Annotated in this window: 56 protein-coding genes and 1 CRISPR repeat array (2 of these 57 only partly in view); of the genes, 8 read left to right on the top strand and 48 right to left on the bottom strand. The window is 51.1% G+C overall.

The genetic code is table 11. The features are described 5' to 3' along the window. The 16 genes from J1781_RS11880 to flgB form a co-directional block, all read right to left on the bottom strand. A protein-coding gene (locus tag J1781_RS11880; RefSeq protein ID WP_217233625.1) for an Ig-like domain-containing protein crosses the window boundary here: on the bottom strand, positions 1-251 show its 5' end (the start). Its footprint begins 18,958 nt before the window's first position; the window shows 251 of its 19,209 coding nt (coding positions 1-251); it begins with the start codon at positions 249-251; its stop codon lies beyond the left edge, outside the window. 16 nt (positions 252-267) lie between these two features. Further along, the gene (locus J1781_RS11875) at positions 268-1,542 is read right to left on the bottom strand and encodes an HlyD family type I secretion periplasmic adaptor subunit (protein WP_217219788.1); all 1,275 of its coding nucleotides are present in this window, start codon (positions 1,540-1,542) and stop codon (positions 268-270) included. After that, the gene (locus J1781_RS11870; RefSeq protein WP_217233624.1) at positions 1,539-2,858 is read right to left on the bottom strand and encodes a TolC family protein; all 1,320 of its coding nucleotides are present in this window, start codon (positions 2,856-2,858) and stop codon (positions 1,539-1,541) included. Before J1781_RS11870 ends, J1781_RS11875 begins: the two co-directional genes overlap by 4 nt. A 20-nt stretch (positions 2,859-2,878) precedes the next feature. Continuing rightward, entirely contained in the window at positions 2,879-4,297 is a 1,419-nt protein-coding gene (locus J1781_RS11865) for a MotA/TolQ/ExbB proton channel family protein (RefSeq protein ID WP_217233623.1), read from the bottom strand. Between the two features lie 4 nt (positions 4,298-4,301). After that, positions 4,302-5,012 (bottom strand): hypothetical protein, encoded by a 711-nt coding sequence (locus J1781_RS11860; protein ID WP_217233629.1) that lies wholly within the window; start codon positions 5,010-5,012, stop codon positions 4,302-4,304. A 496-nt stretch (positions 5,013-5,508) separates the two neighbouring features. Beyond that, on the bottom strand, positions 5,509-6,471 hold the full coding sequence (gene flgL / locus J1781_RS11855; protein ID WP_217233622.1) for a flagellar hook-associated protein FlgL: 963 nt from the start codon (positions 6,469-6,471) through the stop codon (positions 5,509-5,511). A 27-nt stretch (positions 6,472-6,498) separates the two neighbouring features. Next, positions 6,499-8,151: a flagellar hook-associated protein FlgK gene (flgK, locus tag J1781_RS11850; RefSeq protein ID WP_217220558.1), complete on the bottom strand. Its 1,653-nt coding sequence runs from the start codon at positions 8,149-8,151 to the stop codon at positions 6,499-6,501. Positions 8,152-8,291: 140 nt separating this feature from the next. Further along, positions 8,292-9,242, bottom strand: a complete 951-nt coding sequence (flgJ, locus tag J1781_RS11845) for a flagellar assembly peptidoglycan hydrolase FlgJ (RefSeq protein WP_129991814.1) — start codon at positions 9,240-9,242, stop codon at positions 8,292-8,294. Then, positions 9,242-10,348: a flagellar basal body P-ring protein FlgI gene (locus J1781_RS11840; protein ID WP_129952763.1), complete on the bottom strand. Its 1,107-nt coding sequence runs from the start codon at positions 10,346-10,348 to the stop codon at positions 9,242-9,244. The genes flgJ and J1781_RS11840 overlap by 1 nt, the downstream gene beginning before the upstream one ends. A gap of 10 nt (positions 10,349-10,358) precedes the next feature. Then, positions 10,359-11,063 carry a flagellar basal body L-ring protein FlgH gene (locus J1781_RS11835; RefSeq protein ID WP_129991917.1) on the bottom strand — a complete coding sequence of 235 codons (705 nt, stop codon included), beginning with the start codon at positions 11,061-11,063 and terminating at the stop codon, positions 10,359-10,361. A 127-nt stretch (positions 11,064-11,190) separates the two neighbouring features. Beyond that, the gene (flgG, locus tag J1781_RS11830; RefSeq protein WP_013575168.1) at positions 11,191-11,973 is read right to left on the bottom strand and encodes a flagellar basal-body rod protein FlgG; all 783 of its coding nucleotides are present in this window, start codon (positions 11,971-11,973) and stop codon (positions 11,191-11,193) included. Between the two features lie 21 nt (positions 11,974-11,994). Beyond that, on the bottom strand, positions 11,995-12,750 hold the full coding sequence (locus J1781_RS11825; RefSeq protein ID WP_129952762.1) for a flagellar basal-body rod protein FlgF: 756 nt from the start codon (positions 12,748-12,750) through the stop codon (positions 11,995-11,997). A gap of 34 nt (positions 12,751-12,784) precedes the next feature. Next, positions 12,785-14,029, bottom strand: a complete 1,245-nt coding sequence (flgE, locus tag J1781_RS11820; RefSeq protein ID WP_129952761.1) for a flagellar hook protein FlgE — start codon at positions 14,027-14,029, stop codon at positions 12,785-12,787. Between the two features lie 77 nt (positions 14,030-14,106). Further along, a complete protein-coding gene (flgD, locus tag J1781_RS11815; RefSeq protein WP_129952760.1) occupies positions 14,107-14,811 on the bottom strand; it encodes a flagellar hook assembly protein FlgD in 705 nt (234 codons plus the stop codon). Positions 14,812-14,822: 11 nt separating this feature from the next. Beyond that, complete coding sequence (gene flgC / locus J1781_RS11810; protein WP_013575164.1) at positions 14,823-15,227, bottom strand: flagellar basal body rod protein FlgC; 405 nt, start codon at positions 15,225-15,227, stop codon at positions 14,823-14,825. Positions 15,228-15,233: 6 nt separating this feature from the next. Beyond that, positions 15,234-15,644 carry a flagellar basal body rod protein FlgB gene (gene flgB, locus J1781_RS11805; protein ID WP_129952759.1) on the bottom strand — a complete coding sequence of 137 codons (411 nt, stop codon included), beginning with the start codon at positions 15,642-15,644 and terminating at the stop codon, positions 15,234-15,236. A gap of 113 nt (positions 15,645-15,757) precedes the next feature. Here flgB and flgA point away from each other — a divergent pair, with 113 nt between their 5' ends. From flgA to J1781_RS11790, 3 genes are all read left to right on the top strand, one after another. Beyond that, positions 15,758-16,534: a flagellar basal body P-ring formation chaperone FlgA gene (gene flgA / locus J1781_RS11800; protein ID WP_217233621.1), complete on the top strand. Its 777-nt coding sequence runs from the start codon at positions 15,758-15,760 to the stop codon at positions 16,532-16,534. Between the two features lie 159 nt (positions 16,535-16,693). Beyond that, positions 16,694-16,996, top strand: a complete 303-nt coding sequence (gene flgM, locus J1781_RS11795) for a flagellar biosynthesis anti-sigma factor FlgM (RefSeq protein WP_129952757.1) — start codon at positions 16,694-16,696, stop codon at positions 16,994-16,996. A 49-nt stretch (positions 16,997-17,045) separates the two neighbouring features. Beyond that, entirely contained in the window at positions 17,046-17,483 is a 438-nt protein-coding gene (locus J1781_RS11790; protein WP_129952756.1) for a flagellar protein FlgN, read from the top strand. Between the two features lie 947 nt (positions 17,484-18,430). On the opposite strand, the gene J1781_RS11785 is transcribed toward J1781_RS11790, so the two are convergent. From J1781_RS11785 to J1781_RS11730, 12 genes are all read right to left on the bottom strand, one after another. Then, entirely contained in the window at positions 18,431-18,847 is a 417-nt protein-coding gene (locus J1781_RS11785) for a flagellar protein FlhE (protein WP_217158145.1), read from the bottom strand. 1 nt (position 18,848) lies between these two features. Then, complete coding sequence (gene flhA / locus J1781_RS11780; protein WP_129952754.1) at positions 18,849-20,933, bottom strand: flagellar biosynthesis protein FlhA; 2,085 nt, start codon at positions 20,931-20,933, stop codon at positions 18,849-18,851. Further along, on the bottom strand, positions 20,926-22,080 hold the full coding sequence (gene flhB / locus J1781_RS11775; RefSeq protein WP_129952753.1) for a flagellar biosynthesis protein FlhB: 1,155 nt from the start codon (positions 22,078-22,080) through the stop codon (positions 20,926-20,928). The genes flhA and flhB overlap by 8 nt, the downstream gene beginning before the upstream one ends. A 218-nt stretch (positions 22,081-22,298) precedes the next feature. Then, complete coding sequence (cheZ, locus tag J1781_RS11770; protein ID WP_129952752.1) at positions 22,299-22,943, bottom strand: protein phosphatase CheZ; 645 nt, start codon at positions 22,941-22,943, stop codon at positions 22,299-22,301. A 10-nt stretch (positions 22,944-22,953) separates the two neighbouring features. Next, positions 22,954-23,343 (bottom strand): chemotaxis response regulator CheY, encoded by a 390-nt coding sequence (cheY, locus tag J1781_RS11765; RefSeq protein WP_095922326.1) that lies wholly within the window; start codon positions 23,341-23,343, stop codon positions 22,954-22,956. A 46-nt stretch (positions 23,344-23,389) separates the two neighbouring features. After that, positions 23,390-24,439 (bottom strand): protein-glutamate methylesterase/protein-glutamine glutaminase, encoded by a 1,050-nt coding sequence (locus J1781_RS11760; RefSeq protein ID WP_129952751.1) that lies wholly within the window; start codon positions 24,437-24,439, stop codon positions 23,390-23,392. Beyond that, positions 24,439-25,311 carry a protein-glutamate O-methyltransferase CheR gene (gene cheR, locus J1781_RS11755; protein WP_129952750.1) on the bottom strand — a complete coding sequence of 291 codons (873 nt, stop codon included), beginning with the start codon at positions 25,309-25,311 and terminating at the stop codon, positions 24,439-24,441. Before cheR ends, J1781_RS11760 begins: the two co-directional genes overlap by 1 nt. Before the next feature lie 62 nt (positions 25,312-25,373). Next, entirely contained in the window at positions 25,374-27,041 is a 1,668-nt protein-coding gene (locus J1781_RS11750; protein WP_217220556.1) for a methyl-accepting chemotaxis protein, read from the bottom strand. 121 nt (positions 27,042-27,162) lie between these two features. Next, complete coding sequence (locus J1781_RS11745) at positions 27,163-28,857, bottom strand: methyl-accepting chemotaxis protein (protein WP_217233620.1); 1,695 nt, start codon at positions 28,855-28,857, stop codon at positions 27,163-27,165. Positions 28,858-28,956: 99 nt separating this feature from the next. Continuing rightward, entirely contained in the window at positions 28,957-29,550 is a 594-nt protein-coding gene (locus J1781_RS11740) for a hypothetical protein (protein ID WP_217233619.1), read from the bottom strand. Positions 29,551-29,558: 8 nt separating this feature from the next. Beyond that, complete coding sequence (locus tag J1781_RS11735; protein ID WP_037034842.1) at positions 29,559-29,855, bottom strand: hypothetical protein; 297 nt, start codon at positions 29,853-29,855, stop codon at positions 29,559-29,561. Between the two features lie 198 nt (positions 29,856-30,053). Continuing rightward, entirely contained in the window at positions 30,054-31,529 is a 1,476-nt protein-coding gene (locus J1781_RS11730) for an MFS transporter (RefSeq protein ID WP_129952746.1), read from the bottom strand. Between the two features lie 114 nt (positions 31,530-31,643). Here J1781_RS11730 and J1781_RS11725 point away from each other — a divergent pair, with 114 nt between their 5' ends. Beyond that, positions 31,644-32,657, top strand: coding sequence for a helix-turn-helix domain-containing protein (locus tag J1781_RS11725; RefSeq protein WP_217233618.1), 1,014 nt, complete (start codon positions 31,644-31,646; stop codon positions 32,655-32,657). 41 nt (positions 32,658-32,698) lie between these two features. Here the strand turns inward: J1781_RS11725 and cas6f are convergent, their stop codons facing one another. From cas6f to cas1f, 6 genes are all read right to left on the bottom strand, one after another. Continuing rightward, positions 32,699-33,253 (bottom strand): type I-F CRISPR-associated endoribonuclease Cas6/Csy4, encoded by a 555-nt coding sequence (gene cas6f / locus J1781_RS11720; protein ID WP_129952744.1) that lies wholly within the window; start codon positions 33,251-33,253, stop codon positions 32,699-32,701. Between the two features lie 8 nt (positions 33,254-33,261). Beyond that, a complete protein-coding gene (csy3, locus tag J1781_RS11715) occupies positions 33,262-34,281 on the bottom strand; it encodes a type I-F CRISPR-associated protein Csy3 (protein ID WP_217233617.1) in 1,020 nt (339 codons plus the stop codon). A 22-nt stretch (positions 34,282-34,303) separates the two neighbouring features. Beyond that, positions 34,304-35,257, bottom strand: a complete 954-nt coding sequence (gene csy2, locus J1781_RS11710) for a type I-F CRISPR-associated protein Csy2 (protein WP_217233616.1) — start codon at positions 35,255-35,257, stop codon at positions 34,304-34,306. Beyond that, a complete protein-coding gene (gene csy1 / locus J1781_RS11705; protein WP_217158155.1) occupies positions 35,254-36,591 on the bottom strand; it encodes a type I-F CRISPR-associated protein Csy1 in 1,338 nt (445 codons plus the stop codon). The genes csy2 and csy1 overlap by 4 nt, the downstream gene beginning before the upstream one ends. Positions 36,592-37,131: 540 nt before the next feature. Beyond that, positions 37,132-40,380, bottom strand: coding sequence for a type I-F CRISPR-associated helicase Cas3f (gene cas3f / locus J1781_RS11700; protein ID WP_217233615.1), 3,249 nt, complete (start codon positions 40,378-40,380; stop codon positions 37,132-37,134). Then, positions 40,380-41,354 carry a type I-F CRISPR-associated endonuclease Cas1f gene (gene cas1f, locus J1781_RS11695; protein WP_217219481.1) on the bottom strand — a complete coding sequence of 325 codons (975 nt, stop codon included), beginning with the start codon at positions 41,352-41,354 and terminating at the stop codon, positions 40,380-40,382. The genes cas3f and cas1f overlap by 1 nt, the downstream gene beginning before the upstream one ends. A 324-nt stretch (positions 41,355-41,678) precedes the next feature. Beyond that, a CRISPR array of direct repeats spans positions 41,679-42,186; the repeat unit is 28 nt; unit sequence TTTCTAAGCTGCCTGTACGGCAGTGAAC. Between the two features lie 492 nt (positions 42,187-42,678). Here cas1f and J1781_RS11690 point away from each other — a divergent pair. The 4 genes from J1781_RS11690 (at position 42,679) to J1781_RS11675 (ending at position 43,932) form a co-directional block, all read left to right on the top strand. Beyond that, positions 42,679-42,906: a DinI-like family protein gene (locus J1781_RS11690; RefSeq protein WP_129952738.1), complete on the top strand. Its 228-nt coding sequence runs from the start codon at positions 42,679-42,681 to the stop codon at positions 42,904-42,906. Between the two features lie 9 nt (positions 42,907-42,915). Further along, entirely contained in the window at positions 42,916-43,158 is a 243-nt protein-coding gene (locus tag J1781_RS11685) for a DinI-like family protein (protein WP_217233614.1), read from the top strand. Positions 43,159-43,420: 262 nt separating this feature from the next. Then, positions 43,421-43,519 (top strand): YoaK family small membrane protein, encoded by a 99-nt coding sequence (locus J1781_RS26495; RefSeq protein ID WP_217233613.1) that lies wholly within the window; start codon positions 43,421-43,423, stop codon positions 43,517-43,519. Between the two features lie 71 nt (positions 43,520-43,590). Continuing rightward, positions 43,591-43,932 carry a DUF3024 domain-containing protein gene (locus J1781_RS11675; RefSeq protein WP_217233612.1) on the top strand — a complete coding sequence of 114 codons (342 nt, stop codon included), beginning with the start codon at positions 43,591-43,593 and terminating at the stop codon, positions 43,930-43,932. A 526-nt stretch (positions 43,933-44,458) separates the two neighbouring features. On the opposite strand, the gene J1781_RS11670 is transcribed toward J1781_RS11675, so the two are convergent. The 14 genes from J1781_RS11670 to J1781_RS11605 form a co-directional block, all read right to left on the bottom strand. Beyond that, entirely contained in the window at positions 44,459-45,973 is a 1,515-nt protein-coding gene (locus tag J1781_RS11670) for a pyocin knob domain-containing S74 family peptidase (protein WP_238483518.1), read from the bottom strand. Between the two features lie 56 nt (positions 45,974-46,029). Further along, positions 46,030-46,266 (bottom strand): phage exclusion lipoprotein Cor, encoded by a 237-nt coding sequence (cor, locus tag J1781_RS11665; protein WP_217233611.1) that lies wholly within the window; start codon positions 46,264-46,266, stop codon positions 46,030-46,032. 124 nt (positions 46,267-46,390) lie between these two features. Then, positions 46,391-47,059: a hypothetical protein gene (locus J1781_RS11660; RefSeq protein ID WP_217233610.1), complete on the bottom strand. Its 669-nt coding sequence runs from the start codon at positions 47,057-47,059 to the stop codon at positions 46,391-46,393. Then, on the bottom strand, positions 47,059-47,373 hold the full coding sequence (locus J1781_RS11655) for a hypothetical protein (RefSeq protein WP_217233609.1): 315 nt from the start codon (positions 47,371-47,373) through the stop codon (positions 47,059-47,061). The genes J1781_RS11660 and J1781_RS11655 overlap by 1 nt, the downstream gene beginning before the upstream one ends. Continuing rightward, complete coding sequence (locus J1781_RS11650; protein ID WP_217233608.1) at positions 47,373-50,564, bottom strand: TipJ family phage tail tip protein; 3,192 nt, start codon at positions 50,562-50,564, stop codon at positions 47,373-47,375. The genes J1781_RS11655 and J1781_RS11650 overlap by 1 nt, the downstream gene beginning before the upstream one ends. A 54-nt stretch (positions 50,565-50,618) precedes the next feature. Further along, on the bottom strand, positions 50,619-51,209 hold the full coding sequence (locus J1781_RS11645; RefSeq protein WP_217233607.1) for a tail assembly protein: 591 nt from the start codon (positions 51,207-51,209) through the stop codon (positions 50,619-50,621). A gap of 56 nt (positions 51,210-51,265) precedes the next feature. Continuing rightward, entirely contained in the window at positions 51,266-51,691 is a 426-nt protein-coding gene (locus J1781_RS11640; RefSeq protein WP_217233606.1) for a hypothetical protein, read from the bottom strand. 50 nt (positions 51,692-51,741) lie between these two features. After that, positions 51,742-52,455 carry a C40 family peptidase gene (locus J1781_RS11635; protein WP_217233605.1) on the bottom strand — a complete coding sequence of 238 codons (714 nt, stop codon included), beginning with the start codon at positions 52,453-52,455 and terminating at the stop codon, positions 51,742-51,744. A gap of 2 nt (positions 52,456-52,457) precedes the next feature. After that, positions 52,458-53,213, bottom strand: coding sequence for a phage minor tail protein L (locus J1781_RS11630; RefSeq protein ID WP_217233604.1), 756 nt, complete (start codon positions 53,211-53,213; stop codon positions 52,458-52,460). Further along, the gene (locus tag J1781_RS11625; protein WP_217233603.1) at positions 53,210-53,548 is read right to left on the bottom strand and encodes a phage tail protein; all 339 of its coding nucleotides are present in this window, start codon (positions 53,546-53,548) and stop codon (positions 53,210-53,212) included. Before J1781_RS11625 ends, J1781_RS11630 begins: the two co-directional genes overlap by 4 nt. Positions 53,549-53,551: 3 nt before the next feature. After that, the gene (locus J1781_RS11620) at positions 53,552-56,863 is read right to left on the bottom strand and encodes a phage tail tape measure protein (RefSeq protein WP_217233602.1); all 3,312 of its coding nucleotides are present in this window, start codon (positions 56,861-56,863) and stop codon (positions 53,552-53,554) included. A gap of 34 nt (positions 56,864-56,897) precedes the next feature. Then, entirely contained in the window at positions 56,898-57,167 is a 270-nt protein-coding gene (locus J1781_RS11615) for a phage tail assembly protein T (RefSeq protein ID WP_217233601.1), read from the bottom strand. After that, positions 57,167-57,583, bottom strand: a complete 417-nt coding sequence (locus J1781_RS11610) for a phage tail assembly chaperone (protein ID WP_217233600.1) — start codon at positions 57,581-57,583, stop codon at positions 57,167-57,169. Before J1781_RS11610 ends, J1781_RS11615 begins: the two co-directional genes overlap by 1 nt. Positions 57,584-57,633: 50 nt before the next feature. Beyond that, positions 57,634-57,671, bottom strand: partial view of a phage tail tube protein gene (locus J1781_RS11605; protein WP_217233599.1) — the 3' end only. 433 nt of this gene lie beyond the right edge of the window; the window shows 38 of its 471 coding nt (coding positions 434-471); its start codon lies off the right edge, out of view — the gene reads right to left on this strand; its stop codon occupies positions 57,634-57,636.

Below are 57,671 nucleotides of genomic sequence, written 5' to 3'. Positions count from 1 at the left end.
TCTAAATTACTCAGATCAATGGATTTAAGGAGATTTTGCCCGGAAATATCACCATCAGTAAAAGAAAACACCACTTTACTGTGTTCAAGACTCGAATATAAAGCACCGTTGACAATATTTACGGTTGTACCATCGGAAAAAATAAACTTTAAATCGGTACCACTAATGATGAAATGCGCCTGTTCTTTATTGCCAAACTGTTTTAAATCGACAACTGAGCTGTCATTGATGAATATTGTTTTGTTAGCCATTTTTTAATCCTTTCAATTATAATTCAGGCGCATTACGTTGTGCAGGGGATAAAGGTTCAGAAAACATTTGCCTCATCCCTTTAGTCAGTGGTGACATGAGATATTTCATAATGCTGTGCCGGCCGGTAATGATATTTGCGTCCACCGTCATACCGGGCATTATTTTAATTAAGTCCTGAGGGGGTATTTCAAATTTTACAATGACTTTGTAGTATCGGATCATAGAACCGTTGACAGACTCCTCATAGGAATCAGGACTGATCTGTTCAATAGTCCCTTTATAGGGTTTGGTGCCCGACATCATAAAGGACAGGACATTGATATTGACCTTGCCCCCAATGAACACCTGATCACGATCTTTAGGCATCACTTTGACTTCTGCCTGCATCAGGGTTGAAAAAGGTTTTATTTCGAACAAAGCATCCGCCGGCTGTATGACGCCGCCTTTCGTAGATGCGCTTTTATTTATCTGATAGATGACGCCATCAATCGGAGATTTAACATTCGTCTCCTGTAACTGACGTGATAATATTTTAATCGTCGACTCACACATCGCCAGTTCTTTCTGAGCTTCGGCAAGATCTTTCGAAAGTGAATTACGCAGTTCATAGTCTGCGTTATTCATTTCACTGTTAATGAAATCAACTTCATCTTTTTTTGATGAAATCTGGTTATCCAGGTCAATCAGCTCAGAATTCAGCCGCACTGCGGACTGTTTTTTATCTAACAGGTTGGTGTAGGAGCTGATGCCTTTTTTGACCAGAGGAGACAGAATATTAATTTCTTCCTGCAGCAACCCCAGTTCACTCTTCTTACTGATTTTTGCCACATTCAGTCCATTGATATCTGAAGACAGTCCGGTAATTTTGACTTCCTTAGTTCTGATCTGGCTCTTCACCATCTGAATATTACTGATAATGTCTTTATTGATCAGATCGCTTACGTTAAGCGCAGTGATTTTATTTTCACTGGATAACACCTTGGTGAGTTCTTCAATACTTTTTTTCAAATATTCAGATTGGGTAAAGTAGCGGTCATATTCTTTCTGCACATCCAGGTTTGAGACCCTGGCGAGAATCTGGCCTTTTTTAATGACATCACGTTCGGAGACAAAAATCTCCTCTATTGTCCCACCTTTAGAAAGGGAAACGATTTGAGTATTATCTTTCGTGGCAATAATACCCTGCCCATGTACAACGGAGTTTACTTTTACCAAACTGAAAAGAATAATGATCAGGAACGTCATGATCATTATGACCATCATCAGATGGTCACTTTGTTTTCTGTTCATCGCAAAAGAGACCTTGATCCCGGTTTTATGACATCATTTTGCAGTTGCAATACTTTGAGCAAAGTCGAAATCTGCGACATCTGTTCAAGCTTGGACTGGTAGATGCCGTACGTCGATTCAATCATGGATATGTGAGCCTGGAAAAGTTCATTGCGACTGGAAATAACATCCAGCAATGATTTTTGCCCAAGGTTGAATTCTTCTTTGTATAACTCCGTCATTTTACCGGCGTTATCATAGGAGCGCTTTGCAATATCAAGGGCTTCCAGATTGGAGCGATATTTCGACAATGACACATCAATGCTATTGCGAGTTTTTAAAATAAAATCATCTGCTTCCAGTTTTGACTGACCATAGCGGGCAGCAAACTTGCTTTCTTCTGACTGATTTTTGAAACCATTGAAGATATTGAATCCTATTTTCACGCCAACTCTAACTTCATCTCGATAATCTTCCGGCTCAGCATCTGCGGAAGGATTATTGTCGGTATAGTTGATGTTCGCATCTATCGTCGGATAGTTAGCAGCTTTAGCTGCTTTAATATCTGAATATGCCGCATCAGTATTTTTTTGCAGAGACTTCCAGGTCGGATTATCCCGCATTACCTGTTTAATCACGCTTTTACTGTCGGTATCAAATTTGTAACTGTCAAAAACATCAGGTAAACGGGAAATATTTTCCAACGTGACTGCATCACCTGTCATATTACGGATTTTAGCCAGTTCGGTGTCTGCCTGCGAACGATACGTTAATTCCTGCGTGCTTAACGCATCGATGGATGCCTGGACTTTACGTAAGTCTGACTGCATCGCCACCCCTGAATTGATGAGTTCAGAAAAATCATTCAGCATTTTTTTGTAGAAAATCTTTTCTTCATCAATACTTGCCAGGATATTTTTTAGTTTTTCAATATTGAGAAAAGCATCTGTCGTTTCTTTCGCAGTTGTGTTCATGCTTTGCAAGAAATCACTGGCACTGCTTTCTTCAACACTTTCAGATTTCTCAATATTGTTACTCCTCACACCAAAATCGGCGATCCGATAGGCAAGACTGATCTTATTTTCGATATTATTCTCGTCTCCGTCGCTTTTATTTTTTTGCGAAGTTTCCGATGTTGCATCCAATGTCGGATAAAGGGAAGATTTGCTCATATTCGTTTCCTGATGCCGACGTTCGATATCAAGAAAAGAAATAGCCACCGAAGGCTGAGCTTCCAGCGCGTGTTTTACCAGGACCGTAAGAGGATAGGCTCCGCTGTCCTGAACCGCGCGCTGTGAAGCGAAAGCCGGCACAGACAATACGGTAATACCGATCATTAATGAGATTATCGAGATTTTCACGGTTTTTTCTTATCCTTCAATACCAGCACATCTTTTTGCAAAGAACATTGCATATCGGCAATTTGGGAGAACAGAGGTGCGAACGTTTTCAGATGTCCCTGGATATGGCTCTGAGTTTCACTGTGCAGGTCGGTATTTTTCAATTCATGAAGAACAATGTGTTCATCCATTTTGTTCAGCTGCAGATGATTCTTTTCATGTATGATTTGTGTGGTGGCATGCAGGTCGGTGAGCGAGTTTTGTAAACTGCTTGTTTCTTGCAAAAGCGTTTCCTGACTGCGCCCGATATCTTGCTGAGAAAGGTTTAACGCTTTTAGCTGACCTTCCTGAGCATCAAGCTGTTCATGCTGACTGACCAGAAGAGCATGCTGACCGGAAACCTGCTGCTGTGTGGCAGTAATGGCTGTGTGCTGATCGGTTAATTGCAGATTTGCATTCATGACACCCTGATGGATTTCATTTAACTGGCCCGCGCCCCTTTCGCAGACGGTCAATAATGACGTTTCAAATTGTGCGCGCTGTGTATGGCTGATGTTGTCCTGCTCGACCATGCTGTGCAGGGTATTATTCGAGTCTGCGCACATATTCAGTAAACGATCCTGGAAGCTGAGCAGCGTATCTTTAATGTCACTGACCATTTCATCCAGCGATGAAACAATGCGCAGAGTGCGGGTCTTTGCGGGTTGATGTTTGCGCTTCATTTCACGAATGAATTCGAGCTTAGTATCGCGCAGCGTCACGTTGAGACGGACGAACGCATTGCGAACCAGCGAGCTCATGACGTTCAGAAGAATGGCGCTGACCACACCATAAATTGAAGAAACAAACGCCGTATTCATACCCCGGAGAGGTTCAGACAAAGAAGAGACAACGTTCACGATGATCTTCAGAGTATCCGCATCATTCCCTCCCCCTATTTGTGATTTATCAAGCAAGGAGATAACCGACGCAATGGTCAGCGAGAGACCCGCAAACGTGCCCAGCAGACCGATCATGGTGGAAATATTGGCGCAACTTAAAATCGCAGACATGCGTTGGTTGTGTTTACGGTTCACACTTTCATCAATGTTTTCATACACTGACAGTAATGTGTCATCGTCAAGACCGTGCTCTTTTTTAAAGACAATTTTATTCGCATCCCCTAACAGGTGAGCTGTTTTTTTATCGTCTTTTGTTTTTAATACAGTGTCGCATCTGTTTATTTCAATAAATGATGATAATACGATCACACAACCGATGGCATACACAATGATGACGACAGTATTATAAAATGCTGCGACGGCATAAGTGCCGATAATATAACTTCGGACACCAGGAACGATCATGAGTATCAAAGGGATTAAGGCAATAAATAAAGCACCCAAAAAACCCATTTTATTCTTCAGGAAAATACCACTTTGTTTAATGTAATTCATTATGTTACTCAGTTTTTGTAATGACAGCGCTGTTATTCATAACAGCAGCATCGTTGATCACTGAAATAGCGACGTCCTGATTAGCTTCAGTCTCTTTCACAATTTTCAAAAGAATAATTCCCCGCTGATAAGCAAGTCGCATAGCATCGGAGACGGAAATAGATTTTTCGACATTGGTATATACCTTGACAGAAGCAGCTTTATTATCAGCCTTTAACCATTCATTCAATTTATCTATAATTTCAGGGGAATAACCCTGTTCCATTTTTTTAAAATGAATAATAAATTGATTACCTTTTATCTCATATGCCGGATTTTCTTTTTGCACATCAAACTTGCCGTTAGCGTTTTGCACCGGCGTGCCTCCTTGTTGTGCCAGCGTTATGACTGTCTGGTTTTCCTTTTGCTCTTCAGTTTGAGCCGGAGATTGTTTCCCCTCGTTTTCTGCTACGTCGGTGGAATGATTTCCCGGGACATTTTCAGCAGATTTGCTCATATTTTTTTGCGACTCTACGGGCTTGGGTAATGCCGTTTGTTCAGGTAATCCCTTTGCGGTATATGTCGCCGAGGGGGTTTCAGGAACATAATGTTTTTTAGCGCTTTCATACATCGTCAACATGCTGTTGAGAACAAATACCAACATCAAAAAAATGAAGATGCATAAAACCGTAGAGAAGGCATCCACAAAGGTGGGCCATGGGTTACTTTCTTCCATATATCATCCAGACAGTGAAACGATTAAATAATCTATTCAGAAATTGTATATTTCCCAGGCCAGGATATCCTCTTACTTAAGTATTAAGCATTGCTAAATATCTTGTATCCTGTTGAAAATATAGAATTATCCGACCCATCACCGGATGATATTTCAGTAAAACGAAAGCGTAAGTGACAGGGGTTATAAACCAAAACACATATCGAAAGTTGTAGATTACGGATGGCTGACACGTCAGCTTCCGCTCAGCTATTGATCTGATGATTTAAAGACAATAAGCCTGTGGGAAAATATATTTTCAGAGGGAATATTTGGAAGAAAATAGGATCAGAGGGAGTGAAAAAGAGTATGTCGCCAAACCTTAGAAAGACGACATACAAAGCTGAAAGTACCCGGTTTAAGTACAGTCAGAAAAATGTCTGCATACCTGCGGTAAAGGCAGGCAGCGATAATGAAGAGTGAAGGTTTGGCGCGTAAAATTACGCGCCGGAGAGTATTACGAATTCATCTGGAACAGGGACATCCCCTGCATGGCGCTGTATGTCTTATACGATGCCTGAAGCGCGACCTGCTGCAATGTATAGGTTGAAATGGCGGAGGTCCACTCTGTATCTACCAGGTTACTGAGTTTGGTGGAGTTCGCCAGGTCACGGTTGTCGCCCAGCGTATCGAGATTGTCCAGTTCATCCATCTGCGTACCCAGCTCTGAACGCACGGAAAGTACGTTGTTGAGTGAGTTACTCAGGCCACGGTTGGCTTTATCAATGGCATCGGTGTATTGCGTATCCGTGGTGTTAGCCGCCGAAGGCGTTTTCAGCGCGGTCAGTGCACCGTCGATGGTTTTGAACACATCTGTCTCACTCGGCGAGCCGTCCGGTTCGGCTTTCGCATCACCGGTTAATGAATCAAAAATCTGGTTACCGGTATGGTTGATGGTCATCGTCCGGCTGGCATCAACCTGCTGCGTAATGGACGTCGTACCCCCGGAATAGGTCACCGCACCCGTTGTGGCGTCCTGCGTATACGGCGCGGTATCACTTTTGTAGCCGGCGAAAATGAAACGGCCGTTACCGTCAGTGCTGTTCGCAAGGTTCAGTAACTGCGATTTCAGGCTTTCCAGTTTGGTCGCCAGAGAAGAGCGGTCATCATCGCTTAAAGAACCGTCACCGGCCTGAACAATCAGCGTCTGCGCAGACTGAATGGTCGAGGTCACGCTGCTTAAAACCGACTCTTCCTGACTCATGCTCTGGTTAGCAAAGGTACGGGCTACGGAAAACTGACTGTTCTCCGATTGCGCCTGACGCACCAGCACCGCCTGCGACGCCGCCAGCGGATCATCCGAAGGTTTGCTTACTTTGCTGCCGGTGGACAGCTGTAAACCTGTCGCCTGAAAGCGGTTCTGGCCATCCAGCACCGCATTCATGTTTTGGTCGTAAATCATATTGGTACTAAGACGCATGGCATCAGTTCCTTGTCAGTTCTGGGATCAGCGAATGTTGATGATCGCGTCGAATATCGTCGAAGCCGTCTTCACGACCTGCGCGTTCGCCAGATAATATTGCTGGTAACGTTGCAGATCGCCGTATTCTTCATCGAGGTTGACCCCGGAGATAGACTGCTGCTGGCTGGTGAGCTGCGTGACAATATTGGCCTGCGAGGTACTGGTAGTTGTCAGGGTGGCAACCTGGTTGCCCACGTTACTTACCATGCTGGCGTAAGCGCCTGACAGGGTGGATTTACCTTCTACCAGTTTTGCCGTTTGCAGATTCAGCAATTTCTGCGCGTTGGTGTTGTCACTCACACCGCTGTTTGCCGCGCCCGCAGCGGCGATCAATGAAGAATCACTGATGGCCACATTCATGCTGCCTGCCACGTTACTGACCGTTTTGATGGTCACGCTGTCATTGTTGTCCGGCGTACCGCTGACGGAAACAGACAACCCGTCGAAATTCATCGTCGGATTACCGCTGCTGTCGGTGCCTGCTGTCGGGGTGATTTTTGCTCCGTCGGAGACGCGTGTCACATCCCAACTGCTGCCATTATAAGCCATGGTGTAATCGCTGGCCTTCACTGCTGCCGTGTCGGTATACGCCACGCTCACTTGTGCACTGCCGGTGTTTTTGGTGTTGCCTACGGTAGTGGCACCGGTGAAGGAGAAGAAGTTCGTTCCCGCATCACCGTTGAGATCAAAACCGGCTTTGTTGGTGGTGTTGAAGCTGTCAGACAGCGCCAGCGCCAGTTGCCCGAGCTGGTTAATGGCCGGTTCCAGGTTGTCTTTACGGAAAGCCAGTGTACCGCCGAGCGAACCGGTGGTCAGACGGCTTTCCTGAATTTCAGAAACCGAACCGTCAGGTTGGGTCATGCCGACCGTCAGTTTGGAAGGATCGGCACTCGAAGCCATGGCAACAACCGTTTTGGCGTTGCCGCCACTCACCAGCGGCGTGCCGTTGGCGAAGGAAATATTGTAGGTGTCTCCGTCCTGCTGGGTCACAACCACACCGGTGACGTTGTTCAGCTGACTGACCAGTTGGTCACGCTGATCGAGCAAGGCGTTAGGTTCCTGTCCGGTGCTGCCGCGCGTTGCGGTGATCTGATTATTCAGTTTGGCAATCTGCGACGCAAAGGTGTTGATCTGGTCAACATTCTGCGTGACCTGCTGGTTAACGGCGGTATTCATGTCGTTCAGGTATTTGGCGGAACTGTTGAACTGGGCGGTTAAACCCTGAGCCTCCCCCAGAACAGACTGACGCGCCGAGCTGTCGCTGGCATTGCTGGTCAGCGTTTGCAGGCCTTTAAAGAAGGTCGACATGGTGGCATCAATACCGGTGGAGCTGTCGCCGAGCAGGTCATCAATAGAACTGGCCTGATCAAGCTGCGTTGACAGCGCGCTGCCGGTTGCGCTGGCACCCAGAAGCTGTTTCACCACGAAAGAATTGTACTCACGATTCACACCCGTCACCGTCACACCATTTCCGATATAACCGACAGGCGTCGAGGTACCATTACTTTGCGTAATAATGGCGGTCTGGCGGTTATAACCCGCCACACTGACGTTAGCGATGTTGTTCCCGGTGGTACTGAGCGCCGCCTGCGCTGCGTTCAGTCCGCTCATTGCGGTATTAATTAAGCTGCTGGACATGAGTGACCTTTTGGCTGCCGGTGACTTTTACCACCGTATAATTAAGGGAACTGAAACGGGGGTTATCCCCTTTTCCCATTCTGATCGTATTATCGGCCTGCACCGCTAAAACTTGAGAAAAAAAACGAGGATTTGCAGGACTAGAAGATATCTTTTAAATCATGGCTATAGGCCTTCACGGCCTGCTCGCCCGCGCCTTTAATTTTCTGGATCACACTCACCAGTTTGTCGGCGTAATTCGGGTCAGTTGCATAGCCGGCACGTTGCAGTGCATGTGCGGCTTGTTCAGGGGTGTTAGCTGAGGCCACCTGCGCGTAACGCGGATTATTGGTCAGTAATTTGATGTAGTCACTGATGGCTTCCACATAAGAGCCGTACACACGGAAACTGGCCTGCACTTTTTTCGCCACACCGTTGGTGTATTCCGTGGTGGTAATATTCGTGGTCGGACCGTCCCAGTTGCTGCCCGCTTTGATACCAAACAGGTTGAAGCTGCGTTTGCCATCTGCGGTCGGGATTTCACGCTGGCCCCATCCGGATTCCAGTGCAGCCTGCGCCATGATCAGCTGATGCGAAATCCCGCTGTCTTTACTGGCGACCTGTGCCGGAATGGTCAGGCTGGACACGAACTGGCCGCTGTCGGCTGGCAACGGTGCGCCGCCGGTGGTGCGGTCCGGCGCAGTCGGAATAGCTTTACGCAGATACTGCTCCATCGCCTGAACCGGCAGAGTTTTCAGCACTTCACCGTCCAGCGCCATCGGCACCGTTCCCGCCAGTTCGGACGGTTGCTTGCTGCCACCGGTCAGTTGTTCAACCATCATATCGGCCATGCCCAACCCCTTGTCGGACATGTCCTGGGCAATTTGCTGATCGTACATCGATGTATAAAGTTTGGTGGATTCGTTATCCAGAATGCCACCCTGCGGCAGAGCCTGACGCATGCTTTTCAGCATCATCTGCACAAACACGCCTTCAAACTGCTTCGCCACTTCTTTGATATGCGCCTGAGGATCCTGCGCCACATCCCGCTTCAGTTTGTTAAGGGACTGCGTGTCATACGCCGCCCCTGACATCGACATCAGATCGCTCATCAGATAATTTCCAAATCAGCACGCAGGCATCCGGCGGTTTTCATCGCCTGCAGAATGGACATCAGATCGATAGGCGTTGCGCCTAACGCGTTCAGGGTGCGGACAACATTGTTCAGGCTGGCACTGGAGCGTACCTGCTGAATCGACCCGCCGGACTGGCGGACGGAAATATTAGTGTTCGGCGTGACTACCGTCTGACCGCCGCCAAACGGCGTGTTCGGCTGGCTGACATCGTTCTGGCGATCGACCACCACGGACAGATTGCCCTGGGCAACCGCACAGTTATCCAACGTCACATCGCGGTTCATGACCACGGAACCGGTACGGGAGTTGATGATCACTTTCGCGTCCATCGGCCCGACATTCACTTCGATATTTTGGATCTGCGCCAGAATGCGCACCTGAGACGTGTTGCCACGCGGTACGACCACCTGAATATTGCGGGAATCCAGGGCGGAGGCCATGCCCATCCCCTGACGGTTGATCGCGTCGCTGATCTGCTGCGCCAGGTTAAAATCTTCATCATTGAGTTGCAGATTGATCACGCCTTCGGTACCGAAAGTACTCGGTAATTCACGCTCAATCGTCGCCCCGCCGGTGATACGCCCGCCCGAAACCTGGTTAACCGTCACGCTGCTGCCACCGGCAGACGCGCCCGCTCCGCCGACCAGCACGTTACCCTGCGCCAGTGCGTAAACCTGATTATCCACCCCTTTCATCGGCGTCATCAGCAAAGTACCGCCGCGAATACTTTTGGCGTTACCCATAGAAGAAACCACGACGTCAATCGCCTGTCCGGCGCGGGAAAACGGGGGCATTTTGGCCGTGACCATGACGGCGGCGACGTTTTTCAACTGCATGTTGGTGCCCGCCGGTACGGTAATACCCAACTGGGACAACATATTGGTCAGCGTCTGGGTGGTAAAAGGCGTTTGTGTGGTCTGGTCACCGGTGCCGTCAAGGCCCACCACCAGACCATAGCCGATCAGGGCGTTATCACGCACACCTTGTACCGTCGTCAGATCACGAATACGGTCGGCGGATGCGGGCAGTACCACCAGGGCGGACATCGCCAGACAGATAATACCGGAAAGTAGTTTTCGCATGATTGCCTCGTTATAACGGCGATAAGTTTAAGAAGAACCGCTGCAACCAGCCCATGTTCTGCGCTTCATTGATGTAGCCATTCCCGACGTACTCGATGCGTGCATCAGCCACCTGGGTGGAGATCACGGCGTTCGCACCGCTGATGGTGCGCGGGTTGACCACACCGGAGAACCGGATGAACTCAGTTCCCTGATTAATTTCAATTTGTTTCTCACCGACAACTTTCAGGTTGCCGTTGGCCAGCACTTCCGCCACCGTCACGGTCAGGGTGCCGCTGAAGGTGTTATTGGCCGCTGCGCCGCCTTTACCGGCAAAGGTATTGGCACCGGACATATCCAGATCGGCACGGGCATTGCCGAACAGGCCTTCCAGATAACGTGGCGCTGTCGCAGCACCAAAGGTGGTTGCGCCGTTACGACTGGCGTTCGCCGAGGAGCTTTTGCTCGCACTGACATTCTCCTGCAAGACAATGGTCAGCGTGTCACCCACGTTACGTGGACGGCGGTCTTCAAACAGAGGCTGATAACCGTAGTTCATCGGCTGAACTGACTGGAAAATCGAACCGTTAGGAACCGGCGGTGCCGCTGGCGCAGGGTTCGCTGTGGTTGCTCCGGGTACCAGCGGGGTATGCGGCATATACGCGCAACCATTCGCCAGTAACGTGATTAACAGCGGCAGCACCAGCTTGCCTGGTCGGTCTTTAGAAAAAGTCATTACCGACGTTATTTTTTTGGTCACCACAGTTATCGCCTTTAAAAAATCGACCTGGTAGGGATCTGAACCGGTTCAGGACAGAAGCGTTTCCGCCCCTGTCCTCTTGTTTTCAATCAACCGCTAAACGTTACAGCTGGGAAAGTTTCTGTAGCATTTCGTCCGACGTGGACACGGCTTTACTGTTAATTTCGTAAGCACGCTGGGTCTGGATCATGTTGACCAGCTCTTCCGCCACGTTGACGTTAGACGTTTCCACATAACCCTGATACAGCAGACCCGCGCCGTTCAGGCCCGGAGTGCTTTCGGTTGGCGCACCGGAGCTCTGGGTTTCCTGGTACAGGTTTTCACCCAACGATTCCAGACCGCTGTTGTTGATGAAGGTGCTCAGCGTCAGCTGCCCCACCTGCTGGGCGGCAGTCTGACCTTGTGTGGTCACACTGACGATACCGTCACGCCCGACGGTCATGCTCAGGGCATTGGCCGGGACAGTGATAGCAGGAATCACCTGATAACCGCTTGAGGTCACCAGCTGACCGTTCTGGTCAACCTGGAAAGAACCATCACGGGTATAGGCCGTCGTGCCATCCGGCAACTGAACCTGGAAGAAACCTTCCCCTTTAACGGCGATATCTTTGCTGTTGCTGGTCTGCGACAGGTTGCCCTGCGAGAATAAACGTTCCGTAGAAACCGGACGCACACCGGTACCAATCTGTAAACCGGATGGCAGATTGGTTTGCTCAGAAGACTGCGCACCAGGCTGACGGACTGTCTGATAAAGCAGGTCTTCAAATACTGCACGCTGGCGTTTAAAGCCGTTGGTGCTGACGTTCGCCAGGTTGTTGGCGATTACATCCATATTGGTCTGCTGGGCATCCAGACCGGTTTTCGCAATATACAGCGATGGGATCATGTCATTACTCCTCTGCCATCATCAGCTCATTGACAGCAGATTGTTGGCACTCTGTTCATTTTCATCGACACTGTGGATGACTTTCATCTGCATCTCAAAGCGGCGGGCGTTAGCTATCATGTCAACCATGGTGGAGACCGGATCCGCGTTACTGCCCTCAAGCGTTCCGGGCATAACGTGAATGGTCGGGTCAGCCTGTAAAGCAGCACCCCGCGCCTGAACGGTCGCCGGCGTTGGCCGGAACATACCGTCATCGCCACGGGTGACTTCATTGTTGGCCGCTTTCACCAGCTTGAGCTTACCGAGCTGACCCATCGTGTTAGGATCAGCACCGGCTTCAAGCACGGCAATCGTCCCGTCCGCAGAGACCGTAAGCTGAGAGTTCGGCGGAACTTCAATCGGGCCGTTATCCCCCATAACCGGATGACCCTGAACGGTCAGTTGGTTAGTCGGTGACACTTGCATGTCACCGTTACGGGTATACGCTTCAGAGCCGTCAGGCATCTGCACCGCAAGGAAACCGTCCTGCTGTAAAGCCACATCCAGCGGACGCCCGGTGTAGTTCAGTTTTCCCTGCGTCATATCTGCGCCCGGCGTGGACGCCGTGACCAGCGTGCGGGTTTGCAGGCTTTCACCGTCCACCGGCACTGCGCGCATCGCTAAAAGCTGCGAACGGAATCCCGGTGTATTGGCGTTAGCCAGGTTACTCGACGTCACCGACTGCTGAACCAGCGTCTGGCTGGCTGCGCCGCCTGCGGTGTAGATAGCGTGATCCATAATGCTGCCCTGTTTTCAGGTGATAGAACGCGTATTAACGCAGGTTAACCAGCGTGTTCAGGATGGAGTCCTGAGTTTTGATGGTCTGCGCATTCGACTGGTAGTTACGCTGCGCAACAATCATGTTGACCAGTTCCGCACTCAGATCGACGTTGGAAGATTCCAGCGCACCGCTGGTCATTGACGCTAAACCGCCCTGACCTGCAATGCCGGTCACAGCCTGGCCGGAAGAAGACGTCGCCGTCCACACGTTGTCACCTTCAGATTTCAGGCCTTCCGGGTTAGAGAAGTTACTCAGCACAATCTGACCCAGCAGTTGGGTTTTGTTGTTGGAGTAAGTGCCGGCAATCGTGCCGTCGTCATTGATGGTATAACCGGTCATCTGACCCGCTGCATAACCATCCTGATTCTGGGAACCGATGCTGTCGCTGCCGGTGCTCTGCTGGATACTGCCGGTGAAATCAAGAGACACCGTTTGCGGCGTTACGGTACCGTTAGTGGCGGTGTTCATTGGCAACGTCAGTGCCAGACCGGCATTGGCAGTGCCTGCCGCATTGGTTGTGCCGACCAGCGCACCACTGGTATCAAACTGCATAGCCCCAATTTTGGCGGCCGCTGAACCGGCCACGCTGCCGTCCTGTGCATAAACATCCCAGTTGTTGGCAGAAGTTTTCACGAAGTAGACGTTGTTATCGTGGGCATTACCCTGTGAGTCATAGGTGGTGATGCTGTTGACGTAGTTGTAGCTGGTGTCATCACTGCTGCTGAACGTTTTGGTGGCCGGAATAGCCTTGTCCGTTGAGTTCAGGTTAGCCACCATCGTGGCAGAAGTAGACGCTTTCGCGCTCATCATGGTGGTCGGGATGTTCAGGGCAACCGGCTGCGCACCCGCCGCAATAGTAGGCGGCGTACCTGTCGCCGGATAACCGGTGACGCTCAAACCTTGCATGTTCACCAGGTTACGGTTGGCATCCAGTGAAAACTGACCGTTACGTGAGTAATAAATGGCACCGCTGCTGTCGGACAACCGGAAGAATCCGTTGCCGCTCAGCGCGACATCCAGACCGCGGGAGGTGTTGGTGGTGGTACCGTCATTGAAGTTCTGAGTAACAGCGGCGACTTTAACGCCCATACCGGTTTGGGAACCGGCGAACATATCGGCAAAAGAGGCGGTCGCTGTTTTAAAACCGACGGTCGCGGAGTTGGCAATATTGTTACCAATCACATCGAGGTTAGTCGATGCCGCGCTCAGGCCGCTGACTGCTTGGGAAAAGCTCATATTAGCTCCATTTTACTGTGGGTAGTGTTTACAGCTCCTCCCCCTTCGCAGGGGAGGGAGCGGTCTGAGTTGCTCGCTTACAAAATCTGGCGTACAGAATCAACTTTCGCGGTTCCACGCACGCCCAGATCCAACGCGGTATTCCCGGATGAATCTGTCGTCACACCATTGACCAGCGCATAATTCAGCGGTGTTGCCACCATTTGCTGATTATTTTTCAGGGCATTGATGCTAAAGCTGTAACTGCCATTCGGTGCTTTGGTGCCATCGTCCTGTGTACCGTCCCAGGTATAGCTGTGCACGCCAGCAGTCTGTGCGCCCAGCGTAATGGTTTTCACCACTTTACCGGTGGAATCACTGACCGTGGCGGTGGTGGTATCAGAGGCCGTTTCCAGCTCAAATCCGAATGGCGTGGTGCTGACCGTGCCGTCAGTGTCGCTGCCGACCAGAATTGCGCTGCCGGACACCATCACGCCGTGGCCGATCAACGAACTGGCCTGAACCGATGAACCACTGGTGATTTGCCCGGAAATGCTGCCCAGCGTGGTATTGAGTTTTTCAATCCCGCTGACTGTGCTGATTTGTGCCAGCTGACTGGTCAGCTGGCTGTTATCCATCGGATTGGTGGGATCCTGGTTTTTCAGCTGGGCGACCAGCAGGGTCAGGAAACTGCTGGACAGATCATCCGCTGAACTGGTTCCCTTCGTAGACGAGCCGCCGGAGCTGGTACTGCTGATCGTCGTGTTATCAGTGGTGTCATTAATTGACGTGGTAATTGCCATGATTCGCTCCGCTATTGCCCCAGAGTCAGGGTTTTCATCATTAACGACTTAGTGGTGTTAAGCACTTCGACGTTAGCCTGATAACTGCGGGAAGCGGAGATGGTGTTCACCATTTCGCTGACCACATCTACGTTTGGCATCTGCACATAGCCTTTTGCATCCGCCATCGGATTACCTGGCTCATACACCATGCGCATCGGTGCCGGGTCATCCACCACCTGCGCCACTTTCACGCCGCCGGTTTCCTGACCCGGTGCAGCATCCACCTGGAAAACAACTTGCTTTGCTTTATATGGCTTACCATCCGGGCCGGTGACACTGTCGGCGTTGGCCATGTTACTGGCACTGACGTTCAGACGCTGAGACTGCGCGGCCAGCGCAGAACCGGCGATATCAAAAATACCAAGCATTGACATGGGCTATTATCCTTGCAGCACCGACATCATCCCTTTGATCTGGCCGCCGAGAACGGTCAAATCGGTCTGATAGCGCACGCTGTTATCCGCAAAATTGGTACGTTCACGATCCATATCGACCGTGTTGCCATCTGCCGATGGCTGGTCCGGGATCCGGTACATCAGATCCATATCAGCAGGTTGAACGTTGGACGCCGCGATATGGCGGTCAGACGTCAGAGACAAAGAAATGCCGCTGCCACTCGCACGCCCCTGCTCCATCACCTTTTGTAACTGACTGGCAAAATCGATATCGCGAGCCTGATACCCCGGGGTATCGGCGTTTGCGATATTGGCTGAAAGAATTTCTTGCCGCTGGGCGCGCAGGTTGAGCGCTTCCTGTTGGAACTGTAGTGCGGCGTTCAGTTTGTCGAGCATGCGCCCTCCGCAAAGTGAGATTTTGGAGTCGACAGCATAAATGCGAGTGTCAACTGGCTATCGTCTGAATAAGCATGAAATCGGGCGCTATTTGTCCCTTTAGGAATATCAAAGTGAGCGTAGACTTGTCGGCAGTAGTAGGCTGGCACAAAGGTAAAACGCGAATGAATATGCTGAAAATCCGTCGTTCAGACATTACGCTGGGTTGCATCCTGATAGGTGTAATGGCTGGTGCGATGAGCTATGCCCAGCCTTTGCCCGTCAAAAGCGTGCCGGCCTCATCCAATAGCGATACACTGTTGTCCTCGCAAATTCAGCAGTTCTTCCGGCAGCAATATGCCGACAGCGGGATGCAGGTGACCGTTGTCGTAAACACCCCGGCTGCGCGCCAGCCACAATGTTTATCACCACAATTTATGCTTTCACCGAACAGTCGCACCTGGGGCAATGTCTCCGTGGCGGTGAACTGCAACGGTCAGAAAAGTTACGTACAAACTAAAGTGCAGGTCAGCGGCACTTACTGGATCGCGGCAAAGAACGTACCGGCAGGCTCTCACCTGGCACAAACAGATATGCAACAAAAAACCGGGCGACTGGATCTGTTGCCGCCGAAGGTCATTCTCGACAGTCAGCAGGCTGTGAATGGCATCACGCTGCGCAATATCAGCATCGGGCAACCGTTGACGTTATCGATGTTGCGCCGGCCGTGGATGGTTCACGCGGGGCAGGAAGTTCAGGTTCAGGCAACAGGCAGTGGTTTTAATGTGTCAAGCGCCGGTAAGGCGATGAACAATGCTGCAGCGAATGAATCAGTGCGGATCAGAATGCCGTCAGGTGCAATTGTGAACGGGACGGTAGGCTCAGATGGGTCTGTGACAGTGACGATATAATCCTAAATGCAGCCGTAGCTCTACAAAAAGCTGCAATAAAGGTTAAAGTTATTGCGCCACATGTCGATAACAAACGTATCAGAGTCGTCCCGTGACGGCATTTTTAGGGTTTTCATGAGATTTTCTAAACCCTGAGTCCTCATACTGGAGAAGAAATTTATGGCTATCGATCGTACTCAAGGTGTCTCACCTTTAACCCCGATCCAGCAGCGCGAGCCGTCTGAAGCGTCAGTACAGAACGCGCGTAAAGAACAGTCTGTTTCTGGCACCACCACCAGCGGTACGGCGGTGACACTGAGTTCAGCGCAAGCGTCTCTGACGCAGTCAAGTGCACAGGACATCAACACGGCACGTGTCGACGAACTGAAACAAGCTATCCGCGACGGTAAACTGACGATGGATACCGGCAAAATTGCTGATGCTTTGTTACAGGACACGCAGGATTATCTCAAAGGTCTTTAAGCTGAAAATATCAGTGTAAAGACAAAAAGTTGGAAGGTAATAAGGCCCGATGAAGAATTTTATCAAGACCATGACTACCTTGGTTGAAACGTTGCAAGCGCTGGATCAGGTGATTAATCACGAACAGACGATACTGTGCTCAGGACGCGTGAATGGTGCAGCCTTGCAGCATATAACCGAGCAGAAAAGTTCATTGTTAGCCACGGTAGACTATCTTGATAAACAGCGTCGTCAGCATGACGAGCGCCTCAGGCAAACAGCCCCCTATTCCCGACAGCCGGAAATCTCCGCGATGTGGAAAGATGTGGTGCAACTGACCACTAAACTGAGTCAGATTAACCGTCACAACGGCATGTTACTGGGCAAGCAGATTGCCTATAACACCGAAGCGCTGGCGATCCTTAACGCCAGTCAGACGCAGAAATTCTACGGGCCGAACGGGCAGGAAACCGTTTCGGGGCAAACCGTACGCAAGATCTCGGTTTAAACCGAAACGGGGGCGGTTTTCAAACCTTGCCATGTTTGATGCTGGCTATGTTTCAGATGCCACCGTGAAAGGCGCGGAATCTTGCCGCTCCGCGGTTCCCTCATTTCGGTGTTCGAGCCTTACGTCTCGAAACTCTCACTCGGCAAGCTTTCTGAAAGCGCCCGCAGCATCTTGAACCCCTACTGCCAATGCGTTGCAAATCCCGGTTGTGGATTTTGCCGCAGCGGGGAAATATCAACTGTGTATCCATACCGATAAAATGAGCAAACATTGAGAATGGGAGACGGCTTCCGGAAGGTTTTTAGGGGTTGCATTAAAAAACCGCACATGGCGGTTTTTTATTATCTGAGGTTTTATCTCTGTATTTCAAATGTCACCTGATCTACACCACTCGCCATATTTATGAATCGCCCGCTGTAATTAACTGTTACGCGATTTTTATCATCAATATGAATATCATTTCATAGTCCCATGGGCCACCATTTCTAACCTTTTGATAAAACCAATAATACGTCCAGGCTGTCGCCATATTGCGAGACATTCCATGTTGTCGGGCTTCCCTCATATGATCACTGACAATATTGGAACCCGGGTTTGATAGTGGTACAGACGCCATAAAGTCAATCTCCCTGTTAAGCATTTTTCTCTTCCTGCAAACAGGGAAATATTTTACACGTCTACCGGCTCCCTTTTGTTAACTCCGTAACGCTGCCGGAAAATATCAGCACTATAGAAATATGCAGATGTGTCTTTAAAAATGCCCACTGGCATGCTCAAAAATGGCACCAAATCAAGGGTGCGAGACCCGAGGCTCGCAGGCTGAAATTCGGGAATCGCGGACCGATGACATTTTACGCCACCCATAGCGGTAACAGAGCATGTCCGTCGAACCGGCGACAGCGCGGAGTAGAATAGCGTGGGGGATTCAAGGGAGGAAAACCGGCGATTTAGCGATAGTTCACGATCACCTGATTACTCATCACCCGCAGCGGCGTATTCATCGCGCCACCGCCGGGAACAAAGTAAACAAACCTTAATGGCGAAGTGGCGGTCTGGCCATAAAACGATTTTGTCACCCCGCCTTCGGCTTCCAGACTCACGCAGTGATTCAGGGTGTTGCAGAGTTTTACCTGCAGACCGGCGGGTCTTGTGCCGAGCACTTCGTATTTCCAGCTTAGCGTTGTGATGGTGGCGGAGCCTGAACTGCGCACGGGCGCGGAGGCCGGCGGGGCTAATGCACCCGATGACATCATTACGCCACGATTTTGCAATACCACACCGCGCTGCGTATCTGACCATGTGCCGGACGCGGCAAGCGCTGGCAGGCTCAGTGCGGTCAGTAACCACAGTGCGGCGCGGTACATCTTATTCACCGCCGATGGTGGCCGTCATGCGAATCTGGCGGCTGTCGGTCATTTCCAGATTCGACATCACGACGATATTTGGCAGTGAACGGCGCAGGAAACGGGACAGCAGCGGACGCAGCGCGTGATTCACCAGCAGAACCGGCGGCGCGCTGAGCATATCCTGACGCTGTAATGCGGCCTCGGACTGGGTCAGCAGGCGGTCAGCCAGACCGGGTTCCAGACCACCACCGCTTTGCAGCGCCTGTAATAACAGGCGTTCCAGGGAGGTATCCAGCCCGATAACCTGCACTTCGCCATTGCCCGGGAACCATTGCTGCGTGATAGCCCTGCCGAGCGCAACACGCACCACGGAGGTCAGTTCGTTAGGATCCGGCTGGTTCGGCGCGTATTCCGCCAGTGTTTCAACGATGGTGCGCATATCGCGGATCGAAACGCGTTCAGATAACAGGTTCTGCAACACTTTGTGCATGTTGGTCAGCGAAATGATGCCCGGAATGAAATCATCCGTCAGCTTCGGCATTTCTTTGGTGACGCGCTCCATCAGCTCCTGCGTTTCCTGACGGCCAAACAGTTCTTTGGCGTGCAAACTGATCAGGTGGTTCAGGTGTGTGGCGACGACGGTACTGGCTTCCACCACGGTATAGCCCTGAATTTGTGCCTGCTCGCGCATAGCCGGTTCAATCCAGAACGCCGCCAGCCCGAATGCCGGATCAACCGTCGGTTCGCCCGGCAGTTCGCCTATCGCGCTGCCCGGGTTGATCGCCATCCAGCGGCCGGGATGCGCCGTACCGGTGCCGATTTCCACACCTTTCATCAGAATACGGTAGCCCGCCGGCGGCAGTTCAAGGTTATCGCGGATATGAATTACCGGCGGCAGATAGCCCATCTCCTGCGCGAATTTTTTGCGGATACTGCGGATACGCCCCAGCAGCTCGCCGTTTTGGGCAAAGTCCACCATCGGGATCAGACGGTAGCCCACTTCCATACCCAGCGGATCTTCAAGCTGAACGTCCTGCCAGCTGGCTTCTACCATTTGTTTACCGCTGTCTGCCACGGCCGGTGCGGCCTCTGCAGTGGATGGTTTTTTCTGCTCCTGACCGCGAGTCCACCATGCCAGCGCCAACAACCCGGCGGTGAACATCAGGAAAACGAAGTTTGGCATGCCGGGCACCATACCGAGCAAACCCAGAACACCGGCACTCAGCATCATGACGCGCGGATTGCGGAACAGCTGGGTAACCATCTGCTCGCCCACGTCTTCGTTGGTGCCGACGCGGGTGACGATAACACCGGCCGCCGTGGAGATAACCAGCGCGGGGATCTGCGCGACCAGGCCGTCACCGATGGTCAGCAGGGTATAACTTTCAGCCGCATGGCCAAGATCCATCCCGTGTTGCAATACACCGACCAGCAGGCCGCCGACGACGTTGATAATCATGATCATCAGACCGGCAACCGCGTCACCTCGCACAAATTTACTCGCACCGTCCATTGAACCGTAGAAGTCGGCTTCCTGCGTCACTTCGCTGCGGCGTTTTTTCGCTTCATCTTCGCCAATCAGACCGGCGTTCAGATCCGCGTCAATCGCCATCTGTTTACCGGGCATACCGTCGAGCACGAAACGCGCACCGACTTCAGCAATGCGCCCGGCACCTTTGGTAATAACCATAAAGTTGATCAGCACCAGGATGATAAACACCACAATACCGATGGCGAAGTTACCGCCGACCAGGAAGTGGCCGAAGGCTTCAATCACCCGGCCCGCTGCCGCGCCGCCGGTGTGCCCTTCCAGCAGGATCACACGGGTTGAGGCAACGTTCAGCGACAGACGTAATAACGTTGAAAACAGCAAAATGGTGGGAAATGCCGCGAAATCCAGCGTGCGCTGGGTAAACATCGCCACCAGCAACACCATGATGGACAGCGCAATGTTAAAGGTGAACAGCAGATCAAGGATGAATGGCGGCAACGGCAGCACCATCATCGACAGGATGATCAGGATAAGAATGGGTCCTGCCAGTACCTGCCATTGTCCGGACTTAAAGTTGGCGGGTAAACGCAGTATCTCGGCCAGATTAGCCATGGGTATCACTCTCTCCTGCTGCAAAATCCAGCCCCTCAGGGACCGGCAAATGTTGAGGTTTTTTCGGGATCAGTCCGCCTTCTCGCTTCCAGCGTTTCAGCTGATACACCCAGGCCAGAACTTCAGCCACGGCGGCATAGAGCGTCGCCGGAATTTGCTGACCAATTTCACTGTGCCGGTAAAGCGCACGCGCCAGAGGCGGTGCCTCCAGCATCGGAATTTTATGTTCGGCACCGAGTTCCCTGATGCGCAGTGCCACTTCCCCTGCGCCTTTCGCCAGGACTTTCGGTGCACTCATTTTATTTTCACTGTATTGCAGTGCCACAGCGTAATGCGTCGGGTTGGTTACGATGACATCCGCTTTTGGCACATCGGCCATCATACGACGCTTGGCCATCGCACGTTGCTGCTGGCGGATACGTCCTTTGACATGCGGGTCACCTTCCTGACTTTTATGCTCGTCGCGGATATCCTGCTTGCTCATGCGCAGCTTTTTCAGGTTGCTCCAGATCTGCCAGAACACGTCAAAACCGACCATCGGCGTTAATCCAAGCACCACCATCAGGCCGCAAAACACCACCATATTCAGCGCTTCACCGAGTGCCGGTATGGTCGGTTGTGCCATCAGCCTCATCATGTCCGGCCATTTATGCCACAGATAAATCCCGGCGACGGTACCGACCAGCAACGCCTTCAGGATAGCTTTCAGCAACTCCGCCAGTACCTGAGCGGAAAATAAACGCTTAAATCCGGCAATCGGATCCATACGGCTGAACTTGGGCGCAAAAGATTTGCCGCTGAACATCAGGCCGCCGAGTAACAGCGGCGCAGCGAGTGCGATCAAAATCAGGCCGCCGATCACCGGCAGTAACGCCCAGACCGCGCGCCCCAGCAGCGTCGCCATCTGCTGTAACACCTGCCGGTCATCGCTGACCATGCCGTGATCAAACTTGAGACCTTGTGAAATCATCACGCCAAGTTGCCGTGCCATAGACTCACCGGACATCCACAACAGCGTTAAGCCGCCCCCCAGCATCAAAATGGAGGTCAGTTCGCGCGAGCGCGGTATCTGCCCTTCTTCACGCGCTTTTTCAAGCCGGTGCGATGTGGGAGCTTCTGTTTTTTCGAGATCGCTTTCTTCAGCCACCGGCGGTTCCTGTCAGGGTTTACCCGGCATGTAAAACACCACGGGCACAGATTCAATGACGCAGGGATAGCATGACAAAAGCGGCGCAGTCTGATGGGTGAATTAGAGAGGAAAAATGGCGGCTATTCAGCAGATGAATTTATGTAAAAAAATTCCAGATAAGGAAAACACCCCTCAGTGCGATACGGAAGGGTGTTTATGGCGGACTGGCAGACACATTAAAAACCTAATGAGTCCAGCAGATCGTCTACCTGTTCTTGTGAGGCCACCACACCGACACCGTTGGAATCGAGTTGCGGGCCGTTCAGCAGGCTGTCGTTTTCACGTTTCGCTTTAACCTGTTGTTCAGGAATATTTTCCATCAGCACCATTAACAGCTGATTTTCGATTTCCTGTACCACGGTCATCATACGTTTGATCACCTGACCGGTCAGATCCTGGAAGTCCTGCGCCATCATGATTTCCATCAGCTGAGCATTGGTGAAACTGGTGTGCTCAGGGATTTCTTTCAGATAGCTGCGGGTGTCAGTGACCAGCTCGCGGGCATCCGAGAGTTCAATCGGATTTTCAAACCATTCATCCCAACGCTTATCGAGTTTCTTCGCGGCAGATTCAAGTTTATTCTGGCGCGGCTGCGCGGCCTCCACACAGTTCAGGGCACGTTCAGCCGCCTGAGCGGTCATGGTGACCACATAATCGAGACGATCGCGGGCATCCGGGATCGCTTCGGCTGCCTGAGCAATGGCCTGATCCAGGCCAAGTTCACGCATGCTGTCACGCAACATACGGGTCAGTTGCCCAATGCGGGCGATAATATCGCCCGCGGTTGCTGCATCATTTGCAGGCATTGGTATCTCTGCCATATACGGACTCCTACATGCCCAGTTTTTCGAAGATTTTGCCCAGTTTTTCTTCCAGCGTGGCGGCGGTAAAGGGTTTAACCACATAACCACTGGCCCCGGCCTGTGCGGCGGCAACGATGTTTTCTTTCTTCGCTTCTGCGGTCACCATCAGCACCGGCAGTTTGGACAGCGCACCGTCAGCACGGATGGTTTTCAGCAAATCCAGACCGTCCATGTTGGGCATGTTCCAGTCGGATACCACAAAGTCAAAACCCCCGGCGCGCAGTTTGTTCAGTGCATCAACACCGTCTTCCGCTTCTTCAACATTGTTGAAGCCCAGCTCTTTTAGCAGGTTGCGCACGATACGACGCATGGTAGAGAAATCGTCTACTACCAGAAATCTCAGATTTGGATCGGCCATGTTTTATCTACTCCTAAGGTTTGCTACCCAGCACAAGGCTGAAAAATTAAATACGTAATGCCTGACCGGCTGATATTTGCGCCAGCATCCGCTGGCTGATTTGGCTCAGATCCACCACTTCGTTTACGCCACCCGTGGCGATAGCCTCACGAGGCATACCAAATACCACACAACTGGCTTCGTTTTGTGCAAGGGTGTAAGCCCCGGCGCGGTGCATCTCAAGCATGCCGGCGGCGCCGTCATTGCCCATTCCCGTCAGGATCACCCCGACGGCATTGCGTCCGGCAAACTGTGCCACCGAACGGAATAAAACGTCGACCGACGGACGATGGCGGTTCACCGCCGGACCGTCGTTCAACTTAACCTGATAGTTAGCGCCACTGCGCGCCAGTTCCATGTGTCTGTCACCGGGTGCGATATAGGCATGGCCCGGCAGAACACGTTCACCGTCTTCGGCTTCTTTCACCGTAATCTGACATAACTTGTTCAGACGATCGGCGAAAGAACGGGTGAAACCCGGTGGCATATGCTGAGTGATCATCAGCGCCGGACAGGTCGGCGGCAGCGGCTGCAGCACGTGACGGATAGCTTCTGTACCGCCCGTCGATGAGCCGATGGCAATCAGCTTTTCACTGCTCAGCAGCGGTGTATGGCTGAGAATGCGCGGCTGATCAAGATTGACGCTTTTGTTCAGACGCGCTTTGGAGGCGGTACGGATTTTATCGGCAATCATCTCGCTGTAGGCCAGCATGCCTTCGCGGATCCCCAGTTGCGGTTTGGTCACAAAGTCAATCGCGCCAAGTTCCAGTGCACGCAAGGTAATTTCCGAGCCTTTACCGGTCAGTGAAGACACCATCACCACCGGCATCGGGCGCAGACGCATCAGCTTTTCCAGGAAATCCAGGCCGTCCATGCGCGGCATTTCAACATCCAGCGTCAGCACGTCCGGGTTGAATTTTTTAATGAGATCACGCGCCACCAGCGGATCGGGGGCGGTCGCCACCATTTCCATATCCGGATGGCTGTTGATGATTTCAGTCATCAGCTGACGCATTAACGCCGAGTCATCGACGCTCAACACTCTGATTTTATTCATTACCTCTCCTTGGCGAGGCCATAGACAGTCTGACCGCGCAAATAAAATTCCCGGCTGATTTGGCTGAAGTTTTCGGAGTGTCCGGCAAACATCAGGCCCCCCGGTTTAAGTAACGGAACAAATCGGCGTAAAATTTTCTCCTGCGTTTCTTTATCGAAATAAATCATCACATTGCGGCAGAAAATTGCATCAAACGGACCGTTAAGCTGCCACTGGTTTGCCAGCAGATTCAGCTGCTGGAAAGCCACCATCTGGGCCAGTTCAGGGCGCACACGCACCAGGCCGCTGTGCGGGCCTGTGCCTTTGAGGAAAAATTTCTGTAACTGCTGCGGGCTGAGGGTTCGCAGCTCTTCGAGGCGGTAAACCCCGGCGGTGGCTTTTTCCAGCACCTGCGTGTCAATATCACTGGCCTGAATACGGCAGCTTGCCATTTTCGGCCCCAGCGCTTCACTCAGCGTCATGGCGATGGAATACGGTTCTTCGCCCGTTGAGGCCGCCGTACTCCAGACGCTGTAATTATTCGGACGCGAACGGGCATGTTCCGCCAGGATCGGGAAGTGATGCGCTTCGCGGAAAAATGCCGTCAGATTGGTGGTCAGTGCGTTGATAAACGCCTGCCATTCCGGGCTGTTGCTGTCGTTTTCCAGCAGTGCCATATAGCTGGTGAAATCATTCAGCCCGAGTATCCGCAACCGCCGTACCAGGCGGTTGTAGACCATTTCGCGTTTGTGATCCGCCAGCACAATACCCGCGCGCTGATAAATCAGCTCGCTGATCCGGCGGAAATGGGTATCAGACAGCGGTAAACGCTGGATCATCTGTGCCATGATCGAGGTGTTATCAGCACTCATTGGCGAGCCTGGTTGATTCATGGTGCAGCTCCATTAAATGGACAGGTGGTGTAACGGGTACCCAATTCACTCTTCATCCGATGTCAGAAGGTTTCCCAGTTATCTGCCGATGCCGCACGTGCGGTGGCCGGAAGTAACGCAGGCTGTGCCACCTGGCGGGGCGTAAAGCCCTGAGCCTGTCCGCTGCGGCGTAAGGCACTGTCTGCGGAGGAAAGTCGGAATACTGATACCGCACGGGTCAGATTTTCAGACTCGATTTCCAGCGCATGTGTGGAAGAAGCGGCCTGCTGAACCAGTGTGGCGTTTTGCTGTGTCACCTGATCCATTTGAGTTACGGCAATCGATACCTGTTCGATACCGCGACTTTGTTCATCAGACGCCGAAGCGATTTCACCCATAATGTCGGTGACGCGGGTAACAGCCCGAACAATGTCATCCATGGTATTTCCGGCAGATTCCACCAGTTGGGAACCCTGACTTACGCGGCTGACAGATTCATCTATCAGCGCTTTAATTTCTTTCGCCGCCTGTGCGCTGCGCTGTGCCAGACTCCGCACCTCTCCGGCCACGACCGCAAATCCACGCCCCTGTTCACCGGCACGTGCCGCTTCAACTGCGGCGTTCAGGGCCAGTATGTTGGTCTGGAATGCAATGCCATCAATGACGCTGGTGATCGCACTGATTTTCTTCGAACTGCCAGCGATGTCATTCATGGTTTTCACCACATTGCTGGTCAGTTCACCGCCCTTTTCAGCCGTATTCGACGCATCACGCGCCAGCTGCGTGGCCTGCCGGGCATTTTCGGCATTCTGTTTCACGGTCGCGGTCAGCTGTTCCATGCTCGCTGCGGTTTCTTCCAGCGCCGACGCCTGCTGTTCAGTACGTGAAGATAAATCGGTGTTGCCCGCCGCAATCCCTTTCAGGCCGGAGAACATGGTGTCCGCGCCATGACGCACGGTACGCACGGTTTCTGCCAGCGACGTTTGCATCTGTTGCAGGCTTTCCAGCATGACTTTAATTTCGTACCGCCCTTGCGCCATGATGGGGGATGAAATATCACCGGCTCCGATGCGGTCGAAATGTCCGCGCATAATGGTCAGCGGTGTAAACAGAATGCGGCGGGTCACAACCAGCGCCAGTGCCGTCAGGGCAATCAGCAGCACCAGTACGACGGAGGTGTTGATCATGACATTCTGGTAAGACGCCGCCGTTTGCATTTGCGCTTCACGGAAGCGGGCGCCGACGTAATCGGTGTAATCACCCACATCTTTCTGGAACTGATCCTGGTACTTTTGCGCCGGACCGTTCAGAAAACCATTCATGTCGCCGGCGGACAGCAGATCAGTCAGTGTCTGCAACATATCGTGCAGTTGCTGATAGCTCGCTTTGTTCACGGCGGTCAGCGCAACGGCTTTTTCTGTTCTGCGTGGCAGAGCCAGAAACGCAGCGTAAGCCTCTTCTGCTTTTTTCAGGCTGGCTTTGGCATCTGACATCAGCTGAGTGATATTTTCCTGGGGCTGTTTCAGCGCCAGACGCGTTGCCGCGCGGTTAAGGGTATTACGGGTCTGCAACAGATATGACCAGGACTGGCTGAGCGCATCACGCTGTTCAGCGGTGTTGGATATCTGCTCAAAATTCAATTTATCCGTGTGGGCGGCGTGCAGCGATAACCCGCTGTTAACCAGTTGCATAACAAAGAACACTATCAATAACAAAAACATGCAGGTGGACACACGGATGTGCTTAAACATGGATAACCTCATTAGGTGCCAGCCCAGACCGGCACCTTTATTCTTATACCCTGCATACTCAGGTCTGCATTTGCGTTAACGGCAAACCTGATTATTTCGGGTTGCGATGTCATATACGTACTTAGAAAGTTTCCCAGTTTTCGGTTAAATCTGCCCCCTGCGCTCCACCGTTACCGGCCTTAGAACCTGACAGGTTCGGAGTCAACAGAGGCAGTCTGCCCGAAGAAGCCGGGTTCTGGCGCACGTTGTTATTTGTGGTCTGACTCAACGTAAACACGGCCACTGATTGCGTCAGCAGGCTCGCCTGCTCTTCCAGCGCCGCCGAAGCGGACGCGGACTCTTCAACCAGTGAAGCGTTCTGCTGCGTCACCCGATCCATTTCAGTGATAGCCTGTGCGACCTGCTCAATCCCTCGGCTTTGTTCATCGGATGCCGAGGTGATTTCGCCCATAATGTCAGTCACACGGGTGACGGCATTCACCATGTCATGCATGGTTTCGCCGGCACTTTCCGCCAGCACTGAACCGGTATTAATGCGGCTGACAGAATCATCAATCAGCCCTTTAATTTCTTTTGCTGCCTGCGCGCTGCGCTGCGCCAGGGTACGGACTTCACCGGCCACAACCGCAAATCCACGGCCCTGCTCGCCCGCACGCGCCGCTTCAACGGCGGCGTTTAACGCCAGAATGTTGGTCTGGAAAGCAATCCCGTCGATCACACCGGTAATGTCAGTGATCTTTTTCGAGCTGCTGGCGATGTCATTCATGGTATCGACCACGTTTGCCACCACTTTCCCGCCCTTCTGTGCGGTTTCGGACGCGCTCAGTGCCAGCTGGCTGGCCTGACGGGCGTTTTCCGCGTTCTGTTTCACGGTCGCGGTCAGCTGTTCCATGCTGGCAGCGGTTTCTTCCAGCGCAGACGCCTGCTGTTCCGTACGTGACGATAAATCGCTGTTGCCTGCGGAGATTTCGCTTGCGCCGCTGTAAATGGCATCAGCACCGTGACGTACGCCAGAGACCGTGCGGATCAGTTCGTCCTGCATGTACTTGAGACTATCGGCAAGCTGGCCGATTTCATTACGGCTTTTCACGACTATTTCGTGCGTCAGATCACCGGTTGCAATTTTACGTATGGTATCGACGATATTTTTCAGCGGATGGATCAGGATGCGTTGCACGCCAATCCAGGCAAGCAGGATGAAAATTGCCAGCACAATCAACACAGTGCCCAGCATCCACAGGGCATGCGTGAAGGAGTTCTCACTGACCTTCACCGCGTCGTTATACAAACGGTCGTTCTGATCGATATAGGCGACGAACGCTTTTTCGAAGTTGTCCTGATACTGCTGCGTCGGTTGTTCGAAGAAGTCATTAATACGCCCCAGACCAATAAGCTCAATCAGTTCCGAAAGCGCATCATGCAGCACCTGATATTGCTTTTTGGCATCGGCGGCAAATTGCGGATTCTGGCTGGCATCGACCGGGATTTTTTGATAATTGGCAAAGTGCTGCTCAGCGATTTGCAGATCTTTGGTCGCGGTATCCGTCAGTTCTTTGACCGTTGCACCGCTGCCCATCTGGTTTGCGTCGAGCATAAAACGGATACCCGCGCGGTTGAGGGTGTTACGGGTTTGCAGGAGATAAATCCAGCTGGCATTAAACTCTGCCTGCTGTAAACGGATTTGCTGAGAAGTGGTGAAATTATCTTTGTCTGTCTTTAACGATTTAAAGAACAGGCCGCCGGATACCAACTGTAAAGCACCGAAGACCACCAGTAAGATCACGATGCCCGTGACCACTTTCATACGGTTAAACATGTTGTTCCTTTTCAAATGAGAATTATCTGGAACAGTTATCGGCAGGGGAAACAGGAACTTTATGTGATCGGGATCGGATTTTTTCGGGGGGGAAGGATATCAGGCGACGGTGGCGACAAAACTCTTTAACACTGCGATGCGTTGGGCATCCGGATTGATCAGAAGGTCGTGATGAATCATCAGCACCACACCTTTAAGTAATTCTGTGGTGTTATCGATTTGGGAAAGGGTTTTGAGCTTTTCAATATCATTACCGATTTCCCGCCCTTTCAGGGAAAGGCGCTTATTAGCCAGACCGGTCGCCAGCTCTGACGTCAGCAAGGTCACCAGATGCAGGGCGGCTTCCGGGTTTGATGCCAGTTGATGAATGTAATACTTCAGCAGTAAAGGCACAAAATCAGGGGTTGCCCCCAACTCTGCACTCGCCATATTTAACAGATCAATCATGTGCGCAGGCACACGGGTTTCCACGGCTTTGCGTTGTCTCTGCAACTGCTTTTTGATGGCAGGCACAGACTGAAAAGGGATCACCGCAACGCTGTCACAGGTTTTACATACGCCCGCGATGATATTTTTCACCATACCGCTGCCGTCATCAAACGGCACATCGCGCAGCTGATAGCTGACAATGCGAAAAGCCTCACAGACGCCACACATCGCCTTTTTCTCGTCCCCGACTTTATAAATAATCATATTCTTCCTTAATGATGAACGCTGATAAAAACACTGGTGGGCTCTGTAAAATACCACTTGATGTACCAGGGTACTCCGGCACTACTGACGGTGATGATGTGGACATCAATACTGCTGTCAAAATGGTAGGGGCGAACCTGATAATTATCTCCGGATGCCCTGCCGATTAAGGCAGCCACTTCAAAGGGCGAGATGTCACCCGTACTTAACAAATTCTTAAGCTGAATCCCGCGTCTTGCCTCAAATTCAATATTTCCATTCTTCAAACATTCAATCACCTTCCATTTGATCTCTCTGAAACTCATGAGGCCTCAATGTACGCCAGATGTCGTACTTAATCAAATTATCATTTTGCATCACGACTCTTTCCGTGAATCCCCGTTCCACAGGGCTATCACGCCATATTCAGTCAGAAGATGCACAGGGAAAGTGATTATTTTTCAGGCAAATGGAAGGCATCACGCAAAAATGCGCTGCATGATATGCAACGCTGATTTGTAAACTCAGGACGGCTCGCAAGTCACTGTTTTACGCCGCCCCTTGTCGTTAAAAAGCCAATAACTGAGGAGCGCCAGTACCCAGACGCCAGCCGCGCCATAGATCAGAATACCGGCGAATCCTTGCGTCAGCGCCTGCGCAACCTGCCCGCTTTGCAGGGTTTCAATGACTGATCCGCCTGCGATACGCTCTGCCAGCAAAGAGAGATCCCTTTCAGCAGGCATTAATTCTTTCAGGCTGGCGGTAATTCCCGTCACAAGCAGGATTCCCATCAACGCAATGTTAATCGTCAGCGTAATCAGCCGGGCACTGATATCAATGCCCGAGGCCATTCCCGCACGGTTTGGCGCAACGGAGCCGGTTGTGGTATTGGTGACAGGCGTATTGGTCAGCCCCAGCGCGATACCTGCCAGCAACGCGCCCGGCAATAAGCTCAGGTGATGAAGGACCGCGATTTGCATCAGCATAAACCCTGCGCCCAGGGTGAATAATCCCAGCGGGATCACGCGTGACGCGCCAAAACGTGCCGTCAGTTTTTCACCGAGCGGCGGCATCAGCAACGTGGGTAACGTATAAGCCAGCAATGCGGTGCCGGTGGCGACACTGCCATAACCCAGCGCGCCCTGATAATACACGGGCAGGTAAATCATCAGCGGCCAGAAGCTGAAATTCATCCCGACCGATCCCATCAGCGCACCAGAAAATGCCCGGACGCGGAAGACCGAAAAATCAAACATCGGATGTGGATGGTATTTTTCAATCCGGATGAACATGACCGCGCTGACGGCAGTTGCCAGCAAAACAACACCGGCTGTGACGCTGCTCCAGCCCAGGCTGCCGCCCTGAGTAATGAGAAAGGTCGCACCCATAACTGTCACCGAAAGGGTTATCAGACCGCCAAGATCCAGTTTTTTAGCCTGTTCATCACGGGATTCCATCACGTTTTTCAGCGCCAGTATCAGGGTCAGGACGGCGATAAACACGTGAACCAGAAACACCCATCGCCAGCTCAGCCAGGCGACCAGCGAGCCGCCGATGATCGGGCCGAAGCCTAATCCGAAACCAAACGTAATTCCCCAGGCGGCAAACGCCTGACTGCGCGCTTTCCCTTGCGGAAACTGCGTTGAAAGAATGGCAATCAGACAGGTCAGCATGGCACCGCCGCTCAGTCCCTGAAGAAAACGGCCTGCGATAAGCCATTGTGCGCTTCCCGCGAGACCACACATCAGCGAGGTCAGTCCGAACGCAGCAATACTGATGATAAAAACACGCTTACGACCATACCGGTCTGCCAGCGTACCGATCGCCATCAGTACCGTGGTGCAGGCGAGCGTATAAGCGTTCATGATCCACTGAAGCTCGCGGAAGCTGGTATGCAGTTCCCGTTCGAGTACCGGTGATAAGACGGGGACACTGGAAATTTCCAGCCCCGACATCAGGGCGGCCAGACAAACGGCCATCAGGGCGAGTGTGTTTTTCATGCTTAAATCCTGCCGGGATAAGAGAGGCTTAGCATGGAAGATTGGCGGCAGAGTAGAAATCTGCCTGTGTGCCATGTATCGTCAAGATTATGCCAACCTGATGGTTATCCTGTTATGCAAAAAGTTGATCTGCCACTGATGTGTTCTCCGCGTTATCCCGCTGCGCCCAACCGGCGACTGGTATTGCTGGCTTATGAGTGTCTGTGCACTTTCGAGTTCGGGATTGCCGTCGAAGCCTTTGGACGTGCCGATGAACTTACCGGCGAACCGTTGTACGCGTTATCCGTCGCATCGGTCGAAGAAGGAACTTTCGGCGCACAAGGCGGCGTGCGGCTGATGGTGGACGGCGGGCTGGAACTGCTGGAAGACGCCGGCACAATTGTCATCCCCGGCTGGCGAAGCATACATGAACCGGCTTCTGACCGGCTGATGGCTGCACTGCAAAAGGCTCACCATAACGGGACACGAATTGTGTCGATCTGCGCAGGAAGTTTCGTGCTGGCCGCTACGGGTTTGCTGGATGGTAAACGGGCGACGGCGCACTGGAACAGCACCGATGCACTGGCGAAGAAATTCCCTGACGTGCAGGTGGAGCATGGCATGATTTATGTCGATGAAGGCAACATCATTACTTCTGCCGGAGGTGCGGCGGGGGTCGACGTGTGTCTGCATCTGATCCGTCGTGATTATGGTATTGAAGTCGCTAACCGTACGGCGCGCCGCATGGTGACTCCGCCCCTGCGCGAAGGCAATCAGGCTCAGTTGATCCGCCAACCGGTACCGCGGCAACAGACAAAAACGCTCGCCCCGTTGCTCGATGACTTACGCGGCCACCTTAATACGCCGCTGGTGATTGATCAGCTCGCCGCGCAAGCCGGAATGAGCCGCCGCACCTTTCTGCGCCGTTTCCATGATGCTACCGGTACCACACCGGGCGAATGGATGCTGAACGTGCGGCTGGAAAAAGCCTGCGCGCTGCTGGAAAACGGCACATTAAGCATTGACCGCGTCGCCGAACAGGCCGGTTTTGGATCACCCGAAACCCTGCGCCATCACTTCCGCCAGCGGCTTGGGATGACACCGACAATGTGGCGCAAGGAATCAGCCGAAAGAAGTCTGCCGGGATGAACGGGGGGCCCGCAACGTTGGGCCTGCCCCTGGCCATCGCCTCAAAACCACGGCACTGTTGCCACTGCACTCAGCCCGTATGCTCCAAATTCCCCTTGAACAGGTTCAGGCTGCAATACCCCACGCCGGATAAACAGTCTGAACACTTCACCGGTCGAGAGGCTTTTTACCTGAATAAAAGGCAGTGCCGTGACCTGCGCTTTGCTGTCGGGGATGCGTTGAAGCGCTTCCTCTTCACTCAGCCAGCCTTTTTTAACCGACCGACGGCGCAGCCTTTCCGGATTGCTTTTAACCTGTACACGGCTGAAACAGCAGTATTGCGTACCGGACGGGACGTCGCGGATTTCACTGACATCGACCTGATCACGCAGCCCCTTCAGCCACTGAGTCTGACCGAACGCTGTCAGCGTACCGGCATTGCTGTGCAGGCGGATGATATCCCCGGGTTTCTGACCGTAATGCGGAAAACTGATGCCTATTTTCCCGGCGGCATATTGCCCCAGCGCGCGATGCAATTTGGCAAACAGCGCAGCCATCAGCAGTTCGGTGCCAAATTCCGGGTCGGGCAGAACGCGAATTTCCTGATAACTTTCCATGCTGGCCTTTACTCCCCTTTCTCACCGAAAACGCCGCCGCGTATCAGCGTGGCGATAACGTAATGCTGTTGCTCCGTATCCGGCTTTTTATCTTTCGTCACCCAGTTATCCAGCAGCGTGTAGAAGTCCATTTTCTGTTTTGGCTGGCGATAAGCTTTACCCTTGCTGGTCACGGATCCGTAAGGCTCGACGGCGATCGGACCGAGTTCTTCCACTTCGGCATCCGGATACCAGTCATCAATCGTGCGCAGCGCATTGCCGATTTTTTGTGAATGCAATGCCGCAATGCCCCCTGCCTGATAAAGGATTTTACTTTTTTTACTGTCACGGCTTGAGTCCAGGACCAGTTCCTGAGAAGGGAAAACTTCCTGGCCTGCGCCCAGACGGGCAAAGGCCTCCACGGTCAGCAGCACAGCCTCCTTTCCACTCAGCCCCTCCTCAATGACAGCCGCCAGTTCAGCCAGATCACCGGTTGGCTGGCTGAACTGACGCAGGTTGAATTCGTCCGCCTCAAATTCCCAGCACTGTGTATTGTGCGTAACATGAACGGCAATGCCTTGCGCGCCAATCCGGTTACGCCAGAGGAAACGCCCGTTAGCAAGGTTTTCCGCATAACGGGCCGCCAGCGTGCCAAAGCCATGTTCAGTGCGATAACCATCAATCACTGCCGCGAGAGCGGCCTGATAATCCTGATCGTTACACACTGACGGGGAAGAAAGGTTGCCGAGTACGCGCAGGGTAAAGCGGAGCTTCAGGGTATCCGTATCAAACGGCAGCGCCGCGACGTCTACACGTTGCAGGTTGGGTTTCTGAATCTCAGCATCGAGTTTTGTCGGATCGGTGGAAGCGGCATTTTTCATGCGGTTGGAAATGGTGCCGCGTACGGCTTTTTCCTGAATTTCGACCGGCTGCCATGTCTGCGTATCTTTACAGGCCTGCCAGTTACCGGCGAACATCTGTGCGTCAGAGTTTGCCAGTTTGCGTTCAAAAGCCAGGACAGACGCGGTTTTTACGGTGGTTTTGGTCATTGTGCTTTCCTTGTTTCAATGATTAAAAATCGGAATGTTCTTGTTCAGTTAAGTCGGCTTCCTGCAGCGGTTTAGCATGGCTGCAGATGTAGTTTTCGCTGCTTACGGGGTAACGCCAGAGAAGCTGATGAATATCAGTGATGCGATGCGGGCTGCGCCATTCGCCGACGCCATAGGCCGCTTCGACAAAACGGAACGGCGTTGATGTATCGCGGGTTTTTGCCACCTCACCGGGCGCATATAACGGTGAAATCGGGGTGAACCCCACCATCAGCGGCACCAGATAACCTTTCGCGGGTTTCGGCTGATATTCCCATTCAGCGGAGCCATCATCGTGCGATCCGGCACGGTAAGTGATACTGGCGAAATCCAGCCAGGCGTCGATCATTTCCGCCTGCGGATCCTGCGCCTGTCGTCCGGCAAAGTGTTGCGCCAGCAGTTCAGAACGGTCAACCAGCGCGAAACCTGGCAATGCGCGGTACATTTCGCCGCGGGTGATATGTTGCAATTCATCGCCGTTTTGCGGCAGCGCCATCACCCGTACCGGTTTCATTGAGATCACCGTGCCGCCCGCCAGCCGCTGAGTAACACAAAGCCATTGCAGATGTTGTTCCAGTTCCCTGGCCCCGGCATCGCCATGGGCAATGCTGCCTTCACATTCTATAAAAAGCGTGACGGTCATGTGCATCCGCCCTTCTTCATTGAAAGGTGCAGTTTTCGCTTCTTTTGTCAGCGGGATACGCGTCAGCGCAAAATAATGGTCGCCCCGTTCGCTGGCCTGATAAGCCTGAATCTGTTGCCCGTGGCACACGACACCGCAGCCGGTAAATTGCAGCCCGTGGCTCTGCTGAACCTGGCGTGAAAGCGCATGGGTAAACCCCAGAAAATGGGTGATCGCCGGAAAACCGTAGGTCAGGCCGGAAATGGCATTGGCATTTTCGACCTGTACATGAGGCAGAACAATCAGATAACTCATTGCCAGTTCTCCTGCTGAGCCGCCTCAAATTCCCGCAGACGGCTACGCATTAACTTCGCCCATTCGCGGAATTCGACCGCACCCATATTCAGTTTTTCGTCCTTATTCAGTCGGGTATTCAGCCAGTGGGCAAAATCCTCAGCAATCTCGGTGACCCATTCGCCGCCTTCGCGCCGCAGTTTAAAATCAGGATCAGTATGCTGACGCAACGGATCAAGCCAGAGCTGGTGCGCCGCTTTCAGAATGCAGTCTTCTTGTTGGCTCCAGCCCTGAAGGTCTGTCAGTGACTGAATTTCGGCGGCATAGCTGAAGATCATACCGATCAGTTCATCCACGTATTCAGCACGCTGCTGGCGGATTTCCATATTGTTGTCGCGCTCAGAAATACTGTGCAGATAACGACGCAGGTCAGAGACAACACGCGTTATTTTGGGAGAAACCGCCGCCAGAAAATTTTTATGCGAAACAGGCGGCTTAAGGGATTGCTGCCACTGCGGCGGGGCACAACGCAGAAGGTGATTTTTACCGCCACGCGCACTGTTCAGATAGGAGATATTTTGTGGCTTGGTGCCTCCCATATTTTGTACCGCGAGATCAGGAAAATACTGAACGGCTTCAGGATGCCAGTGCCCTTCGCGGCGTGCTTTACGGGCGGCTACGGATCCATCACTGTAACGGGAATAGCTGATGCGCTGGTATAAGGCATGCGCCAGTGAAGATGAATAAAGCGGGCTGAGCAGATGGTAATCGCCTTTATCAGAAACCGGGAAATAAAGCTGTTTAGCGAGCTGGTGCGTCGAGAGTGTTTTATCCGACAGCGCCTGCATAAAACCGCTGATCCATTGCTCTGACTGGGCCTCATTTTCCGCTAATGCCCTCAGCGCCGAGAAATCACCGCGTTTGAGGCAAGCCAGTAATGAATCGCCTTCATGCACGGTTTGCAGCAATTTTGCCACGTCCAGCGCAGCGGAGTTGCCGACGGCATCAACGGCAGGTGAATACAACGTCGCCGTGGACAGATAAGCCGTTTCAGTGCCTGTTACCGTGCTGTACACACTGCTGCCTTTAGCATCACCATGAAAATATTTTACCGCATGTGTCACCAGACTGATTTGCCCCGCACGCGCGGCCGCATCGGTCAGCCAGGTGCGGACGTCATATTTCTTTTCCAGTTCGCGGCGTTGTTCAAAAAGCTGCTGCTCAAGCCCGGCTTGCTCTTCCGCGCTGGCAGCGGACAATTGTTTGTCGGCGGCTTTGTTGAATGCATCCAGCTTGAGCTGATAGCGGTCGTGAATGTAAGAAACAATGAACTTACATAAGTTATTTCCTTCCATTTCTCTTCCCTTTAAATTTAATTAACAACCGGCAAAAGCATTGCTTACGAATATATTAGTTATTTATCTAAGTCATTTTTTAAATATGTAGATTCAATTCTCTCCTGTCTGGACGTCTGAGTATTACCCGAAAAAAACAAAAGCATAAAACCTATCAATATATAAATGACAACCCTATACCCTTGCATATGTTATCCTATTGTTTTAATGAGTCTTTATCAGACAAGAAGACAATAATAACATCATACAATATAAAAAAATGTTGAAAATCACATTTTACCGAAGTTGTATCACCTCCTTTGCAATACAATTTAGAGTATCACCTTAATCCGCGACCACCCCATCCCTGCTGACTATCTGCCGCGTACCAGGAATTAAATTTCAATTAATAATTTTAAAGAAAACGCATTTCACCCATGGATATTTTTTATTAGACAGACTAGCATTCATCAGACTGGCGCTCAGGCAGCTTAGAATTTTGCAATACGCTTTAGGTACTCAATTTCCATCACATCAACTGCCGTACAGGCAGCAGTGCACTCAGCCGAGTGCACCAAACACCCCTAATGCTTCATGCCAGTGCCACCGTTGGTTTTCGCTGTCGGCTAAACAGATTTCTCCAAACGTTTTACTGATGCGGTCCAGCTCCCAGCCGGTGCTGTCTGCCAGATCCTGATAGAGGATTTCACAGTTCATCTCCATCCACGGACTGACGCCTTCGGCATATTCCTGTTCAATGGCCTTAAATCCGCTGCTGTCTTTCCAGCCTTCGACTCCCTCATCAGGCTGACGGAAACGTGGCTCATCGCCCTCTTCCTCCAGCCACAGATAATATTGCTGATCGGATGCCGATTGCCTGAAAGGCGTCCGCTGTTGTAATTCACCGCACCAGTCTGCATCTTCGCGCCACCAGCGCGCGGCATAGTTTTCCCCGCATGGCTTTCGGCCCAGTAATTCTGGCCATAAACGCCCGTGCTCCATATCGGTCAGGCTCATCAGGGGATCCGGCGTATCACGCTCCTGAATACGGGGAATAGCGTTGAGAATTTCGTATTCTTCCCGGCGCAGTAAATCGTGTAAATCATGGCTGGAAAACTCATGCGTACTGCTTTCAAAACCCGGTTTGCAATACGCAGGTATCACCTTTTTCAGCGCTTTAACGTTTTTATGCAGGATATGAATATTGGGACATTGCGGGGCTGAGCGCCGGTGGCGCTGAACGCGTCCGGCAAGCTGGATAAGCGATCGCATTGAACTGGGTTCAGCAATGGCCCAGTCATAATCATGATCACGGCCGATTTCCGCGACAGAGGTGGCAAGGACCACAAAGATGTGCTGTTCTTCCGGATGCGCAGCGAAAGCCTGGCGGACTTCATCTACCCGCCGGATCGCCTCTTCATCATGGCGGGTCAGCATAGCATCAAGACGATTTTCGATACGGGCCCGCATCGCCAGCGGATACTGGCTGTGATAGACGCAATAATGTAATTGTATGCCTGCCGGAGACGGCGTTGACATCAGGCATTTTGCCACCGCGACCAGCGGATCGATATTTGCCATACGGACAATACCGACGGTCAGATTTTTGCCATGGTGATGCGCATTGTGCAGCGCAAGTAACGACTGATGGACGCGCGCTGACACCGCATTTAAGACATCCTGCTCACGGGCACTTTCCGGCGACACCGTGATCAGGGAGGCCTGCCGCAGCGGGCTGGCCTGTTGTAATAACGGCACCCGTTTTGCTACAAATTCGCGATGTTTTTCGCCAAAAGACTTTCCGCTTATATGCTGGCTTTCCGCTACATGAAATTCGTCAAACCATGCACAGCATACATTCACCGGCAACCCGGGCTGCCCGCAGGCTTGCTGGTAATCTTTCCTTCCCGCGACATACGCACTGAATAATGCCTGCACCAGCGCCGGTGCCAGCGTCGCTGAAGAAAGTAAAACCCGCGAACCCAGCATTCCCGCCCAGTTCACCAGACGGCACAACGCAGGCAGGTCGGCCATATCAAAATCATCAGGCTCGTCAAGAACCAGGTCAGCCGTCAGCAGCCTGAGCATCGGGGCGATCTGATGACCGCCGCGCAGGCTTTCACAGGCAGGCATAAGATGGTCTATCGTCGTCACCAGAACCGGGGCACTGATGAGTTTCAGGAGAGTGTCTTTGCCTTTGAGCCACTGCCCCAAACGGCCGGTATCAAGCGACCCTTCGTAACGCACATACTGATGTTCCGCGAAAAGTTCGTCCGCAGACTGACTGCCGGTACGGTTCACGCCACCGGTATCATGATTAAGCTGATGCAGTTTCTGCACCGCCTGCGAACCGATCAGCACCGCCAGATCTTCTTTATCAAGATGCAGTTTTTCGCCAAGCGCATCGCCGGTCTGTAAGGTCAGGGTTCGCAGGCCAAGGGCGACAGAGAAGCGACATCCGCGCGTTTCATCAGCCAGCCCGTACATAATCCGCGCATTCGCCAGCGTTTTCCCGCAACCGGTCGATGCCATATTGATGCCAAAAAAGCCGTGCTGACATGCACTTTCACGCAGCCCGCAGGTTAAGTCGAATGCCTTATCCTGCCAGCGAAATCTTTCCTGCTGAGCGCGTTTTTTAAAACCTTTATGCCGGGTGATCGCCGGTAACGTCTCCCGCAAATAGGGCAGTCCACGCGCCAGCAACCATGCATTCTGGCTGACACCAATATTATGCTCATCAAGTTGCTGTTTGGCTCTGCCGCTCTTTCTGTCGGTGTTGGCAATCGCCGGAAACGCCGGATCCTGCCAGCCCGCTGTTGCATCCAGCGAAGAGTACAAATGATCGGCGAGCATCAGTACCAGCCGGGCAAGATGGCGGGTCAGACGGCGTTCAGGCGCGATATGTGGTGAGGTAAACAACGGCAGTTGCAGCGCGCGTGCGGCAAATTTTTGCGCTTTCCTGCGCCATGTTGCACTTTGCACCGGCGTGCCGTACGGGAACTGCCAGACGGCACGTTGTTCTTTAGCTGTCCATGGCGCATCCATATTGGTGGAGTTCCAGCACGGCGCAAACTGCTTATCCTGCCAGTGCTGAATATCAGCAAATTGCGGCGGGTTGATGTAGTTGTCGTTTCGACGCGGATAAACCGGCAGGCGATGATGAGAAACAATCAGCCAGGCGACATGACGCGCTACCGGCGGCAGACCTTCAAGCGGACTGTTATAACTGTGGCTGACATTATTGCGGACCAGATTTTGTATCATGGCATTTTCGTGTTCAGCACTGACATGCTGCAAACGGGTCAGCCATTGCTCATCGGTCTGCTGGCCGACAAACGCCTGGAATAAACGCACCGACACCCACTCGTGCCTGAATGGCTCGAAGCCTTTCCCCTGTCCGCTGAGTTTATTCTGGAACAGCAGACTGGCTTTGCCAAAATCATGGAAAAGCCCGGCGATAGCGGCCAGAAGTCCGATGGTCTGCACACTGTGAAAAGCATTTTCGCTGTCAGACTTTATAATATCCCGTTGTGTGGTATTGGTCGGCACTGTCCCTTTGTCATTAAACTTGCGAATATTTCCGACTATCCAAAGCACTTCAGTCTGATTATTTGATTTAATCCAATGACAGGCAACGGCTGTATTTCTGCGTGCGTTTTTTTTGAGTATCTGACGTAATGTATTCAGCCCTTCCAGGGTAATTGCCGTTTGCCATGTCCGTTCTCCTTTGCGTTCAGCAAACTGATCAATGATTCGCCGCGTTTCAGTCAGTGCTTTTTTATTACATTCCGACACCAGTAATATATTCATTATTGCTGACTTATTTCTTGTGCGACGTTCTGCACGGTTTCAATCATAATATCGAGCGCATCCGCACGCTGAAAATGATTCAGGCAACGCTGACGAAATTCCTGCTCATCTTCGCCGTTCATGGCGGCAATAAAAGCCTGGGGCAGGATCAGTGCATCTTTAATGAGATCGGCGACGTCAAATACCAGACCGCCGCGCCGTGTTTTGCCATGCATAACCGCCAGACCGTGTGGCAGACCTATTACCCACACCGCCGTAGCAGCCAGTCCGTACGCCAGATAGTTGCCGTGATCGAGATAACGGTTAGCCACGTCCACACCCCCGCCACGTTTCGCACGAGTAAAATCGCCATAACACGCTGCCGTAGCGGCCAGCTTGTATAACGCTTTTGTCATGACGGCCTCCTGTGCCATCAGTTCACCGATGCTTTGACACTTTGGCAGGCTTTGTTCAAAACGTTGCAACAGAGATTCTGTCCGGGAAGTATCCAGCTGGAAAGCGGTTTCACGGGCCAGCGTTGCACTTAACCAGTGTTTACGAATTTGCTCACTGCGCACCTTCTGGAACGCCACCGCTGCCGCCAGCCGTTTCTGTTCATCGAACCAGAAGCTGACCCATTGCTGAAGATATTCCGTCGGCCGATATTCACTTTGAGACGTCAGCCATGAGACATTCACCTCGACTTCATTCGCCGAGTAAAGCGGGGTTCCGCCCCCGCCACAAAAACCGATCAGCACGCCCGCACGGGCAAATTCACGCATCGCCGCCTGTGTCACTGACGTGCCGGTTCCCAGCATCACTACCGTGGTATTGGCGATAGGGATATTCCAGTACAACGACTGCCTGCCTTCTTCCGTCACATATTCAACCCGCCCGCCATTCACTAATACACGGCAATATTGCAGGTAATAAATATTTGACCGTTTAGAATGCAGAATCGTTTTTAACTCGCCAGGCATCAATGCGTTAGCCATCTGGTTATCATTCCCTGATTTAATCAAAATTCATGTATAAAAATAACGCCACCAGGGTAAATATCAATAATGGAATTACCGCTTTCAGGCATTGTTGATTTGATGTTGCAATATAACGGGAGTAGCTTCATAAAAACATAACATCTGCTTTTATCTTTTCAGCTTAATAAAACACCTAAAACAGGGTGCCATATTTAAACCTCTCACTGATGTGATATATATCCCATTCATTAAGTAGCTGAGCAATTTATTAATTGCAACGTATTGTGTCATTACCAGAACGGCAGTGAACTGGAATGTACAAGCCATCCCGGGTGACTACGCTTTCTAAGCTGCCTGTACGGCAGTGAACGCATGGCCCCCTTCGGCTCCCGACCTGCGGCCTTTCTAAGCTGCCTGTACGGCAGTGAACTACACCACCCCACAGCCAGCCCATACAGAGCATTTCTAAGCTGCCTGTACGGCAGTGAACCATTACGACCCCAACACTGACGCTGTGACATGTTTCTAAGCTGCCTGTACGGCAGTGAACTACACGTCCAGCGCCGGTGGTCTGTGATTGTTTTTCTAAGCTGCCTGTACGGCAGTGAACCGCTAGGCCGCTATCAGTCTGACATTCAGCATTTTCTAAGCTGCCTGTACGGCAGTGAACCAGTTAATCGTGGCTTTACGCCATGCGCGATTTTTCTAAGCTGCCTGTACGGCAGTGAACAGATGTACTTGTTAAGCCCCTCTCCTGCGTTATTTCTAAGCTGCCTGTACGGCAGTGAACTGACCCTGACACCGGCAAAAAGTACGTGTTTCTTTCTAAGCTGCCTGTACGGCAGCAATGCGAAAACCAAACTTAAACCTTAAAAATCATATATATAAATCACATTTCCACTTCAAAACGCATGCTTTTAAACGTTAAATAAATTCCTTTTATTTCATATAGTTGAAAATGGTTTTGGGGAGGTTTTTTTGGATGTGGTGGAGCCTGCATAATGGATTTTAAATCCTGCGTAGTTTTTAGATGATCCATATAGTTATGCCAAAACTTCATAATATAAATAGGTATTTATACCTATTTATCTCAGTAGGTTACAAATCGTGAAAGACCGAAATTATGAAGTTTTCCCAACTTCTAAACCGGTAAAATAGTCGTTACGCATAGAATTCTGGCTTAGCTGAGGCTCAATACGTCTATTATGGGAAGGTGTATCGGGAAATCTCCCCTCAGTCGCTCCACGATAAATTTGCATCGCTTAAAGTGATGTCATCGGTTGATCGGTTGAAAATTTAATTATATTGCACATACAACCAGTATAATGAAATGGGGTTGTTTATGTTTGTTGAGCTGATTTACGACAAAAGAAATATTGCGGGTGTGCCGAACGCCAATGCTCTGATCCTGGCTGAACTGACCAAGCGGGTTCATGGCGCCTTCCCTGATGCTGACGTGAAGGTTAAGCCAATGGTGAACACGGACGCCAGCAAAGCACAGAAGGCGGTTCTGGCGGGAATAGTTGAAGAGATGTTTGACGATGCCGGTAACTGGCTCGGTGTGGAATAAGGGGGATTTATGCGTGTAGAAGTGACTATCGATAAAACCAAGCAATTGCCCGCCGGTGCGGTAGAAGCATTTAGAGAGGAGTTTCAGAAGAGGCTTGAACGGAGTTACCCAGATGCAACGTTCAGCGTTCGTCGAGCTGGTAGTGATGGGATGTCAGTGATGGGTGGGACCACTCATGACAAAGAAGTGATTGATGTGATGCTGCAGGACACGTGGGAAAGTGCGGATGACTGGTTTCAGCCTGACCAGTGAATTGCAATGTCATGCTTGACACCAGAAACAGCCAAAAATATATTTTTCCTGTCATGACGGCAACCGGTCAGAGGCCTCGTGGTTGAATGCGCTGGCCGGTTTGCCCACTTCTGATTTCACTCGTTAAATCCCCAGTATTTGTGTTCCAAAACTTTCAGTCTAATATGGACTCAGAATAATCTTAAGCCATAGCATGTCTGCATTGGTCATGGACGGCACCTCGGCAGGCCTGTGAACGGCAAAACTTAACTGAGAAACCTTGATGAACCTTAAATTTATTCCCCCTATTATCGTACTACTCGGTGCGGTTGGATTCATGGTGTGGTTCTTTGCTAGCGGTGCTGCGATGCCAGGTGGATAAGGTGACTAGTTGTACAGGCAAGCACCGTAGCGTTAGCTGAGAGCCTGAGTCGGGTTAATCAAGGAGGAGTGATGGCCTTTAATGATCTTGAATATCATGCGGTAAAAAAAGAAGTTGAGGCGTTTGTCGAAAGCATCCGGCCGCCAGCGCACGTCAGGAACGAACTCGATATTGTTTTCACCATTGATGACCAATCCATTGAGATAGGCGAGAAGCGCCCAGTGTGGCGTGGTGAGCCGGGTGAGTTTTCCCTTCTAACGTCAGCCAAAATCACCTACGTTCGAACGCAAAAGGGATGGAAGCTTTATTGGATGCGGGCTAGTGAAAAGTGGGAACTGTACCAAACAGCAGACACGCTGACCGAGGCGCTTGAGATGGTACGCGTTGATGCGCATGGCTGCTTCTTTGGTTGAGTGCCCGGAGTTGAATAAACCCGGCCACCGTGCCGGGTTTTTTGTGCCTGCTATCTGGCAAAATCACCGCCCTGCACTATTCTCATATCAGCTGACACAAGATCAGCAAGCCTGCCAAGGCCATGAGTAACTACCTACTGATAGCCCGCCGTTAACGCGGGCTCTTTTTAAATCGTACAAAAGCGTCTAATTTTCTTTAATTACTAAACCCCTTTCATTAAGCAACATCCCCAAGAGCTACTACTATGCTTTTCGGGAGTATTGCTCTCGTTCCAAAACTAAATTTAGTGATGATTCACTGGCCTTCGTTCGCGAAGGCTTTTTTTACGTCCAAACTTTGGCTCCAATCCTATCAGGCAAACACAGTCATTAATGGGCGGTTATCTGATTGATTGTAATATAATTATCACGATAGTATGGCCATTGTTCTACCCAACGAGTTCGAATGTGGAAACTGATGTGTATTTGCCCGCCTGTCGCGGGCTTTTTTTTCATCGAAAGATGCCTGATCAACAACAAAAGAAACTTAAGAGGCTTGCTCTTCTCCTGGCACCACAAGATCGGTATCAGTGAAGTCTGTATCATCTGGCATTTCATCCATGGTTTTTCCGCCGAAGATTTTTTCCTCTGCAGTCAGCGGAACTGGTGGAACAATCGCAGCTTTGTATTCTGCAATTTTAGAACGCGCAGCATCGGGATCATTCAGCGCCAAATCCAATAATTCGAAAAGACTTGTGATGGCATTACCATGTGCGGCGGCGGCGAAGCCTGCAGTGTTTAGACCCTTGAAATCCTCGATGACCCGACCGTTACCGAATTCTTTCTTACCTACTTTAAAGACAGCACATTCCGCGAATCTCTCAACGTCCTGAGCAATAACGCCTATTTCTCGACCACCATCCTGTTTATCGTAAGTGACATGGCGACAACTCAAAGTGGCGACAAGTCCATCTGTAAAATCGGCAATGTTTCCTTTAAATCGCTCATCTGAACCACCAACCCAAGACCCGTCACAGACCCCATTACCGTTATCGTAAAAACCGAATACATGATATGACCCATTCCAGGTGACAATACGGCTAATCACATTTGCCCCATTGTTGATTAGATCAAGTTGCATATATTGCGTGCTATTGAAGTAGGCATTGGCCAAGTTATTGATTTGACCACTGACCCCGGATGCAAGCTTTACAAAACCAACTCCGGTGGTGGAACTATTAATATTACCGGCCATAGTTCCGCCAGTAGTAGCCAATGCCCCGATATTACCCGGAGTTATCCCGAGCGCACTACGTGCTGCTGCTGCTGTAGTTGCACCGGTGCCACCATTTGCGAGTGGAATAGTACTTTTACCTGTGAAAATCGGCGTCCAGTCTGACCAGTTCGGCGCAGCTGAATTGAAATTACCCGTGAGTCCACGAACAAAAGCCTCCCCCTGAAAAGTGATATACATCTGCTGGCAACCATACGCTGACTTGGTTACGAACAATGTCCCGGCTTTCCCTATTGGATAGCCGTTTGCAATTAACGCGTTGGCATTTGCGGTCTGATAATAAATATTGAAGTCGGCAGCATTTCCCAGAGAGTTCGGGGTGACGGTTGCATTGAGAAGGCCGCCGTCATTGTAGGCTTTTGTTAAAGTCGCAGTAATGTCATTCCAGGCAGGGCCTGTATAAGTAGAACCATCAGGAAGGGTCACGGTGATATTCCCCGTACCGCTGAACACTTGCTGCCAGTTGGCCTTATCCAGATTTAAACCCCGGATAGCCTTTGCAACATCGGCGGCAACCTGAGCAGTAATACCAATCAGTGTTGCATTTGGTACTGCGGTCCATGCGTTACCTGTCGCTGTAGGTCCGTTGTAGGGAGTGATTAACGTTAATGCTGTTGCGGATGTTGTCGCTTTAACCCCCAACGTGTAGGTCACGCCGCCGACGATTACGACAATGAAGTCACCCGCTTTTAAATCAGTGGTGAAGGCAGTTCCGGTACCGGTCACGTTTGCTGAATTATTGGTTAATGCGATTGTGCCTGCTGACATGCTTTTCTCCGGGCATAAAAAAACCCGCCAAAGCGGGTTCATGTGAAATAGTGTGGTTATTTATCGCACGTTGTGCTGATAAAATTCGTCTTACTTACCCAGCGCCAGCCGAATGGATCACCTGCTTTATACTGGGTTTGGCTGGCTACCTTACGAACGCCATAAATCTGCACATTGGTATCCTGCCCTGCGACCAGCGCAACGCCAGCACAAACGGGCTCCTGCTTTTCAAGCATTCCTGCACAACCGGAAACCATCAAAGCAATGGCAAGAACCATTAAAATATTCTTCATGTTTATGTCCCTATCAACGTAGATAAAAAGACATTAACAATGAATATTGAACGGGGATAATTGGTTATATAGATCAATATATTGATATTGATCGTTTATAACGATCGTTCTCGTTATTTATTGATTAATAACGTGAAACATCGATCGCGAATATCTGATCGCGCGAGTTTGAATAGCCGACATTGTGTAGCTCCTCACCAGGCGCATCGCGCTGACCGGCTCTGATACGAGTAGAGGAACCGTCGTAGTATGCTGAAGTATCAATGGGGGAAGACCACGGGCGCGGCTGAGTGGTTCCTAAAACTCCAACAACAATACCCACAACTCTTGGCAATACTGCCCATTCCCCACTGACTGTTTTGTCAACCAGATAGCCAATGTCTGATGTTGAACCAATTGTCCCGTAACCGACCGGCGGATTCATCACCTTTGTTTCATTGGTTAAAATGCATTGCCCTGCCGCGTTCCAGATAGCCACTCCACACTTAGGTAAGGGCTGTGGAATAACGTACCCAAAAATGTAAATGGTAACAGTACCCGGGCTTCCGCCCGTACCTGCTACCTTATAATTTAGGGTATAAGTGGAATCGACCTTCCTGATATAGAAAAGCACATTCGCCACTGTGGCATGACAGCCAATAATAAACGGCGAAGATGAATTTACAGGCAGCGTGTATGAACCTGCAGAAGATGGATTTAAGACTATCTTCTGAACAAGGCACATCGGTGTCGTATCAGGTGTGATCCACGGATTGCCATACTGGTCGGTAAATAGTGCACCCCATTTTGCCATTATGCTTTCACCAAATAAATGACTAACCAGCACTCATCAGCAGTGTACGTTCCGGTGGAATAGTCGCCAGAGGCATCACTGAGCGTAATGGTGCCACCTGACCCTGTTATTTTCCGACGTGCCCCGGAGTAACCATCACCCGTGATCGGAGACTGTATTGCTTCAACACGAAACCCTGACGGTACGGTATACGAATATGAGCCGGAAACCTGCCCGGCACTCAAATACACTGTGGCCACAACTAACACCGGCACTATACCGGTGTTGTTCGGGTTCCCGTTTGCATCCCAGGTCTGAATGCCCCAGTTCGCCATTACCAAACCCCCGTAATTAAGCCAACCTGCACACGAAGCACTCCGTTATCATCCTTTGTACTGATCGTGGTATTCGTCTGCTTCATTGCTCCAGCACCGCCTGCATTACCCAGGTTAATGAAGGTGCCTGATTTGCTCAGCTGCCATCCCTGCGTTGAACCGTCATAGTTGTTTGACTGAATGAAGTTGCCAATTTTTGCATTGGTAATCGTCCCATCTTGAATAAATGCATCGCTGATAAATACCTGCCCGTTCACCACAGCGAATGGGGAATATTGCGTGTCGCCTGATCCAGACATCAGCACAAACTGGTTCGCGTTAAAGCCAACACGCGTCACCACCGGCTGACCTGCCTGCGCCAACACAGCGATAGACATCCCGGCGTTGTACATCACGCCCCCGATCCGCACACCGGTTTTCAGTGTGTAAATTGCTGAAGCACCACTGGCATCAACTACTGCCGTCAGTTTGTCCTCGAGCGCTGCAGTCACGTCACCTATTTGTGCCTGCACCTGAGTTGTCAAATCAGCCATCGCCTGATCAACCTCGGCGACAGTAGTTTTTACAGTCAAAATATCAGCGCGTACCTCACCGTTCTGAGCGAACTGGTGATCAATGGTCGAGTTGAGGTTTAAGGCGTTCTGCAGGATGGCATCGATGTTGGTTTCAATGTCACCCGTCAGCCGGTCACCGTCAGCGGCGCTCAGGAAGTCATCTGCAATATCTCCCAGATAGTCATCCGCATTGTCGTTCACCATCCCCCGGATCCAGTCGGTATAACCCGACTCGTTACCGGTCTTATCTACCAGCTGAGCCCGGTACCAGAAAATCTGGCCTGCCCGCAACCCCAGTTGTGTATAAATCGCCTGTGGATAGGGAACATCAGACAACAGCAGCGGATTAGACTGATCAGAGTTCGCCGTGTACTGAATCTCAGTTTTCAGCGTGTCAGAGGTATTTTCTGGGAATCCCCAGTTCAGCTGAATCCCCCAGTTGATGCCCGTTGCCGTGAAACCTACCGGTTTCGGCGGATTCCCCTCTTTCCCGGTTAAGGTAACTTCAATGGAGTAACCCCACCCGCTGGATATCTCCGCCGCATTAATTGCTCGCACACGCACAAGGTAGCGGCCAGCATAGATACCTGGCACTTCAAACGACGTGGTAGAGCTGCGAGGTACGTTTACCCAATTGCCGTCGTTGCGGCGCCACTGTGCTTCATAGGCGATAGCGTTCGCTGTCGCGTCCCATGTTGCCCGCATGGTTTGAACGCTGATACCCTGATTGACCACAGAATAAGAACCGATCTGAATGTTGGCCGGGGCCGACTGATGGCCAGGCGGGATAACACTGATAGGTCTTTGGTCTATAACAGCACCAGTGTCAATGCGGGCGAATTTATCAGGGTCATGAAGAACACCCGTGATTGAATAGGTGCCGTCATCATTTTCACCTGTGGTTGTAATGCGGTACTGTTGAGCGTAAAGCTCATCAGACTCCACAACCCATACGCTTTCTGCCTCCGGCGCCTGAGTAAATGCGGTGCTGACAGTTACGATATTTCCGCTGATAGACTGAATAGTCCTGGCCTGAGAAACCCCTGTTGGCAAATTAACCTGAATACGGTCACCTGCCTTTGCATCCGGGGTTCTATCAAGCCTCAGCACCCTACCTGATACGGAACTGATCCGGCCGCCGGCTACTTTTCCAGACAGGTACTCATCTGCGATAGCAATAACGTATCCAGGCTGAGGAATATCCCCGTCTAATCCAACAGAAAATGTTACTACCCGGTCGCTATTATTCGTGAGAATTCCCCACCGCCCTTTACGGTTCGCTTCTGATTGCCGGGTGCAGCCTATGGCCGTCACTTCAAGCTGGTTGAAAACTTTATAACGGCTAATCAGATCCTGTTCAAAGACAGGTTCCATTGCATCAGCATAAGCATTTTCTGGATCTGACCATGATACGAGCGCTGAAGAATATCGCGTTTTTGAGGTGCTGCTGGAGTAGGTGAAATCACCGTCAACAACGTTTGCATTTGTGAAGGTGTAATCTACATCCCGAGGCATATCCGCAAGGGCAACAATCTGATCGCCGCCCCAATATGTCATGCCTCTGAATATGGCAGCAAAATCCCGCAATACGGTGTACGCATCATTCCGATTCTGCACATAAACATTGCACAGGTATCTTGGTTCGGTACCGCTACCCCCGCGCCCATCAGGGACCATCTGATCACAATACTGGGCAACCTGATATAAGGTCCATTTGTCGATGTTTGCTGCTGTCAGGCGATCACCCAGCCCGAACCGGTCAGAAACTACAATGTCGTAAAATACCCATGCCGGGTTATCTGTCCATGCCCATTTAAAACTACCAAGCCAAGTACCTGAATAAGTTCTTGTAATTGGGTCATAGTTATCTGGCACCCGTACGACACGCATTTTTGCATCAACTGCAACCTGGGGGATCGACCCGTTGAACTGACTTGAATCAAATTCGATATAAAGCAGCGCGGTATTTGGATAACGAAGTTTCGCGTCAATTACCTCGGTATAACTTTGCAGCGTCATCACGTCGCCGATTTTGGCGCTATTTGCATCCGGTGTAATTTTGCGAAGACGAACTGTCCAAGTGCTGCCAGCCTGCGGTAAATCTATGCGATGGTTTCTTTCGTACCCGGTTGTTGTTTTACCCGTCACCGAAGTGTTGATTACAGTCTGGAAGGTTCCGCCATCTGTCTGAAGTTCGATTGTGTAATTGATGGAGTAGCCCATCAAATCACCATCACTTTCTTGATTAAAAAGTGCAGGCCATTTCAATCGCAGGCGTATAGCTGAAAGCTGTGTATTGGTAAAAGTATGCGTCCAAGCAGTGGAGCTTTTGATCTCCGTACCAACGTTTATTTCATTATTTGGTCCAGGTATCCCCTGAATATAGGGCTGTGCCTGAGTGCCGGGACGGAACTCCCATGAGACGCCGCTAAAGTTGTCAGAGCCATCAGAATTTTGAAGTGCAGTTCCATCTAAATAAATGTTTTGCCCTGTCAGATCACCAGCCCATTCTCCCTCGCCCAGCGCGATCAGTACTTTTGCTTTTGCAATGGATTGGAGATCATCAGGCTGTTCTACAGGCGTACGAGATGAAGAACTGCCGCCTTTGCGGCCACGAATTGCGGTAGCTGTTTCCATATTGCGCCCATAAAAAAGGCCACCAGAAGGTGACCTTAATAAGTTTGAGAGGGTTTACTGCTGATCTTCGACATAAATGCCAGCCGAGATAATTGCGCCACCAACGCGGCGGCGGCCGTAACCAAGCGGGACGGGGTAGCCTTGAGATGCAGTGTTAGTCACACCTCCAAAAGCATAGGATGCCTGATTGGCTGAATCCTGTTTACTCGCAAGACCTGCTGTCTGCGGGGAAAGCAATTGAATAACGCCCCCCAACGCCATTGATGCGCCCATCGCATATAAAAATGGAGACGCAGCAGCGAAAGGAGTAAAAGAAGCCACGAATGCTGCGGCGATTAAAACTGCACCGAGTATCGTCTGAAACAAGCCAGCTTTTTTACTTCCAATTATTACAGGGATAATTTTTATAACTTCACCGGTGACCGGATACCCTAAATCATCTTTGCCTAAATTTAGTTTACCCCGAAAAACTGCATAGGTAAGACCGCGAGCTCGGCTATTATTTAGGTAACGTTCAAAGTCTTTAATTGTGCAGCAAAGAGCTCTAACGGCTTCATTAGTTGTTTTAACGGCTCGTTGGTGATTCTTTCCAAATATTTTACCTAGCGTTCCGCCTAAAACGATTTGGGTCATAGTTTCTTTCATATTTCCACCAATAAAAAAACCACCCTTAAGGTGGCTTCTTTCGTTAGTATATTTGGTTAAAGGGTTGTTGGTTTAATATCTAAATTACCATTGCCATCAGTGTAAACCCTCACTACTTTTTCATTGTCAGATTTCAATACCACCGACTGCTCTTGCCTTTCCTTACCCATAGAGCACCATCCTGAGCCATCGAAAGCCACGCCGATTATGTATTCTCCTGGAGGCAAGTACAGTGTGGTTTTTTCTGATGTATTTAACAGAGCAGACTTTTCTCCGTTAACAAATATTGCAGCGTAACACCCACTACCAGTAATACCACTATCGCGAATTACTACCAGTTTTGTATCGCCGTTTTTAGGCGATTGAAATTTTAATGCCTGTGAAAGCGGAACATTTTTTGCATTATTGAGTGCAACAGGGTTCGTAGAACAACCCACCATTAAAATTAAAAAAAGAACTGAGCATAGTTTTTTCATCATCATCCCTCTGTGTTATTGGAAGAATGATAGCAGCATCAATCAGCATGGCAACGCTACAGCATCAGTTCTTTGTGCCTGACAATTTTCATTGTCCTTTCCATCCAGTAACCGCCATAAGGCACGCGATTGCTAAGCATGCCATACATATGGTGAAGCATCATGTTCCCTTCGAGCAAGATCCCTGCATGATTCCATTTATTGGCTTGCACTTGCATGATGATCATATCGCCAGGCATTTGTGAGCCAGAAAATTCACGGAATCCGCAGTCATACCAGCATTCCTGGTAAAAGTTATCCGGGTACGTGTCTTCCCACCAAGGATAATCAACGCGGTAATCCGTAAGTTCAATGCCGTGCGTCTGACGAAAATAGCTCATCACCAGCCCCCAGCAGTCACTATGCCCGAGGACAAAAGGTCGCTCGATTAGTGGCAGTTCTCCGCGTGGCTGAATTGTCCGTAAATCCCCCTCCGGCCAGCTCACAATATGCCAAGGCAACTCACTTGCATCACATTGGACCTTGTCCAGTTCGCTGGGTCTTGTCGTGGCATCAGGATGACTATGTACAATGGCGATCACTGCTCCCCAGCTTTCCGCATCAGCATAACCTACGGGGTCGAGATGAAAATTTTCAGTGGGTTCATCGGCCAAATTTCGGCAGGGGAAATATTTTTCCACCCTGCTTTTCTGGGCAATCACCCCACAGCACTCTTTCGGGTATTCAGCTGCTGCATGAGCCATGACGGCATCTATCGTTTTTTGTCTCATATCTACGTCCGAATCAAAGATGTACCCGGGAACCCACCGAATGAAAGCTCGTTGTTTTCACCAAAGCGCAGTTTGCAACCGGTAAGATTTCCGCTGCACACATCCAGAGACGGATCACCGACCGGGTTATTAAATTTATCAAAATAGGCAGTTCCAGCGTAATCGCAACCATCACCAGACCGGTATTTTCCACGAATACACCAGGTGCAAATTGAATGAAGCTGACGTGTTGGGATCTGCAAGCCCTGTAAATCCATGGGACTGGTGAGTGTGAATTCAACCTGACGTTTGTTCTCTTCACTCTTCCTGTCGATGTAGAAAACTTTCAGTTTTTCCTGTGTCGGATCTGCAGTTGGGTTACCTTGCGGGAAATTTCGGGCATCCAGATATTTAGCCAGGGTGTCATGAATGGACACTTTGGCCTGTGCCATATCGTCATACGCAAGACACAGCGCGGTGATAGAACCATCAAGGTTCGCTACGGTAAGTTTTGGCTCGGCACTGCTCCCTGCTGTCGACGCCTCTATCCCCTCGATCTGGCAAGGCCATGCAGAATACTCAATGCCCTGCCACCAGATGGATTTTGCGGGTAATTTTGTTTCATCCCCACCAGCCGCAATGATCTCTGATTCAGTATGTGGAATATTGTAGGAATGAAATCTCAACACATCACCTACACCAAAACCTGTGCCATCCACCTCGAACAACCGGATTTTATTACCGGGTTCAAGTTTTTGATAATCGCTGTTTAAGCTCATGGTTTAAATGCCTGTTCGAATGTCGCATCGAGATTATGTTTTCCCGCCCCCAAAGCCGTGGGCTTGTAGGTATCACACCGATAAAGTCCAAGAGGCTCAAGCGGAGGTTTCCATAAAAATGAAATTGTCCCGCCGTGCGCATCCAGAAAGGCTTTAATCGCACTGATATAAGCTTCATCGCCGGTGAAACTGAGTGTCCATTTCTGGCTTTTTGGATTTAACCCATCACCGGCAACCTGGGTATAACCGTCACCGAACTGAACCTTCCGAGTGCGGAAAGTCGTATCAGCCTCGGCGTTCAGCCGCGGACACCATGTGAATGTATCAATCGCCACTTATCACCTGCCTTTCATTGCATTCCAGATATCACCGCCCGGTCGCAGATCCTTCATTTTGTTCTGCTGATAAAGCTGATTTACATAGTTGGCTATTTGCGTACCGAATTGCTCCCAGCCGCCACTTGATTGCGCGTTTGCATTCCCATTGCCGTCTATGGTGATGTAAACCTGAGGTGCACCGCTGCCAGCGGCAGAGGAATTACTCCCCCCAACAGCTCTAACGCCGAGCGAACCATCAGCTGCACGCGTGAGGGGCATAATCGCTTCCGGCCCCGCCTCCCCGAACACGCCCACCCCCTGCGCAAAAGCAAACATTGTTGGGGTGTTGTACACACCGCCGCTGAATGAATTCAGAGACGGGGAGTCGTAGACGCCACCTTTAGCATTGAAGGAAAGATTGCTATACGTTCCGGAAGAAAAAGCATTTGATGAAGAAGCTGTAGCCCCTCCACCAAAGTAGCTTGCAGCGGCACCAACTGCGGTACCAAGCAGTCCGCCGAACATTGAATTACCGCCTCCACCACCCATTACACTGACTGCTGCCATTTGCAGGGCAACTTTCTCGATCATCTGTAAAACTGATACGCCCCAGGACTTCCAACTCACTTTGTTGCCTTCAAGCATTGATGTGACGTTGTTGAATGCACTATCCATGGTGTTTTTCACACCATCTGAAACAGTTCCTGAAACGTTGCTGACCTCCTCAAGCCAGTTGTTGTATCCCTTTGAAGCGCCAGACATCCAGTCAGCTTCAGCTGCCGCCGTTGCCTTATACTTATTGTCCAGCTCTGTCAGTGCAGCGTTGCGCGCTGAGATAGCAGCTGCGCCCTGGTCGGTTTTGGCGAAAACCCGGTTAACCTGCTGCGTTTCATCAAACCGAGAACGCTGACGGTCACTGAGGCCAGCCGTCTCCGTTGTGAGTGCGGTTTCGTCGCGGTATTTTCTGGCGGCGTCAGTGAGGTCTTTCAGCGCGTCGGCCTGCTCACGCTGCTTTCTGACCGTTTCATCCGCTTTCTGATTCCACTTCGCCAGTTCTTCAGATGATTCGCGGATCGCCTTGATTTGCGCCTCCGTCCATTTGGTACCGGTCTGGTGGGACGCAGCGTAGAGTTCAGACGCCTTTTCACCCTCAGTAGCCCTGACCCTCTGCACCTCAATGGCCACACTCAGATCTGCCATCTTTCGGGTGTACTGCTCAGCCTGCGCTGCGGCTTCCCGCTCGGCTTTGTTCTGCTCTTTGGTTGCGGCACTCGCACCTTTTTTGGCATCAGCTAACCGCTGGGTATTGTTGTATTCGTCTTCTAAGGCCTTGGTGTACTGGATGGAGTACGTGGCATTTTCAGCGCCAGTTTTCCCCATTTTCTCCAGATCAAACTGCGCCTGCCGGCGTACTTTCGCCAGACCGGTCAGGCCTGCGAGTTCAGCCTGCTGCTGCCTCTGCTGCAGGCTCTGCTGATCCTTGGTTGATACGTCGGCCTGCGGCACGCGCATCGGCGAATTGACCAGACCGGCACGGGACTGAAGCAGCGTATTACCCAGGGAGAGAAGGCGGTTAAATTCAGTGTGCTGGCCGTTCATCATCAACAGGGACTGATAAGCGGTATTTTGCTCTGCGGCTTGTTGCCGAATTAATTCTATGCGGCGGTATTCCAAACCAGCCAACACAGACTGAATTTCATCAGACTTCAATTGCATCTGATTAAGACGTTCTTGCTCAACCGCAAGCTTTGCTGTTACTGCTGTTACCGAACTAGTTAAATCGGCATCTTTAACATATCCACTATATGAAGGGTTATTACGTGCCTCATTTAATGTATTTATGTCGCCTTGAAGAGATTTAACTTTCTTACTCTGTTCCTCAATTAATCTATTTTGCTCCGCAAAAGCAGATTGTGCTTTTGGGATATTATCTGACGCATCGGTTAAGCCCATTGATTTGGTTTTTTGCCTAATATCTTCAATAGTCTTACCGTATTCTTGAGCCTCTCTTCTCGCCTGTTCATTTTGCTGAGAGGTATAAAGCCATGCAGCACCGATCCCTAAAACAATTCCCGGTATTCCTCCAACCGCGCCTAAAAGACCACTACCGAGACGAGCACCTATTGATGAAATTGAGTTGAGTCGGGTCTGCGCTGCCTCGCGGGCAGCCATATTCCTTGTTAGTTGAGCTTGTGCGGCCGTTAATCTTCTCTCTGCTGCGGCTTGCTGATCGGCGCCAACAGCTGCTGCTTTGGCTTGTTGAGCGCGATATACCGCAGCGCGGGCGCGTGCAGTTGAAATCTGCGTGCCGCGAACCTGTGCAGCAGCCAATGCAACTTCAGCCCGCTGCGCTGCGACCATTTGCGTGGTGGCTGAACCGACGCCTGACGCCATGTTGCCAAAAAAGCGCGCCGCGCCAATACCAACCAGAACGCCGAGAGTAGAGGCGACCAGATCCATATTATTGGCTAGCCCGTCCAGCAGCCCGCTCAGTGATGCTGTGACCCCGGTGGCCTGATTCTGTGCACCGACCCACGCCTGAAAGGCATTCTCAACTTTTGTCACTGAACCGCTGACAGAAGCAGGCAGGCTGGCAAACTCGCCACGCAACGTGCCGAGCTGGCTGATGAGCGCGGGCACTACTTTGTCGATCGTGAGCTGGCCCTGATCGGCCATCGCCTTTAAATCTTTTCGTGCAACGCCCATGCCCGCCGCCAGCGCGCGGATCACACGATCGCCAGCTTCGTTCACGGCGTTGAATTCTTCGCCGCGCAGAACGCCCTGCGCTAACGCTTGGCTGAACTGGGTGATGACAGAGCTGCTTTCTTCCGCACTTGCCCCGGACAGCTTTAACCCGGTCGACACTGACTCGGTGATTTTCAAAACGTCCTGTGAGGAATACCCGAATTCGCGCATCGAGGCAGCGGAACGGGCAAACAGGCTGGCGTTATCACCAAAAGCGGTGCCAGTTGCCTGGCTAATCGCCATCAGGGATTTTTGGTTATTGCTGAAATCTTCAGTTGATTGAGAGGCCTGCTTTAAGCGGGCATTGACCTGGTTCCATTCGTCGGCAAGATTAATCAGGTGACCGGTAGCGAAAGCACCGGCAAAAATGCCTGCCATGTCTTTGGCTGTATCAGTGATCTCTGATAACTGACCGTTAAGATCGGAGATTGCGCGCTGGCTTTGACGTGATGCAGACTCTGCTCTGCGGCTTCCCTGCTCCATCGTTCTGTAATAGTTCTCTCCCATGCGAGAGGCGCGGGCTATTTCACTTTGAAACGAGGTTGAATTTGCAGAGATTTTAATAATTAGTTCGCGCAGCGTTGCCATATTTCACCCATAAAAAAACCCGCCGAAGCGGGTGTTAATCTGCAAGCTTGCCGAGGAATCCTTCTAAACCATTTTCTTCAGTTTCCTCTTCTGACTCCTGCCACTTAAGCAAGGCATCATCAAGACTGACCTTTCCGCCCTGCGAGTTAAAAACTGCAGCCGTAATTTGTGCGGCATGAAGATCTGCACGCCTGCCGCCAATGGGACTGATTCGGTCGAACTCCATCCACAATTTCAACTCACTGGCAGGAAGCGTGCTTTTTAGTTCATGCAACGTGCGCCCCAACTGGAGCGCCAATGTCATTAAGAAGAAGGTTCCTGGCTCTCTGACTTTTTTTCAGCCGCTTCCGCCGTAGTGCTTAAGTCCAGCGCTTGCTTAAGCAGCCGAGAATGCACCGGCCCATAAATGCCTTCGACCAGCGCACGGTCTTCTTCACTGAAAACTGGCTGATCTTTATCGTCCAGCAGCACATCGATAAAGAGCACAACATCGGCCTGCATATTCCTGTGAACAGTCTGTGCAGGGGTCAGTTTTACAGGCTCCTGACCTTCTGGTACCTCAGGGCTAATGATCTGCTGCCATTCAATCCAGCCCTTTGAAGAAGGTTCACGGATCGTCACCGACGCATTGCCCCATTCAGGGACTGTCACTACTTTCTTACGAAAACCCGACAGCGGCGCCAGCGCCAGGTCACGAAGTGAAAAAACTGGTTTGCTCATTGTCTTTCCCAATAAATTACAGGTAATAAAAAAGCGGCCGAAGCCGCTGCTTAAGAGGTTGCCTGAATGATAGGGATCGGCTTACCAC

This window comes from Rahnella perminowiae, from assembly GCF_019049695.1.
Taxonomy (GTDB): Bacteria; Pseudomonadota; Gammaproteobacteria; order Enterobacterales; family Enterobacteriaceae; genus Rahnella; species Rahnella perminowiae.
The sequence above is the reverse complement of the archived record's forward strand: the minus strand, read 5'-3'. Positions and strand labels throughout refer to the sequence as shown.

Excerpts from the sequence above, each read along its gene's own strand:
- J1781_RS11870 (WP_217233624.1), bottom strand. The coding sequence starts at position 2,858 with ATGATCGGTATTACCGTATTGTCTGTGCCGGCTTTCGCTTCACAGCGC.
- J1781_RS11785 (WP_217158145.1), bottom strand. The coding sequence starts at position 18,847 with ATGTACCGCGCCGCACTGTGGTTACTGACCGCACTGAGCCTGCCAGCG.
- flhA (WP_129952754.1), bottom strand. The coding sequence starts at position 20,933 with ATGGCTAATCTGGCCGAGATACTGCGTTTACCCGCCAACTTTAAGTCC.
- cas6f (WP_129952744.1), bottom strand. The coding sequence starts at position 33,253 with ATGGAAAGTTATCAGGAAATTCGCGTTCTGCCCGACCCGGAATTTGGC.
- J1781_RS11635 (WP_217233605.1), bottom strand. The coding sequence starts at position 52,455 with ATGAGACAAAAAACGATAGATGCCGTCATGGCTCATGCAGCAGCTGAA.
- cas3f (WP_217233615.1), bottom strand. The coding sequence starts at position 40,380 with ATGAATATATTACTGGTGTCGGAATGTAATAAAAAAGCACTGACTGAA.
- flgG (WP_013575168.1), bottom strand. The coding sequence starts at position 11,973 with ATGATCCCATCGCTGTATATTGCGAAAACCGGTCTGGATGCCCAGCAG.
- J1781_RS11675 (WP_217233612.1), top strand. The coding sequence starts at position 43,591 with ATGGCCTTTAATGATCTTGAATATCATGCGGTAAAAAAAGAAGTTGAG.
- flgE (WP_129952761.1), bottom strand. The coding sequence starts at position 14,029 with ATGAGCTTTTCCCAAGCAGTCAGCGGCCTGAGCGCGGCATCGACTAAC.
- J1781_RS11640 (WP_217233606.1), bottom strand. The coding sequence starts at position 51,691 with ATGATGATGAAAAAACTATGCTCAGTTCTTTTTTTAATTTTAATGGTG.
- J1781_RS11610 (WP_217233600.1), bottom strand. The coding sequence starts at position 57,583 with ATGAGCAAACCAGTTTTTTCACTTCGTGACCTGGCGCTGGCGCCGCTG.
- J1781_RS11655 (WP_217233609.1), bottom strand. The coding sequence starts at position 47,373 with ATGGCGAACTGGGGCATTCAGACCTGGGATGCAAACGGGAACCCGAAC.
- J1781_RS11620 (WP_217233602.1), bottom strand. The coding sequence starts at position 56,863 with ATGGCAACGCTGCGCGAACTAATTATTAAAATCTCTGCAAATTCAACC.
- J1781_RS11725 (WP_217233618.1), top strand. The coding sequence starts at position 31,644 with ATGCAAAAAGTTGATCTGCCACTGATGTGTTCTCCGCGTTATCCCGCT.
- flgD (WP_129952760.1), bottom strand. The coding sequence starts at position 14,811 with ATGGCAATTACCACGTCAATTAATGACACCACTGATAACACGACGATC.
- J1781_RS11790 (WP_129952756.1), top strand. The coding sequence starts at position 17,046 with ATGAAGAATTTTATCAAGACCATGACTACCTTGGTTGAAACGTTGCAA.
- J1781_RS11750 (WP_217220556.1), bottom strand. The coding sequence starts at position 27,041 with ATGTTTAAGCACATCCGTGTGTCCACCTGCATGTTTTTGTTATTGATA.
- cas1f (WP_217219481.1), bottom strand. The coding sequence starts at position 41,354 with ATGGCTAACGCATTGATGCCTGGCGAGTTAAAAACGATTCTGCATTCT.
- J1781_RS11660 (WP_217233610.1), bottom strand. The coding sequence starts at position 47,059 with ATGGCAAAATGGGGTGCACTATTTACCGACCAGTATGGCAATCCGTGG.
- flgJ (WP_129991814.1), bottom strand. The coding sequence starts at position 9,242 with ATGAGCGATCTGATGTCGATGTCAGGGGCGGCGTATGACACGCAGTCC.
- J1781_RS26495 (WP_217233613.1), top strand. The coding sequence starts at position 43,421 with ATGAACCTTAAATTTATTCCCCCTATTATCGTACTACTCGGTGCGGTT.
- flgK (WP_217220558.1), bottom strand. The coding sequence starts at position 8,151 with ATGTCCAGCAGCTTAATTAATACCGCAATGAGCGGACTGAACGCAGCG.
- cheY (WP_095922326.1), bottom strand. The coding sequence starts at position 23,343 with ATGGCCGATCCAAATCTGAGATTTCTGGTAGTAGACGATTTCTCTACC.
- J1781_RS11690 (WP_129952738.1), top strand. The coding sequence starts at position 42,679 with ATGTTTGTTGAGCTGATTTACGACAAAAGAAATATTGCGGGTGTGCCG.
- cor (WP_217233611.1), bottom strand. The coding sequence starts at position 46,266 with ATGAAGAATATTTTAATGGTTCTTGCCATTGCTTTGATGGTTTCCGGT.
- J1781_RS11825 (WP_129952762.1), bottom strand. The coding sequence starts at position 12,750 with ATGGATCACGCTATCTACACCGCAGGCGGCGCAGCCAGCCAGACGCTG.
- cheR (WP_129952750.1), bottom strand. The coding sequence starts at position 25,311 with ATGAATCAACCAGGCTCGCCAATGAGTGCTGATAACACCTCGATCATG.
- J1781_RS11730 (WP_129952746.1), bottom strand. The coding sequence starts at position 31,529 with ATGAAAAACACACTCGCCCTGATGGCCGTTTGTCTGGCCGCCCTGATG.
- J1781_RS11650 (WP_217233608.1), bottom strand. The coding sequence starts at position 50,564 with ATGGAAACAGCTACCGCAATTCGTGGCCGCAAAGGCGGCAGTTCTTCA.
- J1781_RS11745 (WP_217233620.1), bottom strand. The coding sequence starts at position 28,857 with ATGTTTAACCGTATGAAAGTGGTCACGGGCATCGTGATCTTACTGGTG.
- J1781_RS11835 (WP_129991917.1), bottom strand. The coding sequence starts at position 11,063 with ATGACTTTTTCTAAAGACCGACCAGGCAAGCTGGTGCTGCCGCTGTTA.
- J1781_RS11685 (WP_217233614.1), top strand. The coding sequence starts at position 42,916 with ATGCGTGTAGAAGTGACTATCGATAAAACCAAGCAATTGCCCGCCGGT.
- J1781_RS11670 (WP_238483518.1), bottom strand. The coding sequence starts at position 45,973 with ATGTCAGCAGGCACAATCGCATTAACCAATAATTCAGCAAACGTGACC.
- J1781_RS11875 (WP_217219788.1), bottom strand. The coding sequence starts at position 1,542 with ATGAACAGAAAACAAAGTGACCATCTGATGATGGTCATAATGATCATG.
- csy3 (WP_217233617.1), bottom strand. The coding sequence starts at position 34,281 with ATGACCAAAACCACCGTAAAAACCGCGTCTGTCCTGGCTTTTGAACGC.
- flgB (WP_129952759.1), bottom strand. The coding sequence starts at position 15,644 with ATGCTCGACAAACTGAACGCCGCACTACAGTTCCAACAGGAAGCGCTC.
- csy1 (WP_217158155.1), bottom strand. The coding sequence starts at position 36,591 with ATGGAAGGAAATAACTTATGTAAGTTCATTGTTTCTTACATTCACGAC.
- cheZ (WP_129952752.1), bottom strand. The coding sequence starts at position 22,943 with ATGGCAGAGATACCAATGCCTGCAAATGATGCAGCAACCGCGGGCGAT.
- J1781_RS11735 (WP_037034842.1), bottom strand. The coding sequence starts at position 29,855 with ATGAGTTTCAGAGAGATCAAATGGAAGGTGATTGAATGTTTGAAGAAT.
- flgL (WP_217233622.1), bottom strand. The coding sequence starts at position 6,471 with ATGCGTCTTAGTACCAATATGATTTACGACCAAAACATGAATGCGGTG.
- J1781_RS11615 (WP_217233601.1), bottom strand. The coding sequence starts at position 57,167 with ATGACATTGGCGCTCCAGTTGGGGCGCACGTTGCATGAACTAAAAAGC.
- J1781_RS11760 (WP_129952751.1), bottom strand. The coding sequence starts at position 24,439 with ATGAATAAAATCAGAGTGTTGAGCGTCGATGACTCGGCGTTAATGCGT.
- J1781_RS11630 (WP_217233604.1), bottom strand. The coding sequence starts at position 53,213 with ATGAGCTTAAACAGCGATTATCAAAAACTTGAACCCGGTAATAAAATC.
- J1781_RS11645 (WP_217233607.1), bottom strand. The coding sequence starts at position 51,209 with ATGAAAGAAACTATGACCCAAATCGTTTTAGGCGGAACGCTAGGTAAA.
- csy2 (WP_217233616.1), bottom strand. The coding sequence starts at position 35,257 with ATGAGTTATCTGATTGTTCTGCCTCATGTACAGGTCGAAAATGCCAAT.
- J1781_RS11865 (WP_217233623.1), bottom strand. The coding sequence starts at position 4,297 with ATGAATTACATTAAACAAAGTGGTATTTTCCTGAAGAATAAAATGGGT.
- J1781_RS11860 (WP_217233629.1), bottom strand. The coding sequence starts at position 5,012 with ATGGAAGAAAGTAACCCATGGCCCACCTTTGTGGATGCCTTCTCTACG.
- J1781_RS11840 (WP_129952763.1), bottom strand. The coding sequence starts at position 10,348 with ATGCGAAAACTACTTTCCGGTATTATCTGTCTGGCGATGTCCGCCCTG.
- flgM (WP_129952757.1), top strand. The coding sequence starts at position 16,694 with ATGGCTATCGATCGTACTCAAGGTGTCTCACCTTTAACCCCGATCCAG.
- J1781_RS11740 (WP_217233619.1), bottom strand. The coding sequence starts at position 29,550 with ATGATTATTTATAAAGTCGGGGACGAGAAAAAGGCGATGTGTGGCGTC.
- flgC (WP_013575164.1), bottom strand. The coding sequence starts at position 15,227 with ATGTCAATGCTTGGTATTTTTGATATCGCCGGTTCTGCGCTGGCCGCG.